The sequence below is a fragment of the Bradyrhizobium sp. LA6.8 genome (assembly GCF_040547935.1).
Lineage (GTDB): Bacteria > Pseudomonadota > Alphaproteobacteria > Rhizobiales > Xanthobacteraceae > Bradyrhizobium > Bradyrhizobium barranii.
The window spans coordinates 919,408-973,895 of sequence record NZ_JBEPQQ010000001.1 but is presented as its reverse complement, the minus strand read 5'-3'; the positions used below and the strand labels follow the sequence as shown (position 1 = coordinate 973,895).

General features: G+C 64.1%; 60 protein-coding genes (2 of these 60 only partly in view). 32 read left to right on the top strand and 28 right to left on the bottom strand.

Features of this window, described 5'->3' with window-relative positions; all coding sequences use genetic code 11:
• Positions 1-833, bottom strand: partial view of an ABCB family ABC transporter ATP-binding protein/permease gene (locus ABIA90_RS04195; RefSeq protein WP_354117393.1) — the 5' portion only. The gene continues 1,126 nt to the left of window position 1, outside the view; the window shows 833 of its 1,959 coding nt (coding positions 1-833); the start codon lies at positions 831-833; its stop codon lies beyond the left edge, outside the window.
• 201 nt (positions 834-1,034) lie between these two features.
• Here ABIA90_RS04195 and ABIA90_RS04190 point away from each other — a divergent pair, with 201 nt between their 5' ends.
• Entirely contained in the window at positions 1,035-1,640 is a 606-nt protein-coding gene (locus ABIA90_RS04190; protein ID WP_071915130.1) for an LOG family protein, read from the top strand.
• Between the two features lie 4 nt (positions 1,641-1,644).
• Here the strand turns inward: ABIA90_RS04190 and ABIA90_RS04185 are convergent, their stop codons facing one another.
• The 4 genes from ABIA90_RS04185 to cysS all read right to left on the bottom strand — a co-directional run bounded on the left by ABIA90_RS04185 (position 1,645) and on the right by cysS (position 5,749).
• Positions 1,645-2,022, bottom strand: a complete 378-nt coding sequence (locus tag ABIA90_RS04185; protein ID WP_354117392.1) for a VOC family protein — start codon at positions 2,020-2,022, stop codon at positions 1,645-1,647.
• A gap of 142 nt (positions 2,023-2,164) precedes the next feature.
• Entirely contained in the window at positions 2,165-3,763 is a 1,599-nt protein-coding gene (cimA, locus tag ABIA90_RS04180) for a citramalate synthase (RefSeq protein ID WP_354117391.1), read from the bottom strand.
• Positions 3,760-4,251, bottom strand: a complete 492-nt coding sequence (locus ABIA90_RS04175) for a GNAT family N-acetyltransferase (RefSeq protein WP_354117390.1) — start codon at positions 4,249-4,251, stop codon at positions 3,760-3,762. Before ABIA90_RS04175 ends, cimA begins: the two co-directional genes overlap by 4 nt.
• A 115-nt stretch (positions 4,252-4,366) precedes the next feature.
• Entirely contained in the window at positions 4,367-5,749 is a 1,383-nt protein-coding gene (gene cysS, locus ABIA90_RS04170) for a cysteine--tRNA ligase (RefSeq protein WP_354117389.1), read from the bottom strand.
• 289 nt (positions 5,750-6,038) lie between these two features.
• Here cysS and ABIA90_RS04165 point away from each other — a divergent pair, with 289 nt between their 5' ends.
• A complete protein-coding gene (locus ABIA90_RS04165) occupies positions 6,039-6,344 on the top strand; it encodes a hypothetical protein (protein WP_354117388.1) in 306 nt (101 codons plus the stop codon).
• A 130-nt stretch (positions 6,345-6,474) separates the two neighbouring features.
• Complete coding sequence (locus ABIA90_RS04160; protein WP_354117387.1) at positions 6,475-7,674, top strand: DUF2865 domain-containing protein; 1,200 nt, start codon at positions 6,475-6,477, stop codon at positions 7,672-7,674.
• A 54-nt stretch (positions 7,675-7,728) separates the two neighbouring features.
• Here ABIA90_RS04160 and ABIA90_RS04155 read toward each other — a convergent pair whose 3' ends face one another.
• Positions 7,729-8,637, bottom strand: a complete 909-nt coding sequence (locus ABIA90_RS04155; protein WP_166105719.1) for a DUF2189 domain-containing protein — start codon at positions 8,635-8,637, stop codon at positions 7,729-7,731.
• Positions 8,638-9,182: 545 nt separating this feature from the next.
• Here ABIA90_RS04155 and ABIA90_RS04150 point away from each other — a divergent pair.
• From ABIA90_RS04150 to ABIA90_RS04130, 5 genes are all read left to right on the top strand, one after another.
• On the top strand, positions 9,183-10,016 hold the full coding sequence (locus ABIA90_RS04150) for a cytochrome c oxidase subunit II (RefSeq protein WP_071915136.1): 834 nt from the start codon (positions 9,183-9,185) through the stop codon (positions 10,014-10,016).
• Positions 10,017-10,090: 74 nt separating this feature from the next.
• On the top strand, positions 10,091-11,869 hold the full coding sequence (locus tag ABIA90_RS04145) for a cbb3-type cytochrome c oxidase subunit I (RefSeq protein WP_208086127.1): 1,779 nt from the start codon (positions 10,091-10,093) through the stop codon (positions 11,867-11,869).
• Positions 11,866-12,570: a cytochrome c oxidase subunit 3 gene (locus ABIA90_RS04140; RefSeq protein WP_354117386.1), complete on the top strand. Its 705-nt coding sequence runs from the start codon at positions 11,866-11,868 to the stop codon at positions 12,568-12,570. The genes ABIA90_RS04145 and ABIA90_RS04140 overlap by 4 nt, the downstream gene beginning before the upstream one ends.
• Before the next feature lie 14 nt (positions 12,571-12,584).
• Positions 12,585-13,307, top strand: a complete 723-nt coding sequence (locus ABIA90_RS04135) for a heme-copper oxidase subunit III family protein (RefSeq protein ID WP_354117385.1) — start codon at positions 12,585-12,587, stop codon at positions 13,305-13,307.
• Between the two features lie 9 nt (positions 13,308-13,316).
• Entirely contained in the window at positions 13,317-13,709 is a 393-nt protein-coding gene (locus ABIA90_RS04130) for a cytochrome C oxidase subunit IV family protein (protein WP_354117384.1), read from the top strand.
• A 155-nt stretch (positions 13,710-13,864) separates the two neighbouring features.
• Here the strand turns inward: ABIA90_RS04130 and ABIA90_RS04125 are convergent, their stop codons facing one another.
• From ABIA90_RS04125 to ABIA90_RS04115, 3 genes are read right to left on the bottom strand one after another with little or no spacing between them, the layout of a single operon-like run.
• Entirely contained in the window at positions 13,865-15,622 is a 1,758-nt protein-coding gene (locus ABIA90_RS04125; protein WP_354117383.1) for an NAD+ synthase, read from the bottom strand.
• Positions 15,623-15,639: 17 nt separating this feature from the next.
• Positions 15,640-15,993, bottom strand: a complete 354-nt coding sequence (locus tag ABIA90_RS04120) for a diacylglycerol kinase (RefSeq protein ID WP_354117382.1) — start codon at positions 15,991-15,993, stop codon at positions 15,640-15,642.
• A 4-nt stretch (positions 15,994-15,997) separates the two neighbouring features.
• Complete coding sequence (locus tag ABIA90_RS04115) at positions 15,998-17,386, bottom strand: class II 3-deoxy-7-phosphoheptulonate synthase (RefSeq protein WP_071915140.1); 1,389 nt, start codon at positions 17,384-17,386, stop codon at positions 15,998-16,000.
• Between the two features lie 182 nt (positions 17,387-17,568).
• Here ABIA90_RS04115 and ABIA90_RS04110 point away from each other — a divergent pair, with 182 nt between their 5' ends.
• Positions 17,569-18,465 (top strand): alpha/beta hydrolase family protein, encoded by an 897-nt coding sequence (locus ABIA90_RS04110; protein ID WP_354117381.1) that lies wholly within the window; start codon positions 17,569-17,571, stop codon positions 18,463-18,465.
• A 2-nt stretch (positions 18,466-18,467) separates the two neighbouring features.
• On the opposite strand, the gene ABIA90_RS04105 is transcribed toward ABIA90_RS04110, so the two are convergent.
• Positions 18,468-19,778, bottom strand: a complete 1,311-nt coding sequence (locus ABIA90_RS04105; protein WP_354117380.1) for an ATP-binding protein — start codon at positions 19,776-19,778, stop codon at positions 18,468-18,470.
• Positions 19,775-20,437: a response regulator transcription factor gene (locus tag ABIA90_RS04100; RefSeq protein WP_354117629.1), complete on the bottom strand. Its 663-nt coding sequence runs from the start codon at positions 20,435-20,437 to the stop codon at positions 19,775-19,777. The genes ABIA90_RS04105 and ABIA90_RS04100 overlap by 4 nt, the downstream gene beginning before the upstream one ends.
• A gap of 227 nt (positions 20,438-20,664) precedes the next feature.
• Between ABIA90_RS04100 and ABIA90_RS04095 the strand changes: the two genes are divergently transcribed.
• The 3 genes from ABIA90_RS04095 (at position 20,665) to ABIA90_RS04085 (ending at position 22,735) form a co-directional block, all read left to right on the top strand.
• Entirely contained in the window at positions 20,665-21,414 is a 750-nt protein-coding gene (locus ABIA90_RS04095; RefSeq protein WP_354117628.1) for a COG4705 family protein, read from the top strand.
• 121 nt (positions 21,415-21,535) lie between these two features.
• On the top strand, positions 21,536-21,874 hold the full coding sequence (locus tag ABIA90_RS04090) for a hypothetical protein (RefSeq protein WP_063986454.1): 339 nt from the start codon (positions 21,536-21,538) through the stop codon (positions 21,872-21,874).
• Between the two features lie 69 nt (positions 21,875-21,943).
• Positions 21,944-22,735, top strand: a complete 792-nt coding sequence (locus tag ABIA90_RS04085; RefSeq protein ID WP_354117379.1) for a COG4705 family protein — start codon at positions 21,944-21,946, stop codon at positions 22,733-22,735.
• Positions 22,736-22,746: 11 nt separating this feature from the next.
• Here the strand turns inward: ABIA90_RS04085 and ABIA90_RS04080 are convergent, their stop codons facing one another.
• Positions 22,747-23,010 (bottom strand): hypothetical protein, encoded by a 264-nt coding sequence (locus ABIA90_RS04080; RefSeq protein WP_166094259.1) that lies wholly within the window; start codon positions 23,008-23,010, stop codon positions 22,747-22,749.
• Between the two features lie 187 nt (positions 23,011-23,197).
• On the bottom strand, positions 23,198-24,682 hold the full coding sequence (locus ABIA90_RS04075; RefSeq protein ID WP_354117378.1) for an aldehyde dehydrogenase family protein: 1,485 nt from the start codon (positions 24,680-24,682) through the stop codon (positions 23,198-23,200).
• Positions 24,683-24,794: 112 nt separating this feature from the next.
• Here ABIA90_RS04075 and ABIA90_RS04070 point away from each other — a divergent pair, with 112 nt between their 5' ends.
• The gene (locus ABIA90_RS04070; RefSeq protein WP_354117377.1) at positions 24,795-25,877 is read left to right on the top strand and encodes a substrate-binding domain-containing protein; all 1,083 of its coding nucleotides are present in this window, start codon (positions 24,795-24,797) and stop codon (positions 25,875-25,877) included.
• A 126-nt stretch (positions 25,878-26,003) separates the two neighbouring features.
• On the opposite strand, the gene ABIA90_RS04065 is transcribed toward ABIA90_RS04070, so the two are convergent.
• Positions 26,004-26,795 (bottom strand): response regulator transcription factor, encoded by a 792-nt coding sequence (locus tag ABIA90_RS04065; protein ID WP_155795275.1) that lies wholly within the window; start codon positions 26,793-26,795, stop codon positions 26,004-26,006.
• Positions 26,796-27,215: 420 nt separating this feature from the next.
• Here ABIA90_RS04065 and ABIA90_RS04060 point away from each other — a divergent pair, with 420 nt between their 5' ends.
• The 6 genes from ABIA90_RS04060 to ABIA90_RS04035 all read left to right on the top strand — a co-directional run bounded on the left by ABIA90_RS04060 (position 27,216) and on the right by ABIA90_RS04035 (position 32,190).
• The gene (locus ABIA90_RS04060; protein ID WP_354117376.1) at positions 27,216-28,448 is read left to right on the top strand and encodes an acyl-CoA dehydrogenase family protein; all 1,233 of its coding nucleotides are present in this window, start codon (positions 27,216-27,218) and stop codon (positions 28,446-28,448) included.
• A 28-nt stretch (positions 28,449-28,476) separates the two neighbouring features.
• Positions 28,477-29,025 (top strand): NAD(P)H-dependent oxidoreductase, encoded by a 549-nt coding sequence (locus ABIA90_RS04055; RefSeq protein WP_354117375.1) that lies wholly within the window; start codon positions 28,477-28,479, stop codon positions 29,023-29,025.
• A 42-nt stretch (positions 29,026-29,067) separates the two neighbouring features.
• Positions 29,068-29,868, top strand: a complete 801-nt coding sequence (locus ABIA90_RS04050) for an alpha/beta fold hydrolase (protein ID WP_354117374.1) — start codon at positions 29,068-29,070, stop codon at positions 29,866-29,868.
• A gap of 26 nt (positions 29,869-29,894) precedes the next feature.
• The gene (locus ABIA90_RS04045) at positions 29,895-30,338 is read left to right on the top strand and encodes a cupin domain-containing protein (RefSeq protein WP_028159377.1); all 444 of its coding nucleotides are present in this window, start codon (positions 29,895-29,897) and stop codon (positions 30,336-30,338) included.
• A 118-nt stretch (positions 30,339-30,456) separates the two neighbouring features.
• Complete coding sequence (locus tag ABIA90_RS04040) at positions 30,457-31,668, top strand: MFS transporter (protein ID WP_354117373.1); 1,212 nt, start codon at positions 30,457-30,459, stop codon at positions 31,666-31,668.
• Positions 31,669-31,815: 147 nt separating this feature from the next.
• Positions 31,816-32,190: a winged helix-turn-helix domain-containing protein gene (locus ABIA90_RS04035; protein WP_354117372.1), complete on the top strand. Its 375-nt coding sequence runs from the start codon at positions 31,816-31,818 to the stop codon at positions 32,188-32,190.
• A gap of 46 nt (positions 32,191-32,236) precedes the next feature.
• Here ABIA90_RS04035 and ABIA90_RS04030 read toward each other — a convergent pair whose 3' ends face one another.
• Together ABIA90_RS04030 and ABIA90_RS04025 are read right to left on the bottom strand one after the other, a co-directional pair.
• On the bottom strand, positions 32,237-33,223 hold the full coding sequence (locus ABIA90_RS04030; RefSeq protein WP_354117371.1) for a cysteine synthase A: 987 nt from the start codon (positions 33,221-33,223) through the stop codon (positions 32,237-32,239).
• Between the two features lie 156 nt (positions 33,224-33,379).
• Positions 33,380-33,757, bottom strand: coding sequence for a hypothetical protein (locus ABIA90_RS04025; RefSeq protein ID WP_028159380.1), 378 nt, complete (start codon positions 33,755-33,757; stop codon positions 33,380-33,382).
• Between the two features lie 183 nt (positions 33,758-33,940).
• Between ABIA90_RS04025 and ABIA90_RS04020 the strand changes: the two genes are divergently transcribed.
• The 3 genes from ABIA90_RS04020 to ABIA90_RS04010 all read left to right on the top strand — a co-directional run bounded on the left by ABIA90_RS04020 (position 33,941) and on the right by ABIA90_RS04010 (position 37,124).
• Complete coding sequence (locus ABIA90_RS04020; protein WP_071915151.1) at positions 33,941-35,350, top strand: aldehyde dehydrogenase family protein; 1,410 nt, start codon at positions 33,941-33,943, stop codon at positions 35,348-35,350.
• Between the two features lie 68 nt (positions 35,351-35,418).
• Positions 35,419-35,979 (top strand): DUF2478 domain-containing protein, encoded by a 561-nt coding sequence (locus tag ABIA90_RS04015; protein ID WP_354117370.1) that lies wholly within the window; start codon positions 35,419-35,421, stop codon positions 35,977-35,979.
• Between the two features lie 176 nt (positions 35,980-36,155).
• Positions 36,156-37,124 carry a helix-turn-helix domain-containing protein gene (locus ABIA90_RS04010; RefSeq protein WP_354117369.1) on the top strand — a complete coding sequence of 323 codons (969 nt, stop codon included), beginning with the start codon at positions 36,156-36,158 and terminating at the stop codon, positions 37,122-37,124.
• Between the two features lie 16 nt (positions 37,125-37,140).
• On the opposite strand, the gene ABIA90_RS04005 is transcribed toward ABIA90_RS04010, so the two are convergent.
• From ABIA90_RS04005 to ABIA90_RS03985, 5 genes are all read right to left on the bottom strand, one after another.
• On the bottom strand, positions 37,141-37,725 hold the full coding sequence (locus ABIA90_RS04005) for a TIGR00645 family protein (RefSeq protein WP_354117368.1): 585 nt from the start codon (positions 37,723-37,725) through the stop codon (positions 37,141-37,143).
• A 34-nt stretch (positions 37,726-37,759) separates the two neighbouring features.
• Positions 37,760-38,395: a TerC family protein gene (locus ABIA90_RS04000; RefSeq protein WP_354117367.1), complete on the bottom strand. Its 636-nt coding sequence runs from the start codon at positions 38,393-38,395 to the stop codon at positions 37,760-37,762.
• Entirely contained in the window at positions 38,392-38,754 is a 363-nt protein-coding gene (locus tag ABIA90_RS03995; RefSeq protein WP_028146728.1) for a hypothetical protein, read from the bottom strand. Before ABIA90_RS03995 ends, ABIA90_RS04000 begins: the two co-directional genes overlap by 4 nt.
• Positions 38,755-38,756: 2 nt before the next feature.
• Positions 38,757-39,230 (bottom strand): TerB family tellurite resistance protein, encoded by a 474-nt coding sequence (locus tag ABIA90_RS03990; protein ID WP_071915156.1) that lies wholly within the window; start codon positions 39,228-39,230, stop codon positions 38,757-38,759.
• Positions 39,231-39,769: 539 nt separating this feature from the next.
• Positions 39,770-40,150 (bottom strand): nuclear transport factor 2 family protein, encoded by a 381-nt coding sequence (locus ABIA90_RS03985; RefSeq protein WP_354117366.1) that lies wholly within the window; start codon positions 40,148-40,150, stop codon positions 39,770-39,772.
• 176 nt (positions 40,151-40,326) lie between these two features.
• Here ABIA90_RS03985 and ABIA90_RS03980 point away from each other — a divergent pair, with 176 nt between their 5' ends.
• From ABIA90_RS03980 to ABIA90_RS03965, 4 genes are all read left to right on the top strand, one after another.
• Positions 40,327-42,084: an MOSC domain-containing protein gene (locus ABIA90_RS03980; protein WP_354117365.1), complete on the top strand. Its 1,758-nt coding sequence runs from the start codon at positions 40,327-40,329 to the stop codon at positions 42,082-42,084.
• A 52-nt stretch (positions 42,085-42,136) separates the two neighbouring features.
• A complete protein-coding gene (locus ABIA90_RS03975; RefSeq protein WP_354117364.1) occupies positions 42,137-42,733 on the top strand; it encodes a redoxin domain-containing protein in 597 nt (198 codons plus the stop codon).
• Between the two features lie 51 nt (positions 42,734-42,784).
• Positions 42,785-44,263: a MocR-like pyridoxine biosynthesis transcription factor PdxR gene (pdxR, locus tag ABIA90_RS03970; RefSeq protein ID WP_354117363.1), complete on the top strand. Its 1,479-nt coding sequence runs from the start codon at positions 42,785-42,787 to the stop codon at positions 44,261-44,263.
• A 74-nt stretch (positions 44,264-44,337) separates the two neighbouring features.
• Positions 44,338-44,967 carry an FMN-binding negative transcriptional regulator gene (locus ABIA90_RS03965; protein ID WP_354117362.1) on the top strand — a complete coding sequence of 210 codons (630 nt, stop codon included), beginning with the start codon at positions 44,338-44,340 and terminating at the stop codon, positions 44,965-44,967.
• Between the two features lie 52 nt (positions 44,968-45,019).
• On the opposite strand, the gene ABIA90_RS03960 is transcribed toward ABIA90_RS03965, so the two are convergent.
• Together ABIA90_RS03960 and ABIA90_RS03955 are read right to left on the bottom strand one after the other, a co-directional pair.
• Positions 45,020-45,505 (bottom strand): hypothetical protein, encoded by a 486-nt coding sequence (locus ABIA90_RS03960; protein ID WP_085404860.1) that lies wholly within the window; start codon positions 45,503-45,505, stop codon positions 45,020-45,022.
• Positions 45,502-46,098 (bottom strand): hypothetical protein, encoded by a 597-nt coding sequence (locus tag ABIA90_RS03955; protein WP_354117361.1) that lies wholly within the window; start codon positions 46,096-46,098, stop codon positions 45,502-45,504. The genes ABIA90_RS03960 and ABIA90_RS03955 overlap by 4 nt, the downstream gene beginning before the upstream one ends.
• A 202-nt stretch (positions 46,099-46,300) precedes the next feature.
• Here ABIA90_RS03955 and ABIA90_RS03950 point away from each other — a divergent pair, with 202 nt between their 5' ends.
• The 4 genes from ABIA90_RS03950 to ABIA90_RS03935 all read left to right on the top strand — a co-directional run bounded on the left by ABIA90_RS03950 (position 46,301) and on the right by ABIA90_RS03935 (position 50,113).
• Positions 46,301-47,131, top strand: a complete 831-nt coding sequence (locus ABIA90_RS03950) for a class II glutamine amidotransferase (protein ID WP_354117360.1) — start codon at positions 46,301-46,303, stop codon at positions 47,129-47,131.
• Positions 47,132-47,151: 20 nt separating this feature from the next.
• The gene (locus ABIA90_RS03945) at positions 47,152-48,378 is read left to right on the top strand and encodes a carboxylate-amine ligase (RefSeq protein WP_354117359.1); all 1,227 of its coding nucleotides are present in this window, start codon (positions 47,152-47,154) and stop codon (positions 48,376-48,378) included.
• Between the two features lie 26 nt (positions 48,379-48,404).
• Positions 48,405-48,626, top strand: coding sequence for a hypothetical protein (locus ABIA90_RS03940; protein WP_175618061.1), 222 nt, complete (start codon positions 48,405-48,407; stop codon positions 48,624-48,626).
• Between the two features lie 347 nt (positions 48,627-48,973).
• Positions 48,974-50,113: a hypothetical protein gene (locus ABIA90_RS03935; protein WP_354117358.1), complete on the top strand. Its 1,140-nt coding sequence runs from the start codon at positions 48,974-48,976 to the stop codon at positions 50,111-50,113.
• A gap of 59 nt (positions 50,114-50,172) precedes the next feature.
• Here ABIA90_RS03935 and ABIA90_RS03930 read toward each other — a convergent pair whose 3' ends face one another.
• From ABIA90_RS03930 to ABIA90_RS03910, 5 genes are all read right to left on the bottom strand, one after another.
• Positions 50,173-50,793: a hypothetical protein gene (locus tag ABIA90_RS03930; RefSeq protein WP_354117357.1), complete on the bottom strand. Its 621-nt coding sequence runs from the start codon at positions 50,791-50,793 to the stop codon at positions 50,173-50,175.
• Between the two features lie 28 nt (positions 50,794-50,821).
• The gene (locus ABIA90_RS03925; protein ID WP_063984016.1) at positions 50,822-51,157 is read right to left on the bottom strand and encodes a hypothetical protein; all 336 of its coding nucleotides are present in this window, start codon (positions 51,155-51,157) and stop codon (positions 50,822-50,824) included.
• 85 nt (positions 51,158-51,242) lie between these two features.
• On the bottom strand, positions 51,243-51,395 hold the full coding sequence (locus ABIA90_RS03920) for a hypothetical protein (protein ID WP_187387736.1): 153 nt from the start codon (positions 51,393-51,395) through the stop codon (positions 51,243-51,245).
• A 186-nt stretch (positions 51,396-51,581) separates the two neighbouring features.
• Entirely contained in the window at positions 51,582-51,785 is a 204-nt protein-coding gene (locus tag ABIA90_RS03915) for a hypothetical protein (RefSeq protein ID WP_063984017.1), read from the bottom strand.
• The gene (locus ABIA90_RS03910; RefSeq protein WP_354117356.1) at positions 51,782-52,261 is read right to left on the bottom strand and encodes a hypothetical protein; all 480 of its coding nucleotides are present in this window, start codon (positions 52,259-52,261) and stop codon (positions 51,782-51,784) included. The genes ABIA90_RS03915 and ABIA90_RS03910 overlap by 4 nt, the downstream gene beginning before the upstream one ends.
• 464 nt (positions 52,262-52,725) lie before the next feature.
• Between ABIA90_RS03910 and ABIA90_RS03905 the strand changes: the two genes are divergently transcribed.
• Positions 52,726-53,733, top strand: a complete 1,008-nt coding sequence (locus ABIA90_RS03905) for an alpha/beta fold hydrolase (RefSeq protein ID WP_354117627.1) — start codon at positions 52,726-52,728, stop codon at positions 53,731-53,733.
• Between the two features lie 108 nt (positions 53,734-53,841).
• On the top strand, positions 53,842-54,488 hold the 5' end (the start) of the coding sequence (locus ABIA90_RS03900) for a DUF892 family protein (protein ID WP_354117355.1). Its footprint extends 649 nt past the window's final position; 647 of the gene's 1,296 nt are visible here — the first part of the coding sequence; the start codon lies at positions 53,842-53,844; the stop codon falls past the right edge of the window.

Sequence of the window (54,488 nt, the reverse complement as noted above, 5' to 3'; positions counted from 1 at the left end):
TGAACGCTCGACTCCTCGTAGCGCGCGACCGACTTGTCGTAACGCTGCGCCTCGCGCGTCTCCGCGCTGAAGTATTTCACGGTCTCGTAGTTGAGCAGCGAGTCGATCGCCTTGGTGTTCGCCTCGGTGTCGGAATCGTTCATCTTGCGGCGGATGCCGATCCGCCACTCGGTCGCGATGTAGGTGTAGTACATGTAGACCGCGACCGTGATCAGCGTCGCCACGACGTAGCGCCAGTCGAACTGCCACAGCAGCACCGCCAATAGCAGCGTGACCTCGACGATGGTCGGGATCAGCTGCAGGATCACCATGCGCACGATGACCTCGATGCCCTCGCGGCCGCGCTCGAGCACGCGCGTCAGGCCGCCGGTCTTGCGCTCGAGGTGAAAGCGCAGCGACAGCTCGTGCATGTGGATGAAGGTGATGGTGGCGAGCTTGCGCACCGCATGCATGGCGACGCGAGCGAAGATGCCGTCGCGCCATTGCGTCAGCACCGCCATCAGGATGCGCGTCACGCCATAGCTTGCGGTCAGCAGCAATGGCGAGGCGATCACCCAGAGGTGCCAGTTGTCGGGCTGCACCGGTGCGGTGTTGGCGCCGGTCAGCGCATCCGTCGCCCATTTGAAGCTGAACGGCACGGTCAACGTGATCAGCTTGGCGGCGAGCAGCAGCACCATCGACCAGACCACCCGCATCTTCAGGTCGAAACGGTCGCCCGGCCAGATATAGGGCCACAGATGCGCCAGCGTGCCCATCAGCGTGGCTCGCTCCAGCGATCCCCCTGCGGGAGGATCGGGAACGTCTGCGCCGTCGAACGATTGAGGTTGGTCCATCAAGAAGCCTGAAAGCCCACCGGGTGCGGGCAGCGTTACGATTTGCGGTTTTCGCCCGTCATATAGAGCCTTCCCGATGCCAGCGCACCCCGCCAGTTGGCGAATCTTTGATTGTTTGTCGCCATTTACCGGTAGATTTCCGGGTGATCCGAATCACCGATTGGGCTTGACGCCCCTGCGCTGCAATGCATCATGGCACCAATGAGCACGATCAAAACTGTCTGCGTCTATTGCGGCTCCGGCCCAGGAACCAATCCCAGCTTCACCGAAGGCGCCAAGGCGTTCGGCAAGGCTCTCGCCGAGAACAACGTCCGCCTGGTCTATGGCGGCGGCTCGCTCGGCCTGATGGGCTCGGTCGCGACCTCCGTGCTCGATCACGGCGGCACCGTCACCGGCATCATTCCTGAATTCCTCCGGAAGCGCGAGAACGCGCTGACCCGCGTGCAGGAGATGATCGTCACCCCCGACATGCACGAGCGCAAGCGGCTGATGTTCGAGCGCTCCGACGCCTTCGTGGCGCTGCCGGGCGGCGTTGGCACGCTCGAAGAGCTGGTGGAGCAGCTGACCTGGAAACAGCTCGGCCGTCACGCCAAGCCGGTGCTGCTAGCCAATATCGACAATTTCTGGGAGCCGCTGTTTTCGCTGCTGTCGCACATGCGCCAGACCGAGTTCATCCGCGCCGGCCTTTCGGTCGACATCCTCAAGGCCGATCGCGTCGAGGATATTCTGCCGAAGCTGAAAGCGGCAGCGGCACAGATCGCCGAATCTGAAACGCAGCTCGCCCCGGAAGTGGCGCGCAAGCTCTAGCGCCTTACTCCGCCGGAAACGTTACCGCCTCGATCCGGTTGCCATCGGGATCGGTCACGAAGGCCGCGTAGTAGCGCACGCGGTCATGCGGACGGATGCCTGGCGCGCCGTCGGACGCACCGCCGGCGGACAGCGCCGCGGCGTGAAACGCATCGACCTCGGCCGTCGTCTTCGCCCGCAGGCAGATGTGCACGCCGCTCTCCGCTGCCACGTGCGGCATACCCTCGCGCAGATTGATCCAGAACTCGGGATAGGCCTTGCCGAAGCCGATCGTCCGCGGCCGCGCGACGAGGCGCGTGAGGCCGAGCGCGGCAAGCGTTGCTTCGTAGAATTTTGCGGAGCGATCGAGATCGGTGACGCCGACGGAGATGTGATCGATCATATGCCGTGCTCCCTCCCCTCGTCATTGCGAGCGAAGCGAAGCAATCCAGAGCCCCTCCGCGGAACGATTCTGGATTGCTTTGTCGCTTCGCTCCTCGCAATGACGGCGTTTGTGGCCGCGCCGTCCCTTACGTTGCCGTCCCCTACGCCGGCGCCCCCGACTTCACCAGCTTGTAGATCACCGAGTCCATCAGCGCTTGGAACGAGGCGTCGATGATGTTCGGGGACACGCCGACCGTGGTCCAGCGATCGCCGTTCTCGTCCTCGCTCTCGATCAGCACGCGCGTGACCGCGCCGGTGCCGCCGTTGAGGATACGGACGCGGTAGTCGATCAGCGTCAGGCCCTCGATGTACTTCTGGTACTTGCCGAGATCCTTGCGCAGCGCGACGTCGAGCGCGTTGACGGGGCCGTTGCCTTCGGCGGCCGAGATCAAACGCTCGCCGGCAACGTCGACCTTGACCACTGCAAGGGCGACGGTGACGCGCTCGCCGTGCGAATTGTAGCGCTGCTCGACATTGACGTCGAACTGCTCGACCTCGAAATAATGCGGCACCTTGCCGAGCGTCCGCCGCGCCAGCAGATCGAACGAGGCGTTGGCGGATTCATAGGCGTAGCCGGCAGCCTCACGCTCTTTCAATTCCTCGACCAGCCGCGTCAGCTTGGGATCGCTCTTCTCGTAGGCAATGCCGGCCCGGTCGAGCTCGGCGATGACGTTGGAGCGTCCGGCCTGGTCTGACACCAGCACCTTGCGATGATTGCCAACCAATTCCGGCAGCACATGCTCGTAGGTCTGCGGGTCCTTCAGCACGGCGGAAGCATGAATGCCGGTCTTGGTGACGAAAGCACTCTCGCCGACATAGGCCGCATGCCGGTTCGGCACGCGATTGAGCATGTCGTCGAGCGTGCGCGAGACCTTGACGAGAGTAGCGAGCTTTTCGGGCGTGACGCTGATCTCGAAGGCGTCGGAAAACTCCTTCTTGAGCTTCAGCGTCGGGATCAGCGAGCACAGATTGGCGTTGCCGCAGCGCTCGCCGAGACCGTTCAGCGTGCCCTGGATCTGCCGCACCCCGGCGCGCACCGCGGCCAGCGAATTGGCCACGGCCTGCTCGGTGTCGTTATGGGCGTGGATGCCGACATGGTCGCCCGGGATGTGCTTCGTCACCTCGGTGACGATGGCCTCGATCTCGTTCGGCATGGTGCCGCCATTGGTGTCGCACAGCACCACCCAGCGCGCGCCGGCCTCATAGGCGGCCTTGGCGCAGGCGAGCGCGAAGGTTGAATCCTCCTTGTAGCCGTCGAAGAAGTGCTCGCAGTCGAGCATGACCTCGCGGCCCGCGGCCTTCGCCGCCGCGACGCTGTCGCGGATCGAGGCGAGATTTTCTTCCTTCGTCGTCTCCAGCGCGACGCGCACCTGATAGGCCGAGGACTTCGCCACGAAGCAGATCGCGTCGGCCTTCGCTTCGAGGAGCCCGGCCACGCCGGGATCGTTGGAGACCGAGCGCCCTGCCCGGCGAGTCATGCCGAAGGCGGTGAAGCGCGCATGCTTGAGCTTGGGCTTGGTGCCGAAGAACTCGGTGTCGGTCGGATTGGCGCCGGGATAGCCGCCTTCGACATAGTCGATGCCGAGATCGTCGAGCATCGCCGCGATGACCTGCTTGTCGGTCAGGGTGAAATCGACGCCGTTGGTCTGCGCCCCGTCGCGCAGCGTGGTGTCGAACAGATAGAGACGCTCCTTGCTCATTGCGCAGCTCCGAGCGTCTTCTTCATCGTGGTGTTGGCGAGCCACTCGTCGTTGATGGTGATGCTGTTGCGCTGCATGGCGACATAGCCGCGCTTGGCGAAGAAGTTTTGCGCGGTGTCGCTGGCATCGACCGACAGGCTGGTCGCGCCGCGGCCGCCGGCGAGCTTCTCCAGCGCGTCCACCAGCATCGTCGCGATGCCCTGACCGGTCACGGCGGGATGCACATAGAGCATATGGATGTGATCGGCCCCGCGCAGCGAGGCGAAGCCGACGGGCGAGCCCTCCAGCGTCGCGACCAGCGTCAGGTCGGCCGCGAGCCGCTTGCCGAACTCTTCGGTTTCCGCCGCTTCCATCCAGGCCCGCTGCTGCGCCTCGTTGTAGTCTTCGCCGGTCAGCTCCTCGATGCTTGCCGTGAAGATCGCGGCGAGAACCGGCACGTCATCAGGCAGGAACGGCCGCAAGCCGGGTTTTGGCAAAGTCTGTCCCATCGTCTTCACCACATCCCATAGAGTTTCAGCGCCAGCGCCACGGCGGCCACGAGCAGCAGGATCTTCAGCGCGATGTAATAGAGCCAGTGCCGCGGAAAAGGCGTGTCGGGCCGCTTCATCGCGCGACCTCCCAGGTCGTCCCGTCCTTGGAGTCCTTGATCGCAACGCCCATCGCGGCAAGCAGATCGCGAATGCGGTCGGACTCTTTGAAATCCTTGCGGCTACGGGCGGCCGTCCGCTCCGAGATCAGGCGTTCGACTTCCTTGGCATCGACCCCGCTGGCCTGCCGCTTGCGCCCTTCCCACTGCGCAGCGCTTTCGGAGAGGAAGCCGAGCAGGCGCAACGAGCCCGCCAGCGCGCTCACGTCGCTGCCACGCAGGCCGTGCAGCGCCGCGATCGCCAGCGGCGTGTTGAGGTCATCGAGCAGCGGCTCGACCACGGACGCGGCCGGCTGGCCGGGCTCGGCGTCGGCCGCGACCCGATACCAGTCGTCGAGCGTCCTGGCGCTCTCCTCCAGCGACTTCAGGGTCCAGTCGATCGGCGAGCGGTAATGCGTCTTCAGCATGTTCAAGCGCAGCACCTCGCCCGGCCAGTCGGCGAGGAGCTCGTGGATGGTGACGAAGTTGCCGAGCGACTTCGACATCTTCTCGCTCTCGACCTGCAGGAAGCCGTTGTGCATCCAGTAGTTCGCCATGCGCTCCTGGTGGAAGGCGCAGCAGGTCTGCGCGACCTCGTTCTCGTGATGCGGAAACACGAGGTCGATACCGCCACCGTGGATGTCGAAATATTCGCCGAGATGCTTCCAGGCCATGGCCGAGCATTCGATATGCCAGCCCGGGCGACCCTGCGCAGCGATGCCGGCCGGCGACGGCCATGACGGCTCGCCCGGCTTGGACGGCTTCCACAGTACAAAGTCGGTGTTGTCCTTCTTGTAGGGCGCGACGTCGACGCGGGCGCCGGCGATCATCTCGTCCAACGAGCGATTGGACAGCGCGCCATAGCGCGGCAACCCGGAATTGGCCGCGTTCATCGCCTGCGGCGAGAACAGCACATGGTCCTCGGCAGCATAGGCAAAGCCACCCTTGACGAGCCTTTCGATGATCTCGCGCATCTCGCCGATATGCTCGGTCGCGCGCGGCTCGACGCTCGGCCGAAGCGCCCCGAGCGCGTCGACGTCGGTGTGAAACTGCTTGCCGGTCTGCTCAGTGACCTTGCGGATCGCCTCGTTGAGCGGGAGCCCTGGAAAATCGCGCGCAGCGCGGTCATTGATCTTGTCGTCGACGTCAGTGATGTTGCGGACATACGTCACGTGCGCCTCGCCATAGAGATGGCGCAGCAGCCGAAACAGCACGTCGAACACGATCACCGGCCGCGCATTGCCGATATGGGCGAAGTCGTAGACGGTCGGTCCGCAGACATACATGCGGACGTTCTTCGCATCGAGCGGCACGAAGGTGCGCTTGTCCCGGCTCAGCGTATCGTAAAGGCGCAATTCCATATGGATACCCGTCGGCTGTTGGCCGGGCGTCCGAGGCTCTCAATGTTTTTGAGAAAAGACGGCTCCAGCCAGCGAATCGCTAGCTCGTAATCTCGCGGCAAATGCCACAAATGGCGAGGAGACCGTTCATGCGGGAACATATGGGCCACGAGGGGCCCTTGCGTCAAGAGAGCCGCGAAAACGCCGTTTTATCTCCGCAAAGCGCGGCCGCCCCGCCTTGATGGTTCATCATCCTTAACCTTTTGAGTTTACTTGGAACCCGGCGGTTCCCTAAAGCCCCGGTGCACCCATGCGATCCCTGCTCGCGCTCGTCTCTTGTGCCTCCATCATCGCGGCATCCAGCGCGTTCGCCGAGACCCGCGTCTTCATCATCGCCAACCAGGCGGACGGCTACGGTGTCGACCAGTGCCTCGCCAAGGGCGAGAAATGCGGCGCACAGGTCGCGCGCACCTATTGCCAGTCACGCGATTTTGCCCAGGCGTCGGCCTACCGCCGGGTCGATCCCGACGAAATTACCGGCTCTGTCCCCAAAACTGGCGCAAACTGCTCCCATGGCCATTGCGACGAATATGTCGCAATCACCTGCCAGCGCTGAATTCCCTCGGAGCTGGCGGACCTTAGGACCAGTTTTCGGCCCCTGAAACGACGTGACGATGCCGCAGGAAGCGGCTATTGGAGGGCGCGCGTCGGCCCCCAAAATCACGCTGGGCCGTGACCTCGCTAGAATGGCGGATATGCCTGAATTTTTGTCTCTCTCCCGTGCTCGCTCCATCCTTGCCTGCACCGTGCTTCTGAGCACGGTCGTGCTCGCCAACGGTGCTTTCGCGCAAGCCGGCCCGCCCGGCCCGCCGCCTCAGCCCGGCCAGAACGGGCTTGGCCCCAATCCGATGTGCGTGCGGCTGGAAGGCCAGCTCGCCGGGCTCGATCGTGGCGGCGGCGGTGGCGACCCCGCGCGCGAAGACCAGATCCGCCGCTACCAGGATTCCCAGGCCAAGCAGCAGGCCGAGCTCGACCGCGTCACCATGCAGGCCAAGCGCATGGGCTGCGATTCCTCCGGCTTCTTCTCGCTGTTCAACGGCCAGTCGGCGCAATGCGGTCCGGTCAACACCCAGATCCAGCAGATGCGCGCCAATCTGGACCAGATCACCGGCAATCTCGAACGCCTGCGCGGCGGCGGCCCCGGCGGCTTCAGCCCGGAGCGCGACAACCAGCGTCGCTCGGTGCTGGCGGCGCTGGCGCAGAACAATTGCGGCCCGCAATATGCCAACGCCGCGCAATCGCAAGGCGGCGGCAACTTCCTGAACAATCTGTTCGGCGGCGGCGGCAACAACCCCAACAATCCGCAAGGCGTGCCGCCCTCCGATCTCGGACCGCAATCCGGCACCTACCGCACCGTGTGCGTGCGCACCTGCGACGGCGCCTATTTCCCGGTCTCGTTTGCCACCGTGCCAGCGCGCTTCCCCGACGACGAGAAGACCTGCAAGGCGCTGTGCCCGGCCGCGGAAGCCGTTCTCTACACCCATCGCAATCCCGGCGAAGACATGAACTCCGCGGTCTCCACCAGCGGCCAGCCCTACACGGCGCTGCCGACCGCGTTCAAATTCCGCAGCGAGTTCAACCCGTCCTGCTCCTGCAAGGCCGCAGGCCAGACCTGGGCCGACGCGCTGAAATCCGCCGACGACAAGGCGGCGGCCGAGCAGCAGGGTGACATCATCGTCACCGAGGAGAGCGCCAAGAAGATGCAGCAGCAGCGGCTCAACAAGGGCACGCCTGCGACTGCCAAGAAGGGCGCGGCTCCCGCGCCGACGACGGCCAGCGCACCGGCTGCGGCAGCGCCTGCGGATACCGGCACGGCCACCAATTCGTCGGAGAACAAGCCGATCCGCTCGGTCGGCCCGACGTTCCTGCCGCAGCAGCAGAAGTAGGCTCTAACCCGTCATGCCCCGCGAAGGCGGCCGCCAAGTGCGGCCGTTTCGCTGTTACTGCTTACCCTCGCGGCTCCACGGGAAGAGATTGGCCGGAAAGTCCGCTGCGTAGCGCTTTCCCTTTGGGGGCGGCGGCGGCTCGTCCGGTGGATTCGGATTCGGCTCGACCACCCGCCGATAGAGGTGCCAGGTGGCATGACCGAGCACCGGCAGGACGACAGCGAGACCGACGAAGAACGGCAGCGAGCCGATCACGAGCAGTGCCGCGACGATGAGGCCCCATCCGGCCATCGCAACCGGATTCGCGGCCACCGCTCGGAGCGACGTGCGGATCGCGTCGATCGCGGTCGCATGCCGGTCGAGCATCAACGGAAACGACACGACGCTGACGCACAAGGCCACAACCGCAAACAGGAAGCCACAACCGCAACCGACGATGATGAGCGACCAGCCTTCCGGTGTCGTCAGCACCCGCGTTGCGAAGTCGGGAATGCTTGCGGCCGCCGCGTGACCGAAGATCGTGACATAGATTGCGTTCGCGACACCGATCCAGGCCCCGAACAGGACCAGCAGCAGCACGCCGAGCTCGACCATGGCGCCGAACGACGGTGCGCGCAGCACCTTGATCGCATCCCATGCATCGACCTCCTCGCCGCGCTCGCGACGCCGGCTGAGTTCATAGAGACCGATCGCGGCAAAAGGGCCGATCAAGGCAAAGCCGGCAGCCAGCGGAAACAGGAGCGGCAGCACCGAATAGCCGAGAACCATCCTGAACAGGACGAGACCGAGAACGGGATAAATCACGCACACGACGATCGCGTGGCTCGGCATCGCCTGGAAATCCTCCCAACCCAGGCGTAGGGCCTCGGTCAGGTCGGACAAGCTGATCTTGCGAATGGGGTAGGAGGCCGCTTCGCCGAACAGGTGCCGCTTTATGATGTTGTCGGGATAAAGAGTGGCCATGGACACACCCTCCTCTGCTGAAAGTCGCGGCGGCAAACGGCGCGCTTTCCGGCCGCGCGTATCCGCCCTTATGTGCGGGAGACGCGATCGAGCCGAGTACGGCAGTTCCAGGCTCAACGAGGAAGGAGCTTAGCCGGACGAAACCCGTCGCGACCTGCGCCCCGAGCTTAGCGCGCGCGATCTGGAATGACCAGCGCTCCCGGCGGGGTGAATTGTGCGTCGCATATTTTGTGCGATGCATCACATCGAGAATGCGACTGACGCTCGCCAGCTTGCACGGCAACATGGATCGCCCACGCCGCCTAAGCGTGTTGACATGCTATTGACGCCGGGTTCGCGGGGGATCATTTTAAAAGTCTGGACGCCCCCAGCGGTCGCGGTGTTCCTCTTGAATATCGCGACCGGTTGAATGGGCGAGGCAAGAGGCGCGGTGATGGCGCATATGTCAGCATAGATGTCCGCGTAGAGAAAGTCCGCCATCGCGACAGACGTGAGCTCCGCCCTGGATTCGTATCCGTAGCCTTCGATGGCAAGGATGGATCAGGATGGCTGTCGCACTGATACTGCTTCTGGTCGCGATCGGCTCGGTGCTGTTTCACCTCTACAGCCCGTGGTGGTGGACGCCGATCGCCACGAACTGGGCCTATATCGACCACACCATCAGCATCACGTTCTGGATCACGGGCTTCGTTTTCGTCGCGGTCATCGCCTTCATGGCCTATTGCGTCTTTCGCTTTCACCACAAAGAGGGAAGACGGGCTGACTATAATCCGGAAAACAAAAAGCTCGAATGGTGGCTGAGCGTCGGGACCGGCGTCGGAGTCGCGGCCATGCTGGCGCCTGGCCTCGTGGTCTGGCACCAGTTCGTGACGGTGCCTGCGGATGCCACCGAGGTCGAGGTCATGGGCCAGCAATGGCAATGGAGCTTCCGCCTTCCGGGCAAGGATGGGCGGTTGGGCACATCCGATGTCCGCAACATCGCTTCCGACAATCCGATGGGACTCAATCGTGACGACCCGCATGCGCAGGACGACGTCGTGATCGAGAACGGCGACCTGCACCTTCAAATGGGAAAGCCGGTCAAGGTTCTCCTCCGCTCGGTTGATGTCCTGCACGATTTCTACGTGCCCGAATTCCGCGCCAAGATGGACATGGTCCCTGGCATGGTGACCTACTTCTGGATAACGCCGATCCGAACCGGAACGTTCGATGTTCTATGTGCGGAGCTTTGTGGCGCTGCTCATTATCAGATGCGGGCCAAGGTCATCGTGGACGAAGAACGCGAATATCACGCCTGGCTGGAGCAACAAAAGACGTTTGCCGAATTGTCGCCGGCAAGAGCTGTCGTGAAAGCGACGTACCAATCCGGTGGCAAGTAGCAGGCTGCCGCTGCGAAGATCGGGTGCACGAGGCCAATGCCTCACCCCCGATGGAAACGACCGAGGAGGTTTCTATGGTCGATATTCCATATGAAGGGATCGCAGGCATCCCGCCTGCCGAAGTACCTGAAGTCGAGCTCTATCATCCAAGGAGCTGGTGGACACGGTATGTCTTCTCGCAGGACGCCAAGGTGATCGCCATTCAGTATTCGCTGACGGCCTCGGCCATCGGGCTGGTGGCCCTGGTGCTGTCGTGGCTGATGCGACTGCAACTGGGATTCCCCGGCACCTTCTCTTTCATCGATGCCAACCAGTACCTCCAGTTCATCACCATGCACGGCATGATCATGGTGATCTATCTGCTCACCGCATTGTTCCTCGGCGGCTTCGGCAACTACCTGATCCCGCTGATGGTCGGCGCCCGGGACATGGTCTTCCCCTATGTGAACATGCTGAGCTACTGGGTCTACCTGCTCGCAGTCCTGGTGCTGGCCTCGACATTCTTCGTCCCCGGCGGCCCCACCGGCGCCGGCTGGACGCTCTACCCGCCGCAAGCCATCCTCTCCGGAACGCCCGGGCAGGATTGGGGCATCATTCTCATGATGTCGTCCCTGATCCTGTTCATCATCGGCTTCACCATGGGCGGGCTGAATTACGTGGTCACGGTGCTGCAAGCGCGCACCCGCGGCATGACGTTGATGCGCCTGCCCCTGACGGTGTGGGGCATTTTCACGGCGACCGTCATGGCGTTGCTGGCATTCCCTGCACTGTTCGTTGCCTCGGTCATGCTGCTGCTCGACCGTCTCCTGGGAACCAGCTTCTTCATGCCCTCCCTCGTCGAGATGGGACAGCTGTCGAAATATGGCGGCGGCAGCCCGTTGCTCTTCCAGCACCTGTTCTGGTTCTTCGGCCACCCCGAGGTCTACATCGTCGCCCTGCCCGCCTTCGGCATCGTCTCCGATCTGATCAGCACGCATGCGCGCAAGAACATCTTTGGTTACCGCATGATGGTCTGGGCCATCGTGGGGATTGGTGCGCTCAGCTTCGTCGTGTGGGCGCACCACATGTATGTGAGCGGCATGTTCCCGCAATTCGGGTACTTCTTCGCCACCACGACGCTCATCATCGCAATCCCCACCGCGATCAAGGTCTACAATTGGGTGCTGACCCTGTGGCGCGGCGACATTCATCTCAGGGTGCCGATGCTGTTCGCCCTCGGCTTCATCATCACCTTCGTGAATGGCGGCCTCACTGGCCTCTTCCTCGGCAACGTCGTCGTGGACGTGCCGCTCTCGGACACCATGTTCGTGGTCGCGCATTTCCACATGGTGATGGGCGTGGCACCGATCATGGTCGTGCTCGGCGCGATCTATCATTGGTACCCCAAGGTCACGGGGCGGATGCTGAACGACGTCCTGGGCAAGTTTCACTTCTGGGTCACCTTCCTCGGCGCCTACCTGATCTTCTTCCCCATGCACTATCTTGGACTGCTCGGGGTTCCGCGCCGGTATTTCGAACTCGGCGACACGGCGTTCATCCCGTCCTCGGCCCATACACTGAACGCCTTCATCTCCGTGGTGGCCTTGACCGTCGGCTTCAGCCAGATGGTGTTCCTGTTCAACCTTGCATGGAGCCTGTTCAAGGGTGAGGCCTCGGGCGGCAATCCGTGGCGGGCGACGACGCTGGAGTGGCAGACGCCGGAGACGCCCCCCGGACACGGCAACTGGGGCAAGGAGCTCCCGATCGTGTACCGCTGGGCCTATGACTACAGTGTGCCCGGCGCCGCGGAGGACTTCATTCCGCAGAACCAGCCGCCGCGCGCGACGCAGCTCGTTCAGGGAGCTGCTTCGTGAGCGCCATCATCCTGTTCCTGGCTGTGCTTGCGGTGATCGCCGGATGGTGGCTGTCGCAGCAGCGGCTGATGGCCAAGCCCTGGCTGGAGGAAGGCTCGGTCGGTGACTTCCCCGGCGGCGATAGCATGACCTGGCCGGCAGCGAAGGTCGGACTTGGCGTGTTTCTCGCCGTCGCGAGCGCATTGTTCGTCCTCTTCATCAGCGCCTACTCGATGCGCATGAGCGTGGTGGACTGGCGGCCGCTGCCGGTCCCGCGGCTGCTGTGGGTCAACACCGGCGTCCTGGCCCTGAGCAGTGCCGCGCTGCAATGGTCGTACGTGGCTGCTGGGCGACACGATACCGAGAGCGTCAAGATCGGTCTGCTCGCTGGCGGCGCTTCTGCCGTGATCTTCCTCGCCGGACAGCTCCTGGCCTGGCAACGGCTCGGGGCTGCCGGATATTTCGTGGCGTCCAATCCGGCCAATTCCTTCTTCTACCTGTTGACTGCGGTGCACGGGCTGCATCTGACGGGCGGGCTGGTGGCCCTCGGGCGAACCTCGGCCAAGGTGTGGCGCGGCGCCGAGATCGCCGACATGCGCTTGAGCGTGGAGCTGTGCGCCATCTACTGGCACTTCCTGCTGCTGGTCTGGCTTGTCCTGCTCGGTCTTCTCACGGGCTGGACCGACGATTTCGTCAACATCTGCCGTCAATTGCTGAGCTAGGGAGGCGAGACCAGATGGCTGAAACCGTGCTGACACATTCGGGCCAATCGCCTGCGCGGCTTGAAGGCTGGCGCGGCATCGCCGCCGACTGGGCGTCCGATCAGCGCGCCTTCAAGAACGTGTCCTGGGGCAAGGCCATGATGTGGATCTTCCTCCTCAGCGACACCTTCATCTTCAGTTGCTTCCTGCTCTCCTACATGACGGCGCGCATGTCCACGACCGTGCCGTGGCCGAATCCCAGCGAAGTCTTCGCCCTCAATATCGGGGGCCACCACATCCCGCTGATCCTGATCGCCATCATGACCTTCGTCCTGATCAGCAGCAGCGGCACGATGGCGATGGCCGTCAATTTCGGCTACCGCCGGGATCGCGTGAGAACCGCAATCCTGATGCTGGTCACGGCGGCCTTCGGCGCAACCTTCGTCGGAATGCAGGCGTTCGAATGGACCAAGCTGATCATGGAGGGCGTTCGACCCTGGGGCAATCCATGGGGCGCGGCGCAGTTTGGCTCAAGCTTTTTCATGATCACCGGTTTCCACGGCACCCACGTGACGATCGGCGTGATCTTCCTGATCGCGATCGCGCGAAAGGTCTGGCGTGGCGACTTCGACGTCGAGAGGCGCGGCTTCTTCACAAGCCGCAAGGGCTATTACGAGATCGTCGAGATCACGGGCCTGTACTGGCACTTCGTCGATCTCGTGTGGGTGTTCATCTTTGCATTGTTCTATCTTTGGTGAGGTCGGCGCATGACAAACGCGGCGGTACACATGGAAGGCCAGCTCCACGCTCCGGCGCACGGCGCAGTCGCAACAGCAGCCGTGCACACCAAGGGGCAACAGCACCCGATCAAGCTCTACCTCGTGGTCTGGGGCTGGCTGTTCGTCCTCAGCACGTGCTCCTACCTCGTCGACTACTTTGGCCTGCACGGCTACCTCAGGTGGTCGCTGATCCTGGTGTTCATGGTGCTGAAGGCCGGCCTGATCGTCGCCGTCTTCATGCACATGGCCTGGGAGCGACTGGCCCTCGCCTATGCCATCCTGCTGCCGCCGATCGCGGTGATGGTGTTTGTGACAATCATGGTTCTCGAATCCGAATACACGCACTTGCTTCGGGTGATGTTTTTTGCAACCCCGTCGTAGCAGCAAGCTGATTTCGCACTGTCATGCCCCGCGAAGGCGGGGCATCCAGTACCCCGTGTCAGCAGTCGGTTCCTACAATGCCCGCCACGGAGTACTGGATCATCCGCCTTCGCGGATGATGACAGGGGTGGGGCGCCATCGCCGCGCGGCTCGCATCAGCCCTCGAACGCGTCGATCGACGCCTTGCTGCCGCGCGAGACCAGCGTCTCGTCCGCCGCAGGCGACGGCTCGCCCTTATCGCGAAAGCGGTTGGTGATGGGATAGCGGCGGTCGCGGCCGAAATTCCTGGCCGTCACCTTCACGCCCGGTGCGGCCTGGCGGCGCTTGTATTCGGCGACGTTGAGCAGATGATCGATGCGGGTGACCGTCTCGCGGTCGAAGCCGGCGGCGATGATCTTGTCGAGCGGCTCCTCGCGCTCGATCAGACGCTCCAGGATGGCGTCGAGCACGTCATAAGGCGGCAGCGAGTCCTGGTCGGTCTGGTTCTCGCGCAGCTCCGCCGTCGGCGGGCGCGTGATGATATCGGGAGGAATCACCTCGCCCGCAGGCCCTAGCGCGCCGTCGGGCTTCCAGTGGTTGCGCAGCGCGGCCAGCCGAAACACCTGCGTCTTGTAGATATCCTTGATCGGATTGAAGCCGCCGTTCATGTCGCCATAGAGCGTGGCGTAGCCGACCGACATTTCCGACTTGTTGCCGGTCGTCACCACCATCAGCCCGGTCTTGTTGGAGATCGCCATCAGCAGCGTGCCGCGGGTGCGGGCCTGCAGGTTTTCCTCGGTGATATCGGGCGGCAGATTCTTGAAGATGCCGGACAGGATGGTCTCGAAGCCGGTCACGGCTTCAGCGATCGGCAGCACCTCGTAGCGGATTCCGAGATGCCCGGCGAGCTCGCCCGCGTCCGCGATCGAGCTCGCCGCGGTGTAGCGATAAGGCAGCATCACGCCGTGCACCTGGTCGGCACCGAGCGCGTCGACCGCGATCGCCGCGCAGAGAGCGGAGTCGATGCCGCCGGAAATGCCGAGCAGCACGCCGGGAAATCCGTTCTTGGCGACGTAGTCGCGCAAGCCCAGCACGCAGGCCGCATAGTCGGCGCGGTCGCCCTCGGGCTGCGCGGCAATCGGCCCCGCGCAGCGCCAATCGTCCCCGTTCCTGGTGAAGCGCAATGTGGTGACGCTCTCTTCGAACGCCGGCAATTGCGCCGCGAGCGAGAGATCGCCGTTGAGCGCGAAGGACGCGCCGTCGAACACCAGCTCGTCCTGGCCGCAAACCTGGTTGAGATAGACCAGCGGCAGGCCGCTCTCGGTGACGCGCGCCACGGCGACCGAGAGGCGCACGTCGCTCTTGTCGCGGGCGTAGGGCGAGCCGTTCGGCACCAGGATGATCTCGGCGCCGGTCTCGGCCAGCGTCTCGACCACGTTCTCGTAATCCTCGGACTCCTCCAGCCAGATGTCCTCGCAGATCGGCACGCCGATGCGCACGCCGCGCACGGTCACGGGACCTGCGGCCGGGCCGCGCGAAAACAGCCGCTTCTCGTCGAACACGCCGTAATTTGGCAGGTTGCACTTGAAGCGCAAGGCGGCGATTTTTCCGCCATCGAGCAGCGCGCAGGCATTATGGAGCCTGCCGTCCTCGACCCAGGGCGTGCCGACCAGCACCGCCGGACTGCCATCGGCGGTCTCGCGCGCGAGCGACTCGATCGCGGCGCGGCAGGCGTCCTGGAACGCCGGCTTCTGCACCAGATCTTCCGGCGGGTAGCCCGCGATGAACAATTCCGGAAACAGCACGAGATCGGCGCCGTCGGACCTGGCTTGCGCGCGCGCCGCACGCACCTTCGCGGCATTGCCCTCGATGTCGCCCATGGTCGGATTGAGCTGGGCGAGCGTGACCGCGAATACGTTGAGACGTTCGGTCATGGCCGCCGCACTCCGCTTCAGAGGAACCCCAATCGCTCGATGACGGCGATGATCCAGAACGCGCCGGCCATCAGCAGCGCAACGCCGACCGCGGCCGAGCCCATATCCTTGACCCGACCGATCTGCTTGTCGTGATCCATGGTCAACCGGTCGGCAAGCTTCTCGATCGCGGTGTTGAGCAGCTCGACCGTCAGCACGAACGCAACCGAACAGACCAGCTCGACCGCCCGCAGCGCCGTCGCGGCAACGAACCATGCCAGCGGCACCGACAGGATGAGCGCAAAAATCTCCTCGCGAACGGCCTGCTCCGACCGGAACGCGAAGGCCAGACCGTTGCGTGAATTGATCGTCGCCTTCCAGATCCGCAGCAAGGTGTTAGAGCCCCGCGGCGACCGGCATCGGCCTGGCCTTGCCGGCGCGTTCCTGCTTGAGGAGCTCCGCGATCAGGAAAGCCATGTCGATCGATTGCTCGGCATTGAGGCGGGGATCGCAGACCGTGTGGTAGCGGTCGTTGAGATCCTCGTCGGTGATCGCGCGGGCGCCGCCAATGCACTCGGTGACGTCCTGACCGGTCATCTCCAGATGCACGCCGCCGGCGTGCGTGCCTTCCGCCGCATGGATGGTGAAGAAGGACTTCACCTCCGACAGGACGCGGTCGAACGGGCGTGTCTTGTAGCCTGACGTGGAGGTGATGGTGTTGCCGTGCATGGGATCGCACGACCAGACCACAACCCTGCCCTCGCGCTTCACGGCGCGGATCAGTCCCGGCAGATGGTCGGCGACCTTGTCGGAGCCGAACCGGTTGATCAGCGTCAGCCGGCCCGGCTCGTTGTCGGGGTTGAGCACGTCGATCAACTTCAGCAGCTCATCGGGCTTGAGCGACGGGCCGCACTTCAGGCCGATCGGGTTCTTGATGCCGCGGAAATATTCGACATGGCCGTGATCGAGCTGACGGGTGCGGTCGCCGATCCAGATCATGTGGCCCGAGGTCGCGTACCAGTCGCCGGTGGTGGAATCGACGCGGGTCATGGCCTGCTCGTAGCCGAGCAGCAGTGCCTCATGGCTGGTGTAGAAATCGGTCGCGCGCAGCTCCGGATGGCTCTCGAGGTCGAGGCCGCAGGCCTGCATGAAGTTGAGCGCGTCGGAGATACGGTCAGCCAGCTCCTTGTAGCGGCGGGACTGCGGCGAGTCCTTCAGGAAGCCGAGCATCCATTGATGCACGCTGCCGAGATTGGCAAAGCCGCCGGTCGCGAACGCCCGCAGCAGGTTCAGCGTCGCGGCCGACTGGCGATAGGCCATCAGCTGGCGCTGCGGATCCGGCACGCGCGCTTCCTTGGTGAAGGCGATGTCGTTGACGATGTCACCGCGATAGCTCGGCAGCTCGACACCGTTCATCTTCTCGGTCGGCGACGACCGCGGTTTTGCGAACTGGCCGGCAATGCGGCCAACCTTCACCACCGGCACCGCGCCGGCATAGGTCAGCACCACCGCCATCTGGAGCAGCACGCGGAAGAAGTCGCGGATGTTGTTGGCGCCGTGCTCGGCAAAGCTCTCGGCGCAGTCGCCGCCCTGGAGCAGGAAGGCCTCGCCGGCCGCAACGCGGGCCAGCGACTTCTTCAGATTGCGCGCCTCGCCCGCGAACACCAGCGGCGGAAAGGTCGCAAGCTGCGCCTCGACGTCGGCCAGGGCCTTGGCGTCGGGATAATCGGGCACCTGTAGCACCGGCTTGCTGCGCCAGGACTCGGGCGTCCACCGCTCGGACATCGCAATCTCTCCGTGAAGTAAAAAAGCACAACCTGATCTGTGGGTTGCGAGGGCCGCCTTATACACAGCCCGGTCCCCCGCCGCCAGTTGTAAATCCATTTCGCACTGCAAACCCTTGCGGGGAAAGCCGAATTCGCATTTGCTGAGGGCTGGCAAGGAAACCGGCAGGACATTGGCTGCCCATGGACGCGGCGCGCGACGACGTTTTCATCGACGAGATCACCTTCCCGGCGACGGATGGGTATCCGCTGGCAGGCACCCTGTTCCTGCCGCGCGGCACCAAACGCCATGCCGTGCTGATCAACTCCGCCACCGCCGTCCCGCGAAAGATCTATCGCGGCTTTGCCTCCTACCTCGCCCATCGCGGCTGCGCGGTCTTGACCTACGATTATCGCGGCATCGGCGATTCCCGGCAGCCGGCGATGGTCGGCTACAACCAGCCGAAATCGCTGGTCGGCTTCAGGGCCTCGATGTCGGACTGGGCCGCGCAGGATGTCACCGCCGCGGTGCGCTGGATGCGCGAGCGCTACACCACCCTGCCGCTCGCCTATGTCGGCCACTCCTTCGGCGGCCAGGCGCTGGGATTGATCGACAACAACAGCGACATTTCACGCGCCGCGTTCGTGGCCTCGCAGGCCGCGACCTGGCAGCTGATGGCGTCGCCGGAAAAATATCGCGTCTACGCCTTCATGAATTTCGTCGGTGTGCCGCTCGTCCACGCGCTCGGCTACGCGCCGGCCTGGGCCGGCATCGGCGAGGATCTGCCCAAGGGCGTCTTCCTGCAATGGGCCGACTGGGTCTCCAGCCCGCGCTATCTGTTCGACTCCAAATTGCCGGCGCTGGAGAACTTCGCAAAGTTCAAGGGCGAACTGCGCGCGCTCTGCTTCTCCGACGATCCCTGGGCGACGCGGCCCGCGGTCGAGCTGCTCGCGAGCGGCTTCTCCGCGATCAAGCCGGAGGTGCTGACAGTCAAGCCGTCCGACGTCGGCGCCAAGGCGATCGGCCATTTCGGCTTCTTCCGCCCCGAGCACCGCGACACGCTGTGGCGCGGCGTGGCGGAATGGATCCAGGGGGAGTGATATTACGCGGCCGCCGCGGGTAGTTTGATGACGATCCGCAATCCGCTTCGTTCGCCCTCCGTGATGTTCGCGGCGTCGATCGATCCCCCAAGTCGATCGACAATCCGCTTGACGATCGAGAGGCCCAGACCGACGCCCTCGCCTTCCGGCCGCTGCCCACGGAAGAACGGCTCGAATATCCGGCCTATCTCTTCGGGGGACACGCCTGGTCCATTGTCCTCGATCCGAAGCACAGCCATGGCGCCGTCCCGGTAAATCGCCACATCGATCCTGCCGCCCGCCGGCGTGAAACGGAGCGCGTTATCGAGAAGATTGCGGATCATGGCTGCGAGCATGACCGGCTCGCCGCGCACCGGAGCTGACTCGGCCCGTTCGAAACCAAGATCGACGCCGCGGCTGATCGCCTCCCGCAAGAGATCGGCGATGACACTCTTCGCCGCGAGGTCGAGCTCCACAACCTCCCATTGCCCGCAATCGGTGGACTCAGCGTCGTGTCGTGCCAGCGCAAGCAACTGCTCCAGAAGATGCTTGCTGCGACTCATGCCCTGCCGAAGCGCTGCAAGGCGCTCGCGCGCGGCCGGTGGCAGTTCGACGTGATCGAGATTCTCAGCCTGTACGCTCAACGCCGTCAGCGGTGTGCGCAGTTCGTGCGCGGCGTCCGCGATAAACCTTCGCTGCTGCCCTATCATCTCGTGCATGCGCTGCAACAGGCCGTTGATGGAAGACACGAACGGATTCAGTTCGCTTGGGAGGTCGCGAAGCGGCAACGCCGTCATGTCATCCGCACGCCGTGCGTTGAGTTCGTCCGCCAGCCGGACCATGGGTCGAAGCGATCCGGCAATGACAAAGGCGATCACCAGCATCAGGCAAGGGATCAGCGCGGCGATCGGAAGCACGGTGCGGAGCGCCATGTCACTTGCGATCTCATCCCTGACCCCCGTGCTCTGGGCCACGGCAAACCGGCTGCCGTCGGATCGCGTCTTCAGCACCACCCGAACCGGCTTTCCCTGTCGCGTTGCATCGCGCATCCCATCCTGAAGCCGCCACAACTGGCGCTCCTCGGGTGTGCCTTGCGGCGCCTTGCCCAGCTCCATCAGCCAGACCTCGGAGTTTTCATCGACCCCATGGAGGTCCTGAGCTCCGGTGAAGCCACCACTCTGAACGAGGCCCGCGATCTGGATCAGCACGGAGTCCTGCGTCTCGATCGCCTCATCGAATGCCCACCGGTGTGCGAAGACGCCACCGATGAGGCCGGTCACCAGCACGATCGTCGTCAAGCTGATGAACAGCCGGCCGCGCAGCGAGTTGATCATGGCGCGCGATCCACCATCCATCCCATCCCGCGCACGTTGCGGATCGCCTCTGTGCCGAGCTTCTTGCGGATGGTGTGGATCAGGAATTCGACCGCGTTGCTTTCGATCTCCTCGTTCCAGCCGTAAAGCTGCCGCTCGAGCTCGCTCCGCGACAGGATGGTGCCGGGGCGCGTCAACAAGGCCTGGAGCAGCGCGAACTCGCGCGCGGTCAGGAGGGCCGTTTGGCCAGACAGCGAAGCCTCGCGGGTCGCAGGATCGAGACTGAGCTTGCCGTTGCCAAGCACAGCGGACGCACCGCTGCCTTCGCGGCGAAGCACTGCCCGCATCCGCGCCAGCAATTCGCGAATCTCGAATGGCTTGACCAGATAATCGTCGGCGCCGAGATCGAGGCCTTCGATCCTGTGATCGACGCCGTCCCGCGCGGTGACGATAATGACCGGGCACCTGCATCCATTCGCGCGCAACTGCCGCAGGATATCCCGACCGTCCGCGTTCGGCAGGCCGAGATCGAGCAGCAGGACTTCGTAGGATTCGCTCGCGGCGGCAAGCAGCGCGCTCTCGCCGTCTCTCACCCAGTCGACGGCGTAAGCAGCATCCTTCAGCGCCTGCTCGACGGCGGCACCGACCATCCTGTCGTCTTCGATCAGCAAAACCCGCAAAGCTCGATCCTCGAAACCGCCGGGCCATCCGGCCGTCAAAATCATGACCGTTCCGACTTAGCGCAGAGTTAGGGAGCGCCAGCAGGCCCAAAATGCGGCGAAGGCCGCCCCGCATTGAAAATTCTCGTCCCTAAGCCCGGCCTAAGTCGCCTGCGCGAGGGTCTCGCATCGCTTCGGCTTTGGGAGATTTGGGCGTGTCGCAATATTCAGGTTTTGGCGCAAGACGGATGCTGAACAAGGTTCCGGAGGTCACGGCGATCTTCTGGGCCATCAAGATTCTCTCGACCACGGTTGGCGAGACCGGCGCCGACTATCTCGCGGTGCATGTCGGCCTCGGCGCCAGCCTAACCGCGATCTGCATGAGCGGCCTGCTGGTCGCCGCCCTGCTGCTGCAACTGAACCGCCGCGTCTACGTGCCCTGGATCTACTGGCTGACCGTCGTTCTCGTCAGTATCGTCGGCACGCAGCTCACGGATCTCCTGACCGACAAGCTCGAGATCAGCCTCTACATCAGCACAGCGGCGTTCGCTTGCGCGCTCGCCGCGACCTTTGCGGTCTGGTACGGCGTCGAGCGCACGCTGTCGATCCACAGCATCGTGACGACGCGGCGCGAGCTGTTTTATTGGACGGCCATCCTCTTCACCTTCGCGCTCGGCACGGCCGCAGGCGATCTTGCCACCGAAGCACTTGGTCTCGGTTTCCAGCTCGGCGTCGCCGCCTTCGGCGTGCTGATCGCGGCGGTGATGATGGCCTATTATTTCGGCGCCAATCCCGTCCTCACCTTCTGGCTTGCCTACATCCTGACCCGCCCGCTCGGCGCCTCGCTCGGCGATCTGCTCTCGCAATCGCGCGAGTACGGCGGCATCGGACTCGGCACGATCCAGACCAGCATCGCCTTCCTGACCGTGATCGTCGGCCTCGTCGCCTGGGTGACCTTCGGGGGCGACGGCAGGCGCCGCGCCGATCCGGCGCAATAGCTTCAACCGCGAAATCCCGCTCTCTGCATGAAGCAGGAGCTCCACCAGGAGAGACCACATGATGAAACTGATTTCCGCCGTCGCCGTCTGCCTGCTGACGACCTTCACGGGCGAACCGCACATGCACGCGAGCCAGCACTTCACCTTCGTGCCGCTCGCGGAAGCCGCGACCGCAAAGCTCGGCGATCTCACGCCATTCCGGAGCATCGTGGTCGACGTCGCCGCGCTGATCGACAAGGGCGACCTCCCCGCTGCCAAGACACGGATCAAGGACCTCGAGACCAAATGGGACGAGGCCGAAGCCGGATTGAAGCCGCGCGCGGCAGCCGATTGGCACACCGTCGACAAGGCGATCGACCGCGCGCTGGAGGCGCTGCGCGCGGGCGCGCCGGATGCGGCGAAGTGCAAACAGGCGGTCGCCGATCTGCTCGCGGCCATGGATACCGCCGCGAAGTCCTGACGCCTCTGCGCGCCATCATCCCGTCAGCCGCGGATCCCGGTCCGCGGCTGACGCATCAACGAGGACACCATGGAAGATCAGACCAAAAGCAGTATCACCAGCGAGAGCAAGGTCCCCGAGGTCACGCTCGGTTTCTGGATCATCAAGATCGCCGCCACCACGCTCGGCGAGACCGGCGGTGACACCGTCACCATGACGCTGAACTGGGGCTATCTGGCCGGGGCCTGCCTGTTCCTCGCGGCCATGATCGTGCTGGTCGCGGCGCAGGTCTGCGCGCGCAAATTCCATCCGGCACTGTATTGGGCCACCATCGTCGCATCGACCACCTTCGGCACCACGATGGCCGACTTCGCCGACCGCTCGCTCGGCATCGGCTATACCGGCGGCTCGACGCTGCTGCTCACTTGTCTCGTGCTGGTGCTCGGCCTCTGGTATCGCGCCGAGGGAACGATCTCGGTCAACAGCGTCAGCACACCGCGCGTTGAGGCGTTCTATTGGGGCGCGATCACCTTTTCACAAACACTGGGTACTGCGCTCGGCGACTGGATCGCGGATACCGGGGATATGGGCTATCGCGGTGGCGCACTGATCTTCGCGGCCGGACTCGCCGTTATCGCAGCACTTTACTTCTGGACGCGCGTCTCACGCGTCACGCTGTTCTGGGCCGCCTTCATCTTGACGCGTCCGCTGGGTGCGACCGTCGGCGACTTTCTCGACAAGCCGCTCGACCACGGCGGCCTGGCGCTGAGCCGGCCGCTGGCCTCGGTCGTGATCGCAGCTTTTATGCTGGTGTGCCTGCTGCTGCTCCCGCAACGCGCGGGGCAGCATCCCGGCGACGCCCCGACGCCGGAGCAAGCCTGAATGGCCGAACGTTAGCGAATGATCGTCGTCAGAGACGAGTAGCGCCGGTTCGGCTTGGCCTCGCCCGGCGCAAACTGCGCGAAGGCCTCGCTGACGCGGACCGCCGGCGGCGTGTCGCTGGCGAAGTGGAATTCCTTCGGCCGCGGCGCGTAGAAGCTGGCGCTGTAATAGGCGTCGACGAAACGCGCCTCGCCGACGCCAAACAATGCGTCGCAGACGAACAGGAGCGCGTAGACTCCCGCAACCGCCGCAACGATCTCCCTGAGAACAGACATGTCGATGCCCCAACCTTTTGCAGGCAGGATGCACGCCGGTTCCAAAGTGGAGGTTTAAGGCAGCAGCCTTCTTGTCCGCAGGGTTTGCCGCCGCTGAGCGGAATGCAGACAATTTTATCGATGTCGAAAAGGGAGCCCGCCTGACCGGATGATCAGGCGGGCCCAGGATTGGCCGATCGGGAGGTTATCAGACGGCCAGATTCATCCAGACAGCCTTGGGCTCGGTGAAATTGTCGAGCGCGGCGGTGCCGTGCTCACGGCCGAGGCCGGAGTCGCGCTCGCCGCCCCATGGCAGGCGCACGTCGGTGTAGCCATAGGTGTTCATCCAGACCGTGCCCGCACGCGCCCGCTTGGCGAAGCGCTGGAGCTTGCCGATGTCGCGGCTCCAGACGCCGGCCGCGAGGCTGTAGGCCGTGCCGTTGGCGATCCTGAGCGCGTCGGCCTCGTCCTTGAACTTGATGACGCTGACAACGGGGCCAAAGATCTCCTCCTGCGAGATCCGCATCTCGTGCGCGACGCCTGCGAACACCGCGGGGCTGATGAAATAGCCGCGATCTCCGACTTTCTCGCCGCCGGTGACGAGGGTCGCCCCCTCCTTTTGGCCGATGTCGACATAGTCGAGGATCGACTTCATCTGCTTCTCGGAGATGACGGGGCCGAGCACCGTCTTGCGATCGAGCGGATCGCCGATCCTGAGCGACTTTGCGCGCGCCGCGAGACGCTCGACGACCTCGTCATAAGCCTTCTCCTGCACCAGCACGCGGGAGCCGGCCGAGCACACCTGGCCGGCATTGAAGAAGATGCCTGAGGCCGCAGCCTTGGACGCCGCTTCGAGATCGGCATCGTCAAAGATGACGTTGGCCGACTTGCCGCCGAGCTCGAGCGAGACGCGCTTGAAGTTGCTGGCCGCGCCCTTCATGATTCCGCGGCCGACGCCGGGCGAACCGGTGAAGGTGACCTTGTCAACGTCAGGATGATTGACCAGCGCGTCGCCGACGACCCGGCCCGGACCGGTGACAACGTTGAAGACGCCCGCCGGCAGGCCCGCCTCGAGCGCGAGCTCGGCGATGCGCAGCGCCGACAGCGAGGTCAGCTCGGCCGGCTTCATCACGATGGTGCAGCCGCAGGCCAGCGCCGGCGCGAGCTTCCACATGCCTATCATCAGCGGGAAATTCCACGGCACGATCGCCGCGACCACGCCGACCGGCTCACGCACGGTATAAGTCAACGCATCGTCACGTACCGGCACGACGTCGCCGCTGATCTTGTCGGCCCAGCCGGCGTAGTAGATCAGCGTGTCGACGGCGGCCGGAAAATCCTGGCGCGTCGTCGCTGAGATCGGCTTGCCGGCATCGATCGACTCGAGTTCGATGATTTCTTCCGCGTGTGCCTTAAGCAGATCCGCCCAGCGCAGCAGGATCTGGCCGCGCTCCGAGGCGCGCATCGTACGCCACGGGCCTTCGAACGCGCGCCGCGCGGCGGCGACCGCATGCTCGACATCGGCCTCGCCGCCTTCGGCGACGACGGCGATGACCTGCCCGGTGGCGGGATTGAGGGATTTGAAGGTACGGCCGGAGCTGGCGGGGACGCGGCGGCCGTCGATGAGCAGATGCTGCGGCCGGGCCATGAATTCGGTGGCCGGAGAGTGCGCAAAGTCATATGCAACGGACATCATATTTCTCCTGTTCTGGTATACCAGACTAGGCGCCTATTGGCCGGAGTAAATATGATATGGTTTGCAAATGGACGTCCCATATATGAAGCGAAGTTCATAAGGAAGACCCATGCTTCAGATCGAGATCGAGGCTGTCTGGCGGTTTCGCCGGGAAGGCAATCCGCGCACCGTGGTGGTGATGCTCGGCGTGCTCAACGAAATCCGGAAGACCGGGAAGATCACGAGTGCGGCCAGCGATGCGCACCTGTCCTACCGGCACGTCTGGAATCTGATCGAGCAATGGTCGGAGTTCTTCGGAACCCCTCTGGTCGAAACCCAGCGCGGCAGAGGCTCGAAACTCACGCCATTCGGCGAGCGGTTGGTGTGGGCCGGCGAGCGCATGCAGGCCCGGCTCGGGCCGCAGCTCGAAAACCTGGCACAGGAGCTGGCGAGCGAGATCAAGCCGTTCCTCGAACAGCGCCCTTCGGTGATCCGCGTTCATGCCAGCCACGGCTTTGCCGTGGCAAAGCTGCGCGAATTCCTCGACCGCGAGCCCGGCATCGGCGTCGACCTGCGCTATGTCAGCAACCAGCATTCGCTGGTCGCGCTGGCGCAGGGCGCCTGCGATCTCTCGGGCCTGCATCTGCCGCACGGCGCGTTGCGGGCCCAGGGCATCAAGGCGGCGCGCGAATGGCTGGATCCGCGCGAGGATCGCATCATCAGTTTCGTCACGCGCGAGATGGGCCTGATGGTCGCGCGCGGCAATCCGCTGCGCATCGCTTCGCTTCATGACCTCACCGGACCAAAAGTCCGCTTCGTCAACCGCGACCATGATTCCGGCACGCGCCTGTTGTTCGACCAGCTGCTTGCCGCGAACGCCATCGACGAGAGCAAGATCAACGGCGCGCAGCAGATCGAGTTCACCCACGCCGCCGTCGCGGCCTATGTTGCGAGCGGCATGGCGGATGCGAGTTTTGGTGTCGAGGCGGCCGCCCGCCACTTCGGCCTCGATTTCATCCGCATCCTCACCGAGGATTATTTCTTCGTCTGCAAGCGCGCCTTCCTCGATACCGGGCCGATGCAGCGCATCCTGGAGATCATGCGTAGCGCCGATTTCCGCGCCGCCGTCGCCACCCTGCCCGGCTACGTGCCGTCGGATACCGGCAACGTAACCGGCGTGAAAGCGTTTCTGGAGCTGCACGCCGTGCGATGATGCTCGGCTCGGCAACGATCTCACGTCCGGCCGCTGGGACGCGCGGTACGGGCACTATCGGCAGCGTCCGACCTTCGTCGGCTCGCTCAAGCTGATCGTCAACCACATCTGACCCGGCGCGGCACCTTATTGCCGAGCGCTCGGACTCAGCAGGCAGGCCGCAAGCTCGGTGCGGTTGTGCACGCCGAAGCGTCGGCACAGGTTCGCGACGTGCTCCTTCACGGTCTGATCGGAAATCCCCATCTCGCGGGCGATTTCCTTGTTGGTCTGGCCGCGGCAGACCCGGATGGCGACGTCCGCGGACCGTGGCGGAAGCGATGCCGAGAGCGTCGCCACCGGCGTCGCTGCCGGCTCAGGGACCCGGATTGCGGCAGGATGGGCGTCGATCGCGCCCGCATTCGTCATGTTGGTCAAAGCGAGCGAGCCGGCCCGACACAGCATCTCCATGCGCTGCCGCGACCGCATCGTGTAGGGAGCGTCCGTATCGGTCGTCGCCGTAAACAGCACGCCGACGATCTTCTGACCGCACCACAACGGGCCGCCCATGTTGTATGCAAAGCCCCACTCGTGCAGCATCTCGAAGGACGGACTGTGCCGCCATTGCTGCGGACCGATCACCGTTTCACCGTCGACCGCGCGGCCTTGGGTCATGATGCAGTCGAGCACGGGGTCGCGCTTCCAGAAGCCGGCCCTGTAATTGTCGAGCAGGCCTTCTGCGACGTGCCGGCTGTAGACCAGTTCCGGTTCGAGCCCGTCGAGCAAATAGAGGCCGACGGTCGGCGATCCCGTCAATTCCGTGATCGCCGAGCAGCAGGCAATGCCAAGCGCGCGCACCGAGCGGCTCTCGGCGATGGACATCAGCCGATCTGCGAGCTGGCGCTCGGGCAGACCATCCAAATGCTCCTGCTCGGCTCTCACCGCCACTCCTCGCGCGAACGCGCGGTGCCCTCGGACACACGCGCGTCATTGCCGATTGTTATAGGCTTAAAATTTCTGCCTCGCCTGACCTTTGGTCAAGCGAAAAGAAGCGGCAAAACACTGCTCTCCCGGCCCAGCTTTGCGGCAGAGCAGCATGGCCAACACCCCCCATGATGGGGGATTGCTGCTTTGGCCGCCTCATCTCTAGCATCCCGGCCATCGGGATCGCGTAACGACGTTCGCGCGGTTCCGACGGGGACATTTCGACACCAACGCGAGCCGCTCGTCGCGCGCACCAACAGGCGTTGGCGCGTGTGGGCGGAGTCTTGCCCGCGACCGGCGTCTGTTCCGCCCGACCCAGATCTTCGCGTCCAGCAGCGTTGCGCGAAGAACCAACAGCCCGACGTGGAGACACCGACCATGAGCCCTTCCGTGCAACTCGCCGTAAAACCTTCCGCGACCCCGACGGTGGCCGAGTTCCATGCGCGCCTCGACGCGCTGCTACCGCTGGTCGAATCCAGGGCCGCGGAGGCCGAGGCACAGGGCTATCTGACTGACGACGTGGTGGCGGCGCTGCGCACGGCCGGCATCTACACCATGCTGTTCCCGAAGGAGGTCGGCGGCGCCGAGCTTCTGCCTTACGACGCCATGACCGTGATCGAGCGGCTCGCTTACGCACACGCCTCCGCCGGCTGGTGCGTCATCGGCAACAACATGGAAGGCACGACGCTCGCCATCTACATCGAAGACGAAGGCATCAAGAAAGTCTTCGCGGGCGGGCCCGACATCACGATTGCCGGCAACGGCGTGCCGCGCGGCTTCGCCCGTCCGGTCGATGGCGGTTACATGATCCGTGGCAACTGGGCCTATGGCAGCGGCATTCAGCACGCCGAGTGGGTCCACTCAGGCTGCTTCGTCACCGACGCATCCGGCAAGGACATGGTGTTCGGCCCGAACGGCCAGCCCAAGATCGTCGTCACCCACCATCCGCGCGCGACCATCAAGTTGATGGGCAATTGGGACGTGCTCGGCCTGCGCGCGACGGGAAGTTTCGACTACACTTTGAGCGAGGGCGACGAGTTGTTCGTGCCCACGCACATGACCTACGATTTTGACATTGGCGCGCCGCGCCGAGGTGGTGTGCAGGGTGCACTGGGGCTGGCAGGCTACAGCGCCTGGGCGCATTCCGCCTGGGCCGTCGGTGTCGGCCGCCGCATGCTCGACGAACTCGTCAAGGTGATCGTCCAGCGCCAGGATCCATTCGGCAAGTCGCGCGACAGCGCGAGCTTCAAGTTCCAGTTCGCGCAGGCCGAAGCTCGTTTCCGCGCAGCACGTGCGTTGGTCCACGAAACCTGGAAGGACGTCTCGGAGACTTGCGCCGGCGGTGAAAGTCCGTCGCTGGAGCAGATGACGATGATCAAGCTGTCACTGCGCCACGTCCACGACGTTCTGTCGGATGTCGCCACTTTCGCGCATCGCGCCGCGCGCGGCGCCTCGCTGCACAACACGCCGATGCAGCGGTTCTATCGCGACATCCATTCGGGCACGCAGCACATCCTGATGGCCGACCAGATCGTCGAAGAGTGCGGCCGTGCGCTGCTCGGCCTCCCCGGCCCTGGTGCGCAATGGACGGTCTTCGGGGTGACGGGCTGAGCAAGCGACCAGACACGAGGGCGTCGACGTGAGGACATCCCGCATCGTTGGCTTCTGCGGCAATAGTTGGCGCCCGGCGAAGTCGCGCATGCTGGTGGAAGCCGTCGCCGCCGATCTTCAGGCGCAGCATGGACTGAAGACCACCGTCATCGATCTTGTCGATGCCGGTTGCGGCATCGCCGGCTTCACCCGGACTGCACTCGATGACAACGCGCGCACCGTCGTCGAGGCCATCGAACAGGCCGACGGTCTCGTGATCGGATGCCCGGTGTTCCAGGGCTCTTATCCCGGATTGTTCAAGCACGTATTCGACTTGATCGAACCCAGCGTGCTGCGCAACCGTCCGGTGCTGCTGACCGCGGTCGGCGGCGGCCTGCGCCACTCGCTGGTGGTCGAGCACCAGCTCCGCCCGCTGTTCGGCTTCTTCGAAGCCTGCACGGTTTCGACGGCAATCTACGCCAGCAGCGGCGAGATCGTACCGGGCGAGCCGCTCGCACCAATGACGGCCGCGCGGCTCGCCAACGCCGTCGAACAATTCGCCTCACTTCTCAGCGGTCGCCAGGAAGCCGCCGCATGACCCACCAACGCCCGGCTCTGCCGCCTTCAACCGGAGATGACCATGCTTGATACCGTCAAACCCTCACCCGATCTCACCGGCTTCTCCCGCGCGGACCATACGATCAACGGCGTGCGGACCGTCGTCCACAGCATCGGAAGCGGCCCGGCGCTGGTGTTCCTGCACGGCACCGGCACCTTCACCGGCTTCGAGATGGCGCGCGATTGGGCGAAGCGGCACACGGTCATCATCCCCTATCATACGGGCTTTGGCGATTCCGGCGACGCCGAGACGATTGACACCGTCGAGGATCACGTCCTTCACTACATGGATCTGTTCGACAAGCTTGGCCTTGAGCAGTTCGACCTCGCCGGGTTCTCCCTCGGCGGATGGCTTGCCGCGGAGTTCGCGATCCGTCAGCCGCATCGGGTCCGCAAGCTGGTGCTGGTTGCGCCCGCGGGTCTTGTGGTCGGAAGCGCGCCTGCGCCCGGATTGTTCGAGATCGCACCGCAAGACCTGCCAGCCTATCTCGCGCACGATCCGGCCGCGGCACTCCGTTACTTTCCCAAGGCGCCCGATCCGGCCTTCGACGCCCAGCTTGGACGCGAGGTCACGGGCTTTGCCAAGCTGATCCGCAGCGAACCGCAGGGCAATCCCAAGCTCGCGCACTGGCTGCATCGGATCACGATGCCGACGCTGGTGCTGTGGGGAGCCGCAGATCGCTTGCGCCCGACCGCCCAGGCAGATGCCTGGAAAGCGGGGCTCCCCGACGCACGCGTGACGCTGGTGCCGGCGACCGGTCATCTCGTGTTCGAGGAAACGCCATCTTCCGCACACTTCGTCACCGATTTTCTCGCCGATTGATCCCGCACACAACAGAGGACACCACCATGATCGAGATGCCTCCGGGCGTGACCCCTGCCAAAGAAGGCTTTGGCAACGTCATCTGGAACATTCTGGGCCAGACCTACACGCTGAAGCAGCATTCCGAGGCGTCGATGGCCTGGCATGCCGTGTTTCCGGATGGCACCTTCGTGCCGCCGCACGTGCATCCGACCCAGGATGAATTCGTCTATGTGCTGAGCGGCCGCTACGACCTCTGGCTCGACGGCAAGGACTTTGTCGCCAAGGCCGGCGACCTCGTCCGCATGCCCAAGGGCATCCCCCACGGCATTTTCAACAAGTCGGGTGAAACCGCCACCAGCCTGTTCTGGGTCGCACCGACGCGGTCGCTGAAAGAGCTGTTCGAGCGCATCCACAATCTCCCCGATCCGCAGGAGGTCGTGCGACGTGCCGCCGAACACGAGGTCAACTTCCTGCCGCCGCCCGCCTGAGGCCACGCCGATTCCGTCGACACGCAAACCGCGAGAACCGATGATGACCATGCTGACAACAACTTGGACGTCCATCTCCGAGAACGACCGCCGTCGGATAGCCCGGTGGCAAAAAGGGATGCTGGCGCTCGCCATCCTCTGCGAGATCTTTCTCGCCGCCGACTGGTATGCCTTCGCGGCCGTACTGCCATTCGTCTCCGAGAGCCTCAAGCTCAATCCCGCCGAGGCGGGACTCGCCCAAGGCATCTTTGCGCTGACCTACGGTATCGGCATGGTGGTGTGGTCTCCGGTCAGCCGGTCGATGACAGCGCGCAACATGCTGCTGATCGGGCTTGCGGGCACTGGTATCGGCATGGTGCTCCAGGTGTTCGTACAAAGCTACACACAGCTCGTGATGCTCCGGCTCGTGATCGGCTTCTTCGACGCCGGCATCTTCATCGGCAACATGAAGCTGATCTTCGGCTGGTTTCCGCAAAGTCGGCGTGGCTCGGTGGTAGGCATCATCCTCGCCGCCTACAGCCTCGCCATCACCATGGATTTCGCGCTCGGCATTCCCCTGACGATTGCGACCGGTTGGCGGACCTTCTTCGCCGTGCTGGCAATCGGCACGCTGCTCGTTGCAGCCGTCGACGCACTCGTCGTCCGCAACGATCCGCGCGAGCTCGGCATCGACGGTTTCACCTGGGGCAACGAAACACCGCAGGAGCACCTGCCGCTCGGCGAGATCTTCCGTTCGAAATGGATCGCGGTCGGCGGCTTCGGCATCGTGGCCTGCACTTTCGCGATCGCCGGCACCGCCACCTGGGTGGTGCCGGCCTTCATCACAGTACAGCACATGCCGCCGGAGGCCGGCGCTGTCATCGGCACCGTCATGGGGTTGTCGCAGGTGCTATTCCTGGTGATTGGCGGCTACATGTCCGATCGGCTCGGCAAGCCCTTCATGATCAAGCTCACTGCATGTCTCGCTTTCCTGACGGCGCTGATGTTCCTGTGGAGCGTGGTCACACCGATGTCATTCGCGATGCTGGTCCTGTTTGCAGCACTCAGCGGTATCGCGCTGCTCGGCGGCGGCGCTATCTTCGCCCTGCTCAGCGAAAAATACTCCGACGCGCTCGCACCGGCCGCAATTGGATACGCCGAGGTATTTGGCATCTTCTCGGCCTTCGTGGCGCCCTGGATGATGGGCGCCATCATCAACGCCTCGGCCGGCTCGTTCACCGGCGCCTTCATTGCTTTCGCGGTGGTCGAGCTCATCATCGTCGGCCTTTTGATGATCCTCGCCCGCGAGGACGTCAGTCAGGGCGCGGTGGTCGGAAGCCCCGCGGAATAAGATGCAGCGATCAAGGGCACGGGGCTGAAGCCCGTGCTCTGGGGACCTCGACAAAAGGTCCATCTTCTGGGAAATCAGGCGCCCTCACCTTGTCCGCGGCGGGCAAGAGTGGCAATCTCGCATGCAAGTGCCCCAAGAGACCCCGTCATGCCGCGCGCGAGCGCCAAATCGCTTCCCCAGCTCAGTCTGCGCATCGACCTCGATGGCGAGGATCGGATCGGGCCCGGCAAGATCGAGCTTTTGGAGCAGATCCGCGAGCAAGGCTCGATCTCGGCGGCCGGCCGGGCCATGGACATGTCCTACAAGCGCGCCTGGGATCTGGTCGACGAGATCAACCGCATTTGCGGACATCCCGTGGTCGAGCCGCAGGCCGGCGGTAAGAACGGCGGCGGCGCGATGCTCACGCCCTTCGGCGAGAAACTTGTTGCTCGCTACCGCAAGATCGAACGCGACGCCGCGCGCGCCGTGCACAAGGAGCTGGAAGCGCTGAAGAGCGACATCGGCCGTTCGCGGAAATCGTGAACGGGCGGGCGCATGGACGGATAGCAGCCCGGCCGCTGGCGGCACGCTATCGCATCCAGCGTGGCAGGGGCAGATTCTTCTTGCGCAGGAATTCCGGGTTGAACAGCTTGGATTGATAGCGCTGTCCGCCATCCGCGAGGATGGTCACGATGGTTTTGCCTGGACCGAGGTCGCGCGCAAGTCGCATGGCTCCAACGATATTGATCGCGCTTGAGCCCCCCAGCACCAGTCCTTCATACTCGATCAAGTCGAACAGAACAGGCAAAGCTTCCTCGTCCGTAATCTGATATGCCGTATCGATGGGCGTGCCTTCGAGGTTCCGGGTGACACGGACTTGCCCGATCCCTTCGGTGATGGAGTCTCCTTCTGTCGTCAGCTCACCTTTGGTGAACCAATTGTAGAGAGCGGCCCCCATCGGATCGCTGAGCGCAATCTTGATGCCGGGATTTCGTTCCTTGAGGGCTCGCGCGATCCCACCCAAGGTACCGCCGCTCCCGACGGCACATGTGAAGCCATCGATTCGTCCATCCGTCTGCTGCCAAATCTCCGGACCAGTCGTGCGATAATGCCCGTCCCGATTGGCGACGTTGTCGAACTGATTGGCCCAGAAAGCACCGAGCTCCTCGGCGAGCTGACCGGAATAGCGCGCGTAATGACCCGGATTGGAATAGGGTACGGCCGGCACCAGGCGCAGGTCGGCACCGCACAGCCGCAACATGTCCTTCTTCTCCTGACTTTGCGTGTCAGGCATCACGATCACGCTTCGATAGCCGCGCGCATTCGCCACGAGCGCTATGCCGATTCCGACATTGCCGGCTGTTCCTTCGACGATGACGCCTCCCGGCCCAAGCTTGCCGCATCGTTCGGCATCGTTGATCATGGCCAGCGCCGCGCGATCCTTGATCGAGCCGCCGGGATTGAGAAATTCGGCCTTGCCATAGATCTCGCAACCCGTGGCCTCCGACGGCATTCGCAGCCTGATCAATGGCGTGTTGCCGATAGCGTCCAGGAAACCCGTTCGAACACCGCTCATCGCTTGCCACCTCTATGCGCCCGCAACTTTAGGCTGGCGAACAGGCAAAGCGATTCTCTAGTTCAGGCGACGCGCGCAACATTCCCGGCGTTCGACCGGCCCAAGCGGCAATTCCATTCTTAGGCGGTGTTTTGTTTGCGCCTTTGGCCCAAGCCGCTAGTTCGGCCGCACCGACATTTCCGGCATCGGCTGGGTCAGCGCTTCGCCGAGCAGGCTCTGCTCGGCTTTCGGGATCGAGAAGCGCACCTTGAAGCCGTCCTCGGTCTGAAGCGTGATGATGCGCTGGGTCGTGTCGGTCGCCTGCTCGATCGCCCAAGACGCCAGCGGATAGGCGTAGCGCAGGCTCTGGTCGCCGTAGCGGGCCTTCAGCGCCGCCTCGAGCAGCCCGGGCAGCGTCATGATGAGGGCGCCGACCTGGTTGAGCGAGACGCTGACCGCGGCGGGGTTGCCCGCCAGATCCTCGAAGCCCAGCGAGATCGCGCCGCCGTCGGACGCCACCTCGCAGGTCGTGAGCTGCCTCACCTTGATTTCCATCGTCAGTCCCGGAACGCGGTTCGCTATATTCATCACGATATATCGATATGTCCACCCGCGTCCAGCCCTGCTTTTCTGGAATTGATCGAACCGGCCGCCATGGTCGGCCCGGCGAAGTCGTGATATATAGTTCGATATAACGAGGCCCCGAACGGCCCGTTTCTGCAAGGGAGCGCAAAGCCAATGAGTGACTACAATCTTCTCATCGACGGCAAGATGGTGCCCGGCGACCAGACCATGCCGGTTCTCAATCCCGCGACCGAAGAGGTGCTGGCGCAGTGTCCGCGTGCCTCGAAGGCGCAGCTTGATGCCGCCGTCGCCGCGGCGAAGGCCGCCTTCCCGGCCTGGGCTGCGACCCCGATGGCGGAACGCCGCAAGCTCGTGAACAGGATGGCCGACGTCATCGAGGCCAATTCGGGCGAGCTCGCCCACATCCTCACCAGCGAGCAAGGCAAGCCGCTTGGCGACGCCACCGGCGAAGTTTTAGGCATGGCCGCGTTCTTCCGCTACCTCAGCTCGCTCGAATTGCCAATGAAGGTGATCGAGGATTCCGGTGACCGCAAGGTGGAAGCCTATCGCCGCCCGCTCGGCGTCGTCGGCGCCATCATTCCCTGGAACTATCCGCTGCTGATCCTCAGCTTCAAGCTGCCGTCGGCCCTGCTCGCCGGCAACACGCTGGTGGTGAAGCCGGCGCCGACCACGCCGCTCGCGACGCTGCGCTTCGCCGAGCTGATCAAGGACGTCCTGCCGAAGGGCGTACTCAACTTCATCACCGACGCCAACGATCTCGGCGGCGAGATGACCAAGCATCCCGATATCCGCAAGATCTCGTTCACCGGTTCCTCCGCCACGGGGCAGAAGGTGATGGCGAGCGCAGCGCAGACGCTCAAGCGCATCACGCTCGAGCTCGGCGGCAACGACGCCGGTATCGTGCTCGACGATGTCGACCCGAAGAAAGTCGCTCCCGGCATCTTCGAAGGCGCGTTCCAGAACTCCGGCCAGGTCTGCCTCGCCATCAAGCGGCTCTATGTCCACGAGTCCGTCTATGACGAGCTCTGCAACGAGCTGGTCGCGATCGCCAAGAGCACGGTGGTCGACGACGGCGCCAAGCAGGGCACCAAGCTCGGGCCGCTGCAGAACAAGATGCAGTACGAGAAGGTGAAAACGTTCCTCGAGGACGCGCGCAAGAACGGCAAGGTGGTCGCCGGCGGTTCGGCGATGGACCGTCCCGGCTATTTCATCGAGCCGACCATCGTGCGCGACATCCAGGAAGGCTCGAAACTGGTCGACGAGGAGCAGTTCGGCCCGGTGCTGCCGCTGATCAAGTACTCTGACAAGAACGATGCGATCCGCCGCGCCAACGCCACCACCTACGGCCTCGGCGCGTCGGTCTGGTCGTCCGACATCAAGCGCGCGCACGAGGTCGCAACGCAGCTCGAGTCCGGCACGGTCTGGATCAACAAGCACCTCGACATGGCCCCGCACATCCCGTTCGGCGGCGCCAAACAGTCGGGCATCGGCACTGAATTCGCCGAGGAAGGCCTCGCCGAATTCACCCAGCTCCAGATCATCAACGGCCCGCCGGCGGCCTGATCCGACATCCGGGGCCGCGGCAAAACCGCCGCGGCCCCGTTCTCTTTGCGACGAAGCAGAGGCCAACCATGTTCGATGCGCAATGCGACCTCGCCGCCCTCGTCTACGAGGCGCATCAGGACCCCGACGCGGTCCTGCGCAGCTTCGCGGCGGATCTGAATGCGCGTGGCTGTCGCGTCGTCGGCATGGTCCAGGCCGGCCAATGCGCGGATTCGAGCCTGTCGGCCGTGCTGCTTCACAGCGGCGAGACGCTTCTGCTCGCGCAGGACTTCGATCCGGCCGCGCGCGGCTGCAGTCTCGATCTCGCGCGGCTGCAAAATGCGGGGATGCGGATCGCGGACGCGCTCTCGCGTGGCGCCGATCTCCTCATCATCAACCGCTTCGGCAAGCGCGAGCGCGACGGCAAGGGCCTGTCCCATCTGATCGGACGCGCGCTCGACGCCGACATTCCCGTGGTGATCGCGGTTGGCAGAGGCCATTTCGCCGACTGGATCAAGTTCGCCGGCGGCATGAGCGTCAGGCTCGGCTGCGAGCGCGGCGCGCTGGAGGCGTGGTGGCGGAGCATCTCCACAAGCAACGCGCGGCCTGACGTCGGATCACATCCTAAGGTGTGCGAAATTCTGAAGTGAACGATCTGAGCCTGCCGGACTCGCGTACTTGTCCGTGAAGTCCTCATAGCAGCGCGCCGACTTCCCCTGTCGCCGCCGCGCAGGCAGTAGTTTTCCGGAATATGGCCGACGGTCGGGCCTCTGATACGCTTCTGCGGATTCAACCCGCTCCCCCCGACATGCCCTGGGTTCCCGAAATGCCGGTCCGTCGGCTAAAACCATCGCGCGTCCTCGGCGTCGAGCGCTTCTCGGACTTCGACGAGTTTCGCGCCAACGAGGTGCTCGGTCTCGGCACCAGCACGCCGCTCCGTCCGCGGGAATTCTCGCTGTCTCGCGCCATCCTGCCGCTCCGCGACGGGCTCTTCGTGCTCCAGCGCTCCTTTGCACGGCGGTATGAGGCCGAGATCGGTACGGACAACGGCGTCGGCCTCGTTGTTCCCCTCACCTTTCACTCCATCGCCAATGGCCGCGAGGTCGATAGTTCGATGATCGCCGTCATGCGCGGCAAAGCCCCCGTCAAGGCGATCGAGCATCATCCCAACACTTACCTGATGCTGCGCTTCAACTCGGACATGCGCCATCGGGGCTGGGCGGATTTCGACACCGGCCTCGCCTATGTCCGCACGCAGGACGATCCGATGGCGCGCCTGCGCGCGGCTATCGTGGAGATGTTCTCGCTGGCGTCAGCATGCAACGATCCCCGGCAATTCGAGGCGCTCTACCGCCCGATCCAGGAAACGCTGCTCGCCGGCCTCGACGCCACCCTGCTGCCGGCAGGCGCACGCAGCGCCCGCCCCGGTTCATTCGACAAGCACCGCAAGCTGATCGCGCATCTCGACGACGTCGTTGCGTTGTTCGGCAGCAAGCCGCTCTACAGCGACGACCTCGCCGCTGCGCTCGGCGTGTCCGTGCGCACGCTCCAGGTCGCGACGCACGCGGTGCACGGCGTGAGCTTGCACCACTATCTGCGCCTCAAACGGTTGTGGGCCGTTCGCGTTCAGCTCATGACCGGGGGCGATGGCTTGACCGTCAAGGCCGCCGCGCTCGGCAACGGCTTTTGGCACCTGGGCGACTTCTCAAGGAGCTACAGACTGGCCTTCGGCGAAGCGCCGTCCGAGACGCTGGCACGCGGACGGCGTCCGTTGCATCTGGCCATCGGCGCCTGAGAGTGCGGATCGCCCCTCAGGCGTGACCGTTCTGCTTGCGGTGCCCGCTCTCGCTGATGCGGTCGACCCAGGCGATACCGATTGCGGAAATGATGAAGGTCAGGTGGATCAGCACCTGCCACATCACGCCGGACTCGGTGAAATTGCTGCGCGTGGTGCCGAGATTGCCGGCCTCGATGAAGGTCCTGAGCAGCGAGATTGAGGAAATGCCGATGATCGCCATCGCGAGCTTGATCTTCAGCACGCTGGCGTTGACGTGGCTCAGCCATTCCGGCTCGTCCGGATGGCCGTTCAGGTTCAGGCGCGAGACGAAGGTCTCGTAGCCGCCGACGATCACCATGACCAGCAGGTTCGAGATCATGACGACGTCGATCAGTCCGAGCACGACCAGCATGATCTGCTGCTCGCTGGCGTCGAACGAGTGCGCGACCAGGTGCCAGAGCTCTTTCAGGAACAGCAGCACATAGACGCCCTGCGCGACGATGAGGCCGACATAGAGCGGCACTTGCAGCCAGCGCGAGCCAAAGATGAGCTGGGCGAATGGGCCGATTTTCGGTCGCGGCCCGGCGTGCGCCGAAGGTGCTTTGGGTTCAGGCGTCATGGATCACTCCGGATTGCAGGCAGGAATTGTCGCCTCAGAGACTCGCGATGACGGGCGCGAGCTCGAGCGAACCGCGATAGATCATCTCGAAGGCGACGTAAACGATGATGGCGAGACCGACATAGGCGATCCAGCGCTGCTTCTGCAACACCCGGCCGAGCAGATCGGCGGCGACGCCCATCATCGCGACCGACAGCAACAGTCCGAACGCGAGGATGTAGGGATGCTCGCGCGCGGCGCCTGCGACCGCGAGCACGTTGTCGAGCGACATCGAGACGTCGGCGGCGACGATCTGCAACGCCGCCTGCCCGAAGGTCTTGCGCGGCGCCGCTACGCTGCCCGCGCCGCCGCCATGGCTCAACGAGAGCTCGGTGTGCGCGGACTGCTCGCGCAGCTCGCGCCACATCTTCCAGCACACCCATAGCAGCAGCACGCCGCCGGCGAGCAGCAGGCCGATCACCTGCAGGAGCTGGGTCGCGACGCCGGCGAAGACGATGCGCAAGGCTGTGGCGGCGACGATGCCGACGATAATGGCGCGGCGGCGCTGCTCGGCCGGCAGGCCGGCGGCGGCAAGGCCGATGACGACGGCGTTGTCGCCGGCGAGCACGAGGTCGATCAGGATGACCTGGAGCAGCGCGCTCAGCGCGTCGGCGGTGATGAATTCAGTCATGATTGATCATTTTTCGATGCAGACGGATCGAGCCATTGCGGCTTCTTCCGCTCGACCCAATCCAGGACCTTGGAGCGCGAGGCGCGTAACGCCGGGACGTCCTCGGCGAGCAGCGCGAGGCCGAGCGGCAGCATCCAGACTCCGAGCACCGGCAGGAAGGAGAGCACGCCGCCAACGATGAGCAGCGCGCCCGAAGGGATCCTCACCCAGCGGCTGGACGGTTTGAGCAGATAGGCGACGGTGTCGCCCATGCGCGGCGGCAGGCGGCGGACGAGCTTGTCGAGGCGCGGGTCGCCACCGGCCATCTGGCCGGTGGTGACCAGATTTCCTGTCGTCCGCTCGTCCGATGCTGTGCTCATGCTCACTCCTGCGCGGCGGCGCGCCGTTCAGTGCCTGCGCTGCCCGGCGCCACCGGCTTGGCACGCGGCAGCACTAGCGTCAGCAGGCGCAACAGCTTGATCGCCTGCACCTCATGGGGATGCACGTCCTCGTCCGCAGCCGCGACGCGCTCCGACAGTTCCATCAAATGGGCCGACAGCGGCAGGTCCGAGACCGGACGCAACGTGTCGATCACCACATTGGCAAAGTCGGGCTCCTCGAGCCGTTCCGCCAGTTCGTCGAATATCGCAAACAGCCGGTCGTCACTCATGTGCGGCGCCAGTCCGCGATCCCTGATGAAGCGGATCACCTCGTCGCGCTCGACCGGCGAAACGCGCCGGTCGGCGACGGCGACGAGCGCGCCGGCGATCACCAACGCGACCGCAGCCTGCTCGTTCAGCCTGGACGGTTCCGTGATCTCGATCTCGGTCGGATTTGAAGTGGCGGCGTCGGACATCGTAGCTCCCTTACGTTGCGAAATGACCGCGCGGGGCTGCGATGGGGACGATTGAGTCGGAGAGAACTCGAGAAGGCCCGACGATCGGCCGATCCATCGCATTTGCGCGGGACAGGTCATCCGACATCGCGAGGTTTTGCCGACATTGTCGGCGTCCTCGCCAGAGGGGCCCGGATTCTTGTTCGCTCCAGACATAAAGATGGGTGGGCCGGAATCAAGGCAACAAGACTGCGACCAGCCGCCGCATCGGGTTCCGTGTCAGTGAATTTGGTTAAGCAGCGATGCACGTGTCCCGGACGCGCTGCAGCGCTCTTCGCGTTGCTGCGCCGAGCCGGAACCCAGAAAGCCACGCATTCCGCTGCAACATCGGCCCCGGCTCAGCAGCGCACCGCCAAGAGGCGCTGCTGAGCCGGGGCACGACCGTTTGGCGCGCAGCTTAATCAACATCGTCATTGCGAGCGTAGCGAAGCAATCCAGAATCGTTCCGCGGAGACAGACTGGATTGCTTCGCTGCGCTCGCAATGACGGAGGACACGGACCTACCCTACCAACTCGACAAGATGCGCACGCGACGGTGACGGATCGAACTTCTCACCGAAATACTGCGTCTCGTGCGCCACCAGTCCTTCGCGGAATTCCATGATGCTGACGACATAGGACGGCACGCCGTCATAGGTCAGCACGAACTCGCTCACCCAGAGATCGCCGCCGCCGACGATCCGGCGGACCGTGAAGCGCTTCTTGTTGGGCTGCACGAACCGGCTTTCCTGAATCGTCCTGCGGCCGCGGATGCGCTCGCCGGACTGCGGATAGTCGAGCACGGCGTCCTCGCGGTAGATGTCGTGCTCGGCCTCGAAATCATTCGCATCCGACGCAGCCCAATGGCGCTGAAGGGCCGCCAGTATCGCCTGATCATCCATCGCGATCTCCCGTCTTGCGGTGTCTGCCCCCCAGATCGGGGCGCAGACAGCCGGCGACAAGACCGGCTAGCAACGTCTAACAACGACTAACGGGCCAAAAATCCGACATGGATGCAGATTGGCATTGCAGCGACCTGGAATCCGCCAGAGCCGCGCCGTCACGCCGGGGAACCCCCATGGCCCGCTTGCTCTCCCTCAATGTCGGCCTGCCGCGCGACATCGCGTGGCAAGGCAAGACCGTTTATACCGGCGTCTGGAAGACGCCCGTCAGTGGTCCGCGCAGGGTGCGCCGGCTCAACATCGACGGCGATGGACAGGGCGATACCGCCGGTCATGGCGGCGAGCAGCGCGCCGTCTACGTCTACCAGCGGGAGTCCTATCAATACTGGCAGGAGCACCTCGGTCGATCGAACCTCGTCCAAGGTCAATTCGGCGAGAATTTTACCGTCGAGGGCCTGGCCGACAGGGACGTCTGCATCGGAGACCGTTACAAAATCGGCTCTGCACTGTTCGAGGTGACGCAGCCGCGCGTCACCTGTTACCGGCTGGGCATTCGCATGGAGGAGCCGGACATGGCCGCGCTGCTCGTCAGGCACGGCCGGCCCGGGTTCTATTTTCGGGTGATCGAGGAAGGCGACGTCGAGGCCGGCGACGAGATCGTCCAGGTCGCTGACGGCCCCGAACGCATGAGCGTGTCCGAGATCAATGCGTTGCTCTATCTGCCCCCTCACCCGCGCGACGGCCTGGAGCGCGCGCTGAAAATTCCGGCGCTGAGCGGCGGCTGGCGTCATTCCTTCGCGGCGTTGCTCGAGCAGCAACGCAAGGATGCGACAGCGGGAAACGCCGGGCTCGGCCCGGCGTCGAGCCCGCCTCCGGCCTGGCGCGGCTTCCGGCCGTTTCGCGTGGCGCGCAAGATCGCCGAAAGCGGCAACGTGACGTCGCTGATCCTCGAACCCACAGACGGACATCCCGTCGCCGCTGCCCTGCCCGGGCAGTTCGTCATCGTGCGGCTCGGCGCCTCCGCTGCACCGGCGATGACGCGCAGCTATTCGCTGTCGAGCCGTTCCGATGCCGCGTCCTGGCGCATCAGCATCAAGCGCGAAGCCCACGGCGCGGCAAGCCAATATGTCGCCGACGAGGTCAAGATTGGCGACGCTGTGCAGATCGGCGCGCCGCGCGGAGGTTTCACGCTACGGCAAGATGCGCGGCCCGTCGTCTTGCTGAGCGCCGGCATCGGCGTAACGCCGGTGCTTGCGATGCTGCACGCGCTCGCCGCGGAAGCATCGACGCGCGAAGTCTGGTGGCTGCACGGCGCCCGCAACGGTCGCGAACATGCGTTCGCCGCCGAGGTGCGTGGGCTGTTGACTGGGCTGGCCCACCATCACAGCCATGTCTGCTACAGCGCGCCCGACCCGGGCGATCGTCTCGATGTGGATTTCGACTCGATCGGACATCTGGACCTCCGGGTGCTTCAAACCCTCGGCGTCCCCTCAGACGGCGATTTCTATCTGTGCGGGCCGGCACCGTTCATGACCGATCTCTCGCGCGGGCTTGCCGGACTCGGCATCGCAGCGGATCGCGTTCACACCGAGATGTTCGGCGCGGGACCATCCCTGACGCCCGGCATAGCGGCCTCCCCGCAGAAGCGGGCGCACTTGCCGGCCGGCGCAACCGGCCCGGGCCCGATGGTCTCGTTCGCCCGCAGCGGCCTCAATGTCTGCTGGGGACCATCATATTCCAGCCTGCTCGAGCTGGCCGAAGCCTGCGACGTTCCCGTGCGCTGGTCGTGCCGCACCGGGGTCTGCCACAACTGCGAGAGCGGGCTCCTGGCCGGCGCCGTCAGCTATGCGCCGGACCCGCTCGACGCACCTGCGGACGGCAATGTCCTGATCTGCTGTTCACGGCCCCAGGGCGACGTCGTGATCGATCTGTGAGTGTCGGCACTCACGCCGGACATGCGAGAGTTCGAAGACATGGGAGAGTTCAATGCGACCTGACATGACGCCGGGAGTAACCTTCCCCGATTACGAGCTCAGCGACTACACCGGTAAGCACCGAAAGCTCTCCGAGCTGCAGGGTGGCGATCCGATGGTGCTGGTTCTCGGCCGCGGCGGCTTCTGTCCGAAGGACCGCCGCCAGGCCGAAGGCCTGCTGCAACTCCATCGCGAGATGGAGGTTGGCTATTGCCGGCTGGTCACGATCACCACCGACAACATCACCCAGACCAACGAATATCGCAGCGGCGTCGGGGCGCACTGGCCTTTCCTGTCGGATTCGCGGCGCATCGTTCAGAAGGATCTCGACATCGCCGAATACACCGATCCCGTCCACAATCCGATGATCCCGCATGTCATCGTGCTGGAGCCCGGCCTGCGCGTTCACAAGATCTATAACGGCTACTGGTTCTTCGGGCGGCCGACCGTCGAAGAGCTGCGCCAGGATCTCCGGGCCGTCAGCATGAATTGCCGTCCGGACTGGGACATCACCGCGCCCGGACTGAAGGCCCTCTGGGATCAGGGCCACAAGGAGCATTTCTACCCTTACGGCAAGGCTTACGTCGAAACTCTCGGCGAACGGGACTAGAAACACATTCCGGCATCGTCCGTTCGGACGAATGCCGACCCAGGAATGTGGATGATCCAGATGAAGACCAATCCCGGCGATCGCGCCGGCCGCATGGGCGCGCGCCAGATCTACGAAGCTCTGAGGGATCAGATTCTGACGCGGGTCTACGGGATCGACGGCCTGCTGCCGTCGTCGCGGGCGCTTGCCGGCGAGATGGGCGTGGCGCGCTCGACCGTGACCGTCGCCTATGAACAGCTCGCCGCCGAAGGTTTTATCGAGACACGCCATGGCGCGCGGCCGCGCGTTGCCCGCGCCGTCGTCGAGCGCGGACGCGCGCGCGCCGCATCGCGGCCCTCGGCGCGCAAGCCGCTTCTGTCGGCCTTCGGCGAGCGGCTGCGGTCTGACCCGCCGCGCTGGATTGAGCCGCCGCGCGGGCTCATCGCCAACTTCCGCTATGGCGAGCTCTCGCCGTCGGATTTCCCGGTGCTGGCATGGAAGAAGGCCGTGACGGCGGCGATGGCGCGCAAGCCCGAGCGGCTGGCCTATGACGACCCCTGCGGCGCGCTGCGACTGCGGACTGCGCTTCAGGGCTATCTGTGGCGATCGCGCAGCGTCCGCTGCGAGGTCGATCAGATCGTTGTCGTGAACGGCTCGCAGCAGGGCCTCGACATCTGCGCGCGCCTCCTGCTCGACGCCGGCGACCGCTTCGTGATGGAGGATCCCGGCTACCAGATGGCGCGGCACACGCTCGCGGCGACCGGCGCCGAGACGGTGCCGATCCCCGTTGACGCGGACGGACTGGAGACAGCGCGGCTCGACGGCATCGAGGCCCGGCTCGCCTATGTGACGCCGTCGCATCAATATCCGCTCGGCGGCGTCATGCCGATCGGACGCCGGCACCAATTGCTGGCCTGGGCACGCAAGCACGACGCCTACGTGATCGAGGACGATTACGACAGCGAGTATCGCTACGACACCAGGCCGATCCCGCCGCTGCATGCGCTGGAGGGCAGCGACAACGTGATCTATCTCGGCACCGTCTCCAAGACGCTCTCCCCGACCTTGCGGATCGGCTACCTGGTCGTGCCCGCCGGGCTGCGATCCCTGTTCGCGGCCGCCAAGCAGATCATGGACCGGCACACGCCGCTGATCGAACAGCACGCTCTCGCTTCGATGCTCGAAAGCGGCGCCTATGACAGCCACGTCAGGCGCGTGCGCCGGCGTAACGCCGAGCGTCAGCAGGCACTGATCGGCGCGTTGCGCCGCCGGTTCGGAGATCGTGTCCGGATCGAGGGCACGGCGGCGGGCCTGCACGTGGTGGCGTGGCTCGACGATCTGCCGCAGAAGCGCGAAGATGCATTGATCCAGGCGGCTCGCGCGAAAGGCGTCGGCATCTATCCCGTCTCGGCGTTGTTGGTCGGCCCAAGCCGGACGCCGAGCCGGACGCGGAAGACCGTCGGTCTCGTCATGGGCTATTCGGCGCTGGAGATCGCGCAGATCGAGAGAGGCTGCAAGCTTCTCGCCCAGGCCGCCGCCGAACTGGACTGATGAAATCATAGGAAACTGGCCGTTTCGCATAGGCCAGATTCCGGCTATCTCCGCATCAAGAACGGAGACACGCCATGTACATCCCGCCCGCCTTCAAGGACGACGACATCGAGAGCATCCGCGCGACCATCCGCGGTGCGCGCCTCGCCAGCCTGGTGACGGCCACCGCCGAGGGCCCGGTCGCAACGCCCCTGCCGCTCTTCCTCGACGAGAGCGAAGGCGAGCACGGCGTGCTCTATGGGCATGTCGCCAGGGCCAACCCGCAATGGAAGCTGCCACCGATCGGCGATGCGCTCGCCATCTTCAACGGCCCCGACGCGTATGTGACGCCGTCCTGGTATGCGACCAAGCAGGAGACCGGCAAGGTGGTGCCGACCTGGAATTACGTCGCCGTGCACGCCTACGGCCCGGTCGAATTCTTCCAGGAGCCGGAGCGCCTGCTCGACGCCGTGACGCGGCTGACGAACAGGCACGAGGGCGCACGCGCCAAGCCGTGGGCCGTCAGTGACGCCCCCGCCGATTTCATCGCCGCGCAATTGCGCGGGATCGTCGGTGTGCGCATTCCCGTGGTTCGGTTCGAGGGCAAGCGCAAGATGAGCCAGAACCGGCCCGAGGCCGATCGCGTCGGCGTCGCGCAAGGTCTTGCGGCAAGTGAGGACGCGCATGATCGCGAAGCTGCCGCCCTGATCCCGCTTCCGGTCTGAGAGAGCGGGATTCTCGGTGCTGGGAGGCTTCACCGAGAGTCTCCGTGGACCATCAGCTTGCGCAGGAATGCGCGACGACGCGCTCGCCCCTCACAACGGCTTCCGCCAGTTTGCGCCCGACGTCACCGAAATCCGATAGGGCAAGATAGCCTTGCGCGTACGCTTCCTGCGTCAGGCGTTCGAAGCGCTTGTCGTCTCCGGTCGACCATTGCTTGGCGATGTAGTCTGCCCCGGCTTTCCCGAAAATCTTGGGGTAGTGTTCCATGTCGTTCTGACGACGATAATAGTAGTAGTCGATATGGGCGACGAATTGCTTCCGCCCCTCTCCCGCGCAACGCGATCCATAAGGGCGCTCGAACGCCAGAGCGGTCTCGCGGCGCAAGCCTGCGCGACCGTCCACGAAGATCTCCTCGTTGGAGCCATAACCCGGACCATCGACCGGTGCTGCTGGTTGCTGGGCTGTCTTCTGCGGAGCGAATGCCCAGGCGGCGACCTGCCAGATGACAAGCGCCCAGACGATGAACCAGGCGCGGCTCATTTGAAGCTCGCCGACGCCTGCTGCCGTGGCAGGCATACCGGAGACGGGTCAAACAACATACCAGGCCCGGTGAACCAGAGAACGACGTCGCGGATATCCTCCGGGAAGTCTTCCTTGACGATGCCCTTTTGATTGAACGCCTCGGCCAGCTGCGCCTTGACGCGAACGTCCAGCGGCGTGGAATACGCGGCGTTCGCCCGATCGCGCTTCTCTTCACTGCAGAACATGCCCATTCTCGGATTTGGGCAGTCGTAGATCTTCACCCAGCCCCGCGCATAGGCCTCCGTAGCCGCCCTCAGGTTCGCCTTCATGGTGTCGTCGCACGGCGACATCGCGTAAGCGGTGCTTGCCTGCAATGCGTCCATCCGCAGTGCGTCTTGCTTCGGGTCCTTGTCGCTTTGGAGGGTGTGCTCCGCTTCCCAATCCTTCCGCTGCTTGGCCTTTGATTGCTCATCGCCAAACGAGGAACTGAGCGTGGGCCTCAATTCACCGACCAGCGAAACGTGCGACACCGGAAATCCGCGCATCGCCCAGGAGACGCCCACGAACGTGGAGACGAACGCCATGCAGGTGAAAAGAACAAATCGGCTCATGATGCGCACTCATTATTCGCGCGCAACCTAACCGTGTCGGCGTTAAGAGATGGATTAATGCGCGGGTTCCCGCAATGCAGGGTAAATGAACGTCTAAAACACCCCGCAGAAATGATCCGGACTTTGCAGAACACATCGCCTGGAACCCAACACAGGCGATCTTGTTGGTGAACCTTACGCCACATCCTGACAGGAAGGCCGCATGTGCCGCTGGATCGCATACCGGGGCGAGACCACCTCGTTCGAGCCTTACGTCACCGAGCCCGAGCATTCGCTGATCGCACAGAGCATCCGCTCGCTGCAATCCACCGCCGGCTCGAACGGCGACGGCTTTGGTCTCGGCTGGTATGGCGAGCATCCGGAGCCCGGCCTTTACCGCGAGACCCGTCCGGCCTGGTCGGATGAAAACCTGCGCTACCTCTGCCGCCATCTGCGCTCGCATCTGTTCTTCGCCCATGTGCGCGCCGCCACCGGCACGGCGGTGACGCGGCAGAATTGTCATCCGTTCGCCTGCGGCCAGTGGATGTTCATGCACAACGGCTTCGTCGGCAGCTGGAATCGCCTGCGGCGCAAGGTCGAGGCGCTGATCCCCGATGCCTACTACCCCTCGCGGCTGGGCGCGACCGATTCGGAAGCCGTGTTCCTCGCCATGATGGGCGCGGGTCTCGACAGCGATCCCCTTGGCGCAACGCAAACCGTGCTGCAATCGCTCGTCAGCCTGGTCAACGAGGGCGAGCTTCGTGAGCGCCTGCGTTTCACCAGCGCGATCGCAAACGGCCGGGATCTCTATGCGTTTCGCGTCGCGGTCAACGATGCCGCCAACACGCTCTATTATCGCGAGGCCGGCGGCGGCCAGGTCGTCGTCGTGTCCGAGCCGTTCGACAAGGAAACGGACTGGACGGAAGTTCCGCCGAATCACGCGCTGGTCGCGCGCGCATCCGAAACCGTGAAAATTGTTCCGTTCGACCTTGCAATTTCCAGTGAGGCCGACGCGGAACCGGCCCGGGTCAGGCGGATTATTGCCCGCAGGTAATACCACTGCCGGGTGGCCCTATGACATTTGCTTCGGACGTTTTGAAACTGCTGCGCCTCGATTCCTCCGACGACAGGCAGCACCTCGTCATCCGCTCTGCCGGCGGACGCGGCAAGGCGGCTGAATATTCCTTCGGCATCGAGGAGGAATACTTCCTCGCCGATCGCCGCAGCTTCGAGGTCGCGATCGAAACGCCCAACGCCCTGTTCGAGTCGGTGAACTGGTCCACCGGCGGCCAGGCGATGCGGGAGATGCTGCAATCCCAGCTCGAGGTTGCCACCAACGTTCACGTCGATGTCAATGACGCCCGGGAGGAGCTGCGGTTCCTCCGCCGCGAGGTCGCCAACGTCGCCGCGCAATACGGCTTCGTCATCATGGCCTGCGGCACGCATCCGACCGCGGTCTGGCGCATGTCCCAGCCGAGTCCGAAGCCGCGCTACGAGGAGATGATCGAGGATCTGCGCAGCATCGGCCACCGCAACATGATGTGCGGCATGCATGTGCACGTCCAGCTGCCCGATCCCGAGAAGCGGATGGCGGTGATGCGGGCGATGCTGCCGAATCTGCCGCTGTTCATCGCGCTGTCGGCCTCCTCCCCGTTCTGGAATTCCCACAAGACCGGGCTGAAGGGCTACCGGCTTGCCGCCTATTCCGAGCTGCCGCGCACCGGCCTGCCCGAACTGTTCGAAACCAGGCACGACTACGATGAATATGTCGGCGCGCTGCAACGCTCCGGCGTGATTCCCGACGAGAGCCATATCTGGTGGGCGATGCGGCCGTCCATGAGGCATCCGACCCTCGAGCTTCGCGCGCCTGACACCTGCACCTTCATCGACGACGCCGTTGCCATCGCCTCGCTCTATCGCTGCCTGACGCGCCATCTTTATCTGCGGCCGCATCGGTCGAAGGAGGTCACGGTGGTCGAGCGCGCGATAGCGGTCGAGAACAAATGGCGGGCCCAGCGCTACGGCACCGATTGCATCTTTGCCTCGAAGGACGGGCCGGTCACCATCTCGGAGCTGCTCGCCCGGACCATCGACGACGTCGCCGGGGACGCAGCCGCGCTGAACTGCGCCGCCGAGGTCGAGCACTGCCGGACCATCGTGGAGCGTGGCAGCTCGGCGGAATTCCAGCTTCGCGCCTATCGCGAGAATGCGGAGGACATCGGGGCGGTCTCGCGCTGGATCGCAGCCTCGACGATCGCGGGCGCGAGCGCTCCGATCGGAAGCGTTCGTGCGCCTTCATAGCGCCCGCACAAGCTTGGCGAACGACAATGTCGCTCCTGAATTCGGTGATCGTGGAGGAACGCGTGAATCGCGTCACGTCTTGCGCTGGCTGCGGCCACGGACTTGTACCGCTGCTTTCGGCCAAGGGCCGTGCGGAGCTCAGCTGCCTCTGGTGCGAAGGCATCGACGCGCGAACGGTGGACATGGCGAAGTGGGCGGACAGCCCGATCGGCAAGCCCGAACGGATCACCCGTCAGCCGTTCGAATGAGCGGTTTCACATGCCCGGCCGCCGGCCTTTGCTGATCGACGCGACCTGCGCGGCTGCACGCCTGCGCCGGGGCTTGCCGACAAATTAGACAAACCGCGCCCCGTCGCCGGGGTTGCGGGCTCCGCGATGAGGCCCAGGTAAGCCAGCCTAACGCGCCGTCTAACCTCAGGTGCAATCTCGATTTTTCATCGCGCCGCGCGGGGCCGCCGGGCCCGCGCATCGTGCTGCATCTCGACTGGCCCAGAATTCGCAAGGCAGCGTCAGGCCTGATTCCCTGCTCCCACGAATTGGCGCAGCAAGATGCGTGCGCCCGGAGACCGGATGAGCGGCAAAGATCGGAGAGTGCCATGAACGTGCATGCCGCCGGCGATCTCAAATTTACCGGCCTCACCCATCCGAACGGCGCGCCGCTACGCCTCAACGCTCAGGATTTCGTGGCGATCGATCGCGACAGGAATGCCAAGTTCGAAGCGACGTACCGGCCGCAAGCCCTCTACAACCGCGCGAACGAGGGCTTCCACGCCAACAACGAAACCTTCCTCCTGCACGAAGTGGCGACGAACCTGCCGATCTACCGCCCGGACACCGGCCCCACCGATTTCCACCTTCATCTTCCGCCGGGCGGCTTTCAGCTCGTGCTGGTCACCTCGGGCGCGTTCACCTTCGACTACGATGGGCGCTTCTACAATGTCGGCCCCGGCGCGGTGATGTTGCAAAGCGCGATCGTCCACCGCCAGCTGTTCTACACTTGGTCGGGACTGTCGACCGAAGAAAACCTGAAGACGCCGCAGACCGTGGTGCCCGACCCGATCTCGATGGGCTACTCCGGCAAATTCCTCGAAGCCTTCGTGACCGATCCGACGACCTTTCCGAACCCGACGATCGTCGGTCCGGACCAGATCAACGAGGCCGAGACGCCGCGCGTGGCCTGGAGCCACCCTCTGCACAACCGGCCGGCCGACGCGGGCTTCTGGCTTCAAGATCCCCTCGCGCTGGATGCGTTGTTCAAGCCACTCGTCGACGGTCCGATCAAATCGGCCTTGCCGGTGTACGTGCGCGACATCGGCATCGAAGTGCCGAGCGGCCATCTCGTCACCGGCCACATCATCGCAACCGACCCGCGTGGCCAGTCACTTCTGCCGAAGAGCACATCGACGGCAGCAGACGCCAGCTGTTTCGCCAAAGGCGAGGTCGCAATCTACCGCGTCATTCGCGGCACGGCCGAATTCAAGAACAAGGCCGGTGAGGCGATCGAGCTTGCGGCTGGCGATGTGGTGACGGCGGGCAAGAGCTCGATCAGCCTCGTCGGCCTCGGCGAGAACACGCAAGTGCTCCGCCTCGCTCTTCTAAAGGGCATGAACGACCTTTGCAGCTGGACGCCGACCCAGCGCGACGAGATCGACGGCCTCGCCGGCCAGATCATCACGCAGAAGGACATCCGCCCCCTGCGCACCGAGGGCAAGCCGGTTGGATATCTGTACGCGTAGCCGCACGAAAAGACGGCCCGCCGAAGCGGGCCGTCGCGATCTCATTGGCGCAATGATCCTTAACGCACTGATCCTCCGTAGAGCTGCCGCTCCTTGCGAACTTCGTCCGCACCGTAGGGCTTGCTGGCGGGATCGAACGACTTCCATCCGGTCTTCTGCCAGGCGGCGCTGCGGTCACGCAAATTGACCGACGACTCGTTCAGGACTGCGTCAAGGCGGGATCGATCGGCATCTGCGACCCGCGCCGACACCAGCGTGCCTCCCCGACGCACGCCCTCGGCGTAGGAGTCCGCATCTTCCCGCGAAATGCCGGCCTCAGTCATCGCTCCAACGACACCGCCGGTTGCGGCTCCGGCGGCCGCGCCGACCGCGGTCGCGGCGAGCCAACCGGCCGCAACGACGGGTCCGAGGCCGGGGATTGCGAGGAGGCCGAGACCGGCGAGAAGGCCGGCAGTGCCACCCACGCCCGCACCGATGCCGGCGCCCTTGCCGGCACCTTCGGCGCGATCGTCGACGCCATCGCGGTCACGGTCCACCTTCTTGTCGGTGTTGAACCAGCTGTCCGAATTATTGGCGACGATGCTGATGTCCGAATGCGGCACGCCGGCAGATTCGAGACGCTGAACCGCCTGCTGCCCAGTGCTGTAGTTGTCGTAAAGACGAGAAATTGTAACGGTCATTGTGTGTCCTTCTTATTTGCTTAATGGCTTACTTGGCCGAATTGACGTTGCCTTGAAAGTCGACGCTGACCGCGGTGGCAGATCCACCCTTGCTGGCATGGCCGCGCCAAACACCGTTGTCGTCCTTCTTCAGTTCGGTGACGTTGGCGTAGCCGGCATCCTCGATCTTCGACTTGGCTTGTCCTTCGGTGAAACTGTTGCGACCTGCGACAGGAGCGTCGGAGTTGTTTTGCCCCGCGCTATTGACCGCGCTGTTGTTCGGTCCGGACTGCGCCGGTGGATTTTGTGCCGAGGCCGGAGCGGCTGCGAAGGCGGTTGCCGCCGCGAATAAAGAAATGCAAACGATAAACGATGGGCGCTTCATGATGGTCTCCAGTGTCTAAGGAGTGATCCAAGCCCCCATCAGAGCTTTAGTTCCTACGTCTCGCGCTGTGACATCTCCTTCACGCTCAGGTTCTGAAGAATATCATCCACGTCATCACCATGAGGATGACTGCAAGTCCCACACTCACACCCAGCAGCATCAACACGCTGGGACCGAGCTCGCCTTGGCGCGCTTCGAGCGCAGTCTCAACGATGCGGCCGCTCTTGTCTCGATCCATGTCATCTGGTCCTTGCATTCCGAGGGAAGGTCGGCCGTTTGCTTGCGTCAGCCTCGGCAGCAAGAGCCATCAAGATGAGAAGCTTGCGCGCGGTTCACGCCAAATCGTCCATGGATCTCAATCGGACCCTTGGTGGTTCGTTACTATTGGCAAACGGTGAAAGCTCGGGCTCGAGATCTGCGCTGGCTATCCAGGCAAGCGGCGTCCCGGAGCGGTCAGACAGGAGTTGATATCGGCAGCCATCTTGTTCCGGTGTGCCTTGCTCAGCAGCGCATCCCGCTCTGGGCCGGGTTCAAGGTGCGAGGCCTCTTCACGCAACCTCAGTGCATCAGCTGCGAGACGCTCGGCAAGTGAATCCGCCTGACGCACGCGGTTGCGCTTCTCATTCATGACGAACGCCCCTGCGTTGGCATCGGAATCAAATCAGCGCTTTGCGGCTGCGGTCGCGAGACCGGCGGCGTCGCGCCATCGAGCCACTCCTGCGTCTCCGCGAGAGCGAGCCAGGCATCGCCCATGCTCCTGAACTGCTTGCGCGCCGCGTCGTTGGCAGCGGTGTCTTCCAGCGTCAGGCAGTGCCCGGCATTCTGCCGAAGATGCTCGGACTGGCTCAATTGGATATCAGTGCTGCTCGTGGCATCGGCAGAGGTCTGCCAGGAGTTCTTGCACACAGGGCACCGCCACTGATTGACGAAGTTCCCGGTAGGCAAGTAAGTCGCGTGCACGGGAGCCGCCACTATTCGCCCGCAGGCGGTACAGCCGTTGGGCCGTTGTGACGGGGATTGCTGTGTCTCGTCCTGAACCGCTTTCGCGCTCCAGCGGCGATCGAACTTGCGGCAGAGATGCAGGGGATAGGAGATAACGTTCAATGCGCGCCTCCGGTTGTGGCGGGAGCGCGGCAGCGTCTCTCTGTCACCGGCGCCCTGTCATGTCTGTGCGGGTGATATCCTGGATATGGTGTCGCAAATGCCATTCACCAGTGCGCGGCCCCGAGGAACCACGCCTTTACCTCCGATCTAAGGCATTTTCCGACTGCTGGCTGCATCGATTGGATTAGGAACATCTCTCCGTCCCTCCTGTTGCGTCTGTACGACATGATCCGTGAATGCGCATGCCGGGAGGTCCGGACCAGCACTGTTCCGGGTCCCAAGAAGGCGAAATCGATCCCTGCTCGATGGTGCTGATCCGGTCTCCGAACCGCACCCGCGATGCACGGAAATCTCCTCCAGCAAGAATCCGGCGCCATCGCGGTCGTGATGCGATCAAGGGCGTCAATGCGGAAGCGTCCCTTCCCCACTCTCCAACAGCTGGCTGCAGTCAGCGAAAGTGTCACATGCGCATACTGAAAAAACGTTCGCCGTCGCTGGCGACTACGACCCTTCGTACCCTGGCGGAGTATCCAATCGCCTCCGCCCTCATCGCGACTGCTGGCCTGATGGCCGGGGCCGCGTTCGTCAATCGGCGACTTGCCGACAAGGCGCAGCGCGATAATCCGCCCCAAGGGCGGTTCATCGACATCGACGGTGTTCGGTTGCACTATGTCGAGCGCGGGTCCGGACGCCCGCTGGTTCTGCTCCATGGCAATGGCAGCATGATCCAGGATTTCGAGTCGAGTGGCCTGATCGATCTTGCAGCCAAGGACTATCGGGTCATCGTGTTCGACCGTCCCGGCTTCGGGCACAGTCTGAGGCCGCGCAACGTGGTGTGGACGCCGGCCGCCCAAGCCGACCTTTTCAAAGACGCGCTTGCGCACCTTGGCGTCGACAAGGCGATCGTGCTCGGACATTCCTGGGGCGCATCGGTTGCGATCGCCCTGGCAAGCAGGCACCCCTCATTGGTCGAAGCCTTGATACTGGCGTCGGGCTATTATTTTCCGACGGCCCGCACCGACGCGATGATGGCGATGGCCGGGCCGGCGATACCAGGGTTTGGCGACATCCTCAGTCACACGATCTCGCCGATCCTCAGCCGCCTGATGTGGCCGACGATGCTGCGGCAGCTGTTCGGGCCCAAATCCGTCCCGGAAAAATTCGACGGCTTCCCCAAATCACTGGCGGTGCGTCCGTCGCAGCTTCGTGCGGGTGCCGCGGAAGCGGCGTTGATGGTCCCTTCTGCGATGCTGTCGGCGAAGACCTACGGCGAACTGGCCATGCCGGTCACCATCCTGGCCGGCGAGGACGACCGCCTCATCGACATCGACGAACAGTCCGGCCGACTGCATGACGAGATCAAGCACAGCAAGATGCGTCGCGTCCCGAATGCGGGTCACATGATCCAGCAATCAGATACGGCTGACCTGATGGCCGCTGTCGACGAAGCCGCGGCGGAAACGCTGCATTGAGCCACCTGATTCTCCCGAGAAGCATCTGGTCGCGGCACGATCCGAATTAGGAACGTCCAACACAGCGCTTAGTTGGCCCCGGTATCTCCTGTAGTCAAAGGTCTTTCCATGTATCATCACGTCAAAAAGCTCATGTTCACAGTCCGGGTCGACGAGCCCGATCCCCGGTTCGGCAATATGCTGCTAGAGCAATTCGGTGGCGCCAACGGCGAGCTTGCGGCCGCCATGCAGTATTCCATTCAGGGTCTCAATTGCGAGGATCCTGACCGTAAGGATCTCCTCATGGATATTGGAACCGAGGAGTTGAGCCACCTTGAGGTCGTCGGATCGCTCGCGCGCCTGCACTTGAAGCCCATGAAGTTCGATCGCGAAGCGGCGGAAGCCGATCCCTTGATCGCGATTGCCGGAGGCGGCGGCGTCAATCTGTTCAACTCGCAAGGCAGTGCCTGGACGGCAGATTATCTCAAGATCACCGGAGAACTCGACGTCGATCTGCGCAGCAACATCGCCGCAGAAGCTCGGGCCAAGATCGTCTATGAGCGCCTGATCAATTTCTGTGATGACGCCGGCACCAAAGACGCCTTGCAATTCCTGATGACACGGGAAATCACCCACATGAAGGCGTTCTCACGCGCGCTGGAAAGCATGAACAAGCCCACGTTCAGCATCGGCCGCATCGCTCCGACGCCCGGTCTCGTGAACCAGTTCTTCAACGATTCGACAGGGTCCGGCGACAATGGCGAAATCGACACCAG

Excerpts from the sequence above, each read along its gene's own strand:
- ABIA90_RS04190 (WP_071915130.1), top strand. The coding sequence starts at position 1,035 with ATGAGCACGATCAAAACTGTCTGCGTCTATTGCGGCTCCGGCCCAGGA.
- ABIA90_RS04185 (WP_354117392.1), bottom strand. The coding sequence starts at position 2,022 with ATGATCGATCACATCTCCGTCGGCGTCACCGATCTCGATCGCTCCGCA.
- cimA (WP_354117391.1), bottom strand. The coding sequence starts at position 3,763 with ATGAGCAAGGAGCGTCTCTATCTGTTCGACACCACGCTGCGCGACGGG.
- ABIA90_RS04175 (WP_354117390.1), bottom strand. The coding sequence starts at position 4,251 with ATGGGACAGACTTTGCCAAAACCCGGCTTGCGGCCGTTCCTGCCTGAT.
- cysS (WP_354117389.1), bottom strand. The coding sequence starts at position 5,749 with ATGGAATTGCGCCTTTACGATACGCTGAGCCGGGACAAGCGCACCTTC.
- ABIA90_RS04165 (WP_354117388.1), top strand. The coding sequence starts at position 6,039 with ATGCGATCCCTGCTCGCGCTCGTCTCTTGTGCCTCCATCATCGCGGCA.
- ABIA90_RS04160 (WP_354117387.1), top strand. The coding sequence starts at position 6,475 with ATGGCGGATATGCCTGAATTTTTGTCTCTCTCCCGTGCTCGCTCCATC.
- ABIA90_RS04155 (WP_166105719.1), bottom strand. The coding sequence starts at position 8,637 with ATGGCCACTCTTTATCCCGACAACATCATAAAGCGGCACCTGTTCGGC.
- ABIA90_RS04150 (WP_071915136.1), top strand. The coding sequence starts at position 9,183 with ATGGCTGTCGCACTGATACTGCTTCTGGTCGCGATCGGCTCGGTGCTG.
- ABIA90_RS04145 (WP_208086127.1), top strand. The coding sequence starts at position 10,091 with ATGGTCGATATTCCATATGAAGGGATCGCAGGCATCCCGCCTGCCGAA.
- ABIA90_RS04135 (WP_354117385.1), top strand. The coding sequence starts at position 12,585 with ATGGCTGAAACCGTGCTGACACATTCGGGCCAATCGCCTGCGCGGCTT.
- ABIA90_RS04130 (WP_354117384.1), top strand. The coding sequence starts at position 13,317 with ATGACAAACGCGGCGGTACACATGGAAGGCCAGCTCCACGCTCCGGCG.
- ABIA90_RS04125 (WP_354117383.1), bottom strand. The coding sequence starts at position 15,622 with ATGACCGAACGTCTCAACGTATTCGCGGTCACGCTCGCCCAGCTCAAT.
- ABIA90_RS04115 (WP_071915140.1), bottom strand. The coding sequence starts at position 17,386 with ATGTCCGAGCGGTGGACGCCCGAGTCCTGGCGCAGCAAGCCGGTGCTA.
- ABIA90_RS04110 (WP_354117381.1), top strand. The coding sequence starts at position 17,569 with ATGGACGCGGCGCGCGACGACGTTTTCATCGACGAGATCACCTTCCCG.
- ABIA90_RS04105 (WP_354117380.1), bottom strand. The coding sequence starts at position 19,778 with ATGATCAACTCGCTGCGCGGCCGGCTGTTCATCAGCTTGACGACGATC.
- ABIA90_RS04095 (WP_354117628.1), top strand. The coding sequence starts at position 20,665 with ATGCTGAACAAGGTTCCGGAGGTCACGGCGATCTTCTGGGCCATCAAG.
- ABIA90_RS04090 (WP_063986454.1), top strand. The coding sequence starts at position 21,536 with ATGCACGCGAGCCAGCACTTCACCTTCGTGCCGCTCGCGGAAGCCGCG.
- ABIA90_RS04085 (WP_354117379.1), top strand. The coding sequence starts at position 21,944 with ATGGAAGATCAGACCAAAAGCAGTATCACCAGCGAGAGCAAGGTCCCC.
- ABIA90_RS04080 (WP_166094259.1), bottom strand. The coding sequence starts at position 23,010 with ATGTCTGTTCTCAGGGAGATCGTTGCGGCGGTTGCGGGAGTCTACGCG.
- ABIA90_RS04075 (WP_354117378.1), bottom strand. The coding sequence starts at position 24,682 with ATGTCCGTTGCATATGACTTTGCGCACTCTCCGGCCACCGAATTCATG.
- ABIA90_RS04070 (WP_354117377.1), top strand. The coding sequence starts at position 24,795 with ATGCTTCAGATCGAGATCGAGGCTGTCTGGCGGTTTCGCCGGGAAGGC.
- ABIA90_RS04060 (WP_354117376.1), top strand. The coding sequence starts at position 27,216 with ATGAGCCCTTCCGTGCAACTCGCCGTAAAACCTTCCGCGACCCCGACG.
- ABIA90_RS04050 (WP_354117374.1), top strand. The coding sequence starts at position 29,068 with ATGCTTGATACCGTCAAACCCTCACCCGATCTCACCGGCTTCTCCCGC.
- ABIA90_RS04045 (WP_028159377.1), top strand. The coding sequence starts at position 29,895 with ATGATCGAGATGCCTCCGGGCGTGACCCCTGCCAAAGAAGGCTTTGGC.
- ABIA90_RS04040 (WP_354117373.1), top strand. The coding sequence starts at position 30,457 with ATGCTGGCGCTCGCCATCCTCTGCGAGATCTTTCTCGCCGCCGACTGG.
- ABIA90_RS04035 (WP_354117372.1), top strand. The coding sequence starts at position 31,816 with ATGCCGCGCGCGAGCGCCAAATCGCTTCCCCAGCTCAGTCTGCGCATC.
- ABIA90_RS04030 (WP_354117371.1), bottom strand. The coding sequence starts at position 33,223 with ATGAGCGGTGTTCGAACGGGTTTCCTGGACGCTATCGGCAACACGCCA.
- ABIA90_RS04025 (WP_028159380.1), bottom strand. The coding sequence starts at position 33,757 with ATGGAAATCAAGGTGAGGCAGCTCACGACCTGCGAGGTGGCGTCCGAC.
- ABIA90_RS04020 (WP_071915151.1), top strand. The coding sequence starts at position 33,941 with ATGAGTGACTACAATCTTCTCATCGACGGCAAGATGGTGCCCGGCGAC.
- ABIA90_RS04015 (WP_354117370.1), top strand. The coding sequence starts at position 35,419 with ATGTTCGATGCGCAATGCGACCTCGCCGCCCTCGTCTACGAGGCGCAT.
- ABIA90_RS04010 (WP_354117369.1), top strand. The coding sequence starts at position 36,156 with ATGCCGGTCCGTCGGCTAAAACCATCGCGCGTCCTCGGCGTCGAGCGC.
- ABIA90_RS04005 (WP_354117368.1), bottom strand. The coding sequence starts at position 37,725 with ATGACGCCTGAACCCAAAGCACCTTCGGCGCACGCCGGGCCGCGACCG.
- ABIA90_RS04000 (WP_354117367.1), bottom strand. The coding sequence starts at position 38,395 with ATGACTGAATTCATCACCGCCGACGCGCTGAGCGCGCTGCTCCAGGTC.
- ABIA90_RS03995 (WP_028146728.1), bottom strand. The coding sequence starts at position 38,754 with ATGAGCACAGCATCGGACGAGCGGACGACAGGAAATCTGGTCACCACC.
- ABIA90_RS03990 (WP_071915156.1), bottom strand. The coding sequence starts at position 39,230 with ATGTCCGACGCCGCCACTTCAAATCCGACCGAGATCGAGATCACGGAA.
- ABIA90_RS03985 (WP_354117366.1), bottom strand. The coding sequence starts at position 40,150 with ATGGATGATCAGGCGATACTGGCGGCCCTTCAGCGCCATTGGGCTGCG.
- ABIA90_RS03980 (WP_354117365.1), top strand. The coding sequence starts at position 40,327 with ATGGCCCGCTTGCTCTCCCTCAATGTCGGCCTGCCGCGCGACATCGCG.
- ABIA90_RS03975 (WP_354117364.1), top strand. The coding sequence starts at position 42,137 with ATGCGACCTGACATGACGCCGGGAGTAACCTTCCCCGATTACGAGCTC.
- pdxR (WP_354117363.1), top strand. The coding sequence starts at position 42,785 with ATGATCCAGATGAAGACCAATCCCGGCGATCGCGCCGGCCGCATGGGC.
- ABIA90_RS03965 (WP_354117362.1), top strand. The coding sequence starts at position 44,338 with ATGTACATCCCGCCCGCCTTCAAGGACGACGACATCGAGAGCATCCGC.
- ABIA90_RS03960 (WP_085404860.1), bottom strand. The coding sequence starts at position 45,505 with ATGAGCCGCGCCTGGTTCATCGTCTGGGCGCTTGTCATCTGGCAGGTC.
- ABIA90_RS03955 (WP_354117361.1), bottom strand. The coding sequence starts at position 46,098 with ATGAGCCGATTTGTTCTTTTCACCTGCATGGCGTTCGTCTCCACGTTC.
- ABIA90_RS03950 (WP_354117360.1), top strand. The coding sequence starts at position 46,301 with ATGTGCCGCTGGATCGCATACCGGGGCGAGACCACCTCGTTCGAGCCT.
- ABIA90_RS03945 (WP_354117359.1), top strand. The coding sequence starts at position 47,152 with ATGACATTTGCTTCGGACGTTTTGAAACTGCTGCGCCTCGATTCCTCC.
- ABIA90_RS03940 (WP_175618061.1), top strand. The coding sequence starts at position 48,405 with ATGTCGCTCCTGAATTCGGTGATCGTGGAGGAACGCGTGAATCGCGTC.
- ABIA90_RS03935 (WP_354117358.1), top strand. The coding sequence starts at position 48,974 with ATGAACGTGCATGCCGCCGGCGATCTCAAATTTACCGGCCTCACCCAT.
- ABIA90_RS03930 (WP_354117357.1), bottom strand. The coding sequence starts at position 50,793 with ATGACCGTTACAATTTCTCGTCTTTACGACAACTACAGCACTGGGCAG.
- ABIA90_RS03925 (WP_063984016.1), bottom strand. The coding sequence starts at position 51,157 with ATGAAGCGCCCATCGTTTATCGTTTGCATTTCTTTATTCGCGGCGGCA.
- ABIA90_RS03920 (WP_187387736.1), bottom strand. The coding sequence starts at position 51,395 with ATGGATCGAGACAAGAGCGGCCGCATCGTTGAGACTGCGCTCGAAGCG.
- ABIA90_RS03915 (WP_063984017.1), bottom strand. The coding sequence starts at position 51,785 with ATGAATGAGAAGCGCAACCGCGTGCGTCAGGCGGATTCACTTGCCGAG.
- ABIA90_RS03905 (WP_354117627.1), top strand. The coding sequence starts at position 52,726 with ATGCGCATACTGAAAAAACGTTCGCCGTCGCTGGCGACTACGACCCTT.